The organism is Enterococcus sp. VV15, from assembly GCF_005236045.1.
Taxonomy (GTDB): domain Bacteria; phylum Bacillota; class Bacilli; order Lactobacillales; family Enterococcaceae; genus Enterococcus_B; species Enterococcus_B durans.
Genome location: NZ_QPTY01000007.1, coordinates 1 through 57,671, shown reverse-complemented (window position 1 = coordinate 57,671; position 57,671 = coordinate 1). Strand labels below are relative to the sequence as shown.

Here is a 57,671-nt window from a genome sequence, read left to right as displayed (position 1 = left end):
TTTTTGTTATATAGTAATCCCATGTGCTTGTTCGATGTTGCGCAGTTAGGTTCCATGAAATAGTCAAATTACCAGGATTGATCACACTTTTATGCCATCTTGTTGCCGTTTGCTCATCCAATGGTTCAAACCCAGTGACTCCAGCACTTGCTAATTTTCCATCAATAAATGTATTTTTAGGTGCTTCGATACTTTGTGGCTCCCACTGTGCACGCCCAACATTTTGATTCAAATTACCCGCTGCTGCCGTACCAAAATAAGCACGGCTTCCAGGGGAAGTGACATATCCATGTGCAAATCCAGAAGTACCGAATCCAAACAACCCTAACATGACTACACCGACAAACAATAAGACATTAAGCTTCTTCATAAATGAACCTCCTATTAGTTGATAGGTTCATTGTAATCGTTTTCTTCGCCAATAACAAACATTATGCTTTTATGATTTTTAACTGATTTTTTCCCATAAGGCAGGTACGATATCTGGTGTCCAGCCAGCAATTGATATATGTGCTTGCAAGCAACGATAACTAGATCCACCATAAGTTACGATACTTCCAATACTGTAGGCTTGATTAGTTGTCCAAGTATTCCCTTGACTATCTTCATCCAATGTTTTAACAGTGATTGCTTGACTGAAATCAGATGATCCGGATTGGTTGATTGCTTTGACTTGATAAATGTAAGTTGTATCAGCATCTAAATTATTATCTTCAAATTCATTCGTTTCACTGACACCTATACGAATGCCGTCACGATAAATAGCATAGTGCATCACTTGTTCATTCGGTGTATTTTTCACCCATGTTAACGTTAATTTATTTTGCAGAATATTTTTAGCTGTCAATTGAAGTGGCACAGAAGGTACTGGTAGCTGGCCTTCCGTTTCATCATTAGTTTTAAGCGACAAAATAGCAGAACGTTCTGACTTATTCCCCTCTGTGTCTACTGCTTCTACCGTATAAGAATAGGTCGTAGCTGGTTTTAGTCCTTTATGAAGGAAATTCGGTACTTTACTTGTTCCCACCAAACGATTTTCTTCGTAAATATTATAATGAGATACTTGAACATTGTCTGTGGATGCAGTCCATGACAATGAGATCGAATCAGAAGAAGCCACTCCATGTAAATCAGTTGGTGTAGACGGTTTTTCAAAATCTTCTGGTGACGGAGTATCTTTGCCAAATTGTTGAGCGACCGTTAAAAATTCATATTGATTTTTGACTTTACCTTGTCCACCATCCACCATTGCATCTCGGTTCATTGACCAGTAAGAAACCATACCGATTTTCTTTTCTTTTGCATGTTGGATAACTTTATTGAGCATTGCTGTTGTAAAATACGGATGTGCTTCGCTTTCAAATCCAATCGAAGGCGTTGTTCCTAGTCTTGCATATGCTTGTTCATCTGTTAACATCGTGTTGGTGAAACGCTTGTAATAATCCTTCAATTGAACCATCGTATTGTCTACTGCATCTAAAGAACCTTGTGCGTAGTCAGGAACGACACTGCCATAACACATCGTCATCAAATTAACTGTAGTTAGCTCTACTCCTGCCTCTAAATAGGCTTGTAGTACAGACAATCCTGTCGAAATCAGCCCAGTATCCATAACTGGTAAAGTCAATGTCACTTCTACACCCGTTTTTTCTTGGACTTTCCTGATCGCTTTTGCATTTGCTAAATTTTCTTGATAGCCCATTGCTGCCGCTTCCACATCGAAATCGACTCGAGTAAGGCCATAGCCTTGGATGATTTCAGTGTATGAATTAGCTAAAATAGAAATATCTTGTGTCGTTTCCCAAAAAGCACCAGAATTCAATCCACCAAAAGAAATCGCCACATCGCCACCGATTCCTCTCAATTCACGAATTGATTTTTTGATTCCTTCATATTGCCATTGATCATTGTCACTCTCGCTTAGTCCATTAAATCCACCCCAAGCCCAGTCAATTCTGTCATTTTTAACTCCTTTTGCTTGCATGAATCCTAAATTAAAGAATTTTTGCCCTGTCTTCTTTGCAACTGCTGCAAGATCTAGTGCACCATTGCTTGAAAGATCTTCTTTTGAGCTATAGGCAGTCATGTCCACAAAAGGAGCGACCACTTGATCTTCCCACTGAATACCTTGACCAACCCCAAAATCTGCTTGTTGTTTACTACTTTGTTCTGTTGCCAACGTTTCCTCTGCATTTAACAATAACGGTGCAATCAGCAAACTACAAAGCGCCGCTCCTACAAATAATCTTTTAAACTTTTTCTCCATTTCCCCACTCCTATCATATTTTTGTTATTAAAAATATTTATGTAATCGATTACATATAAATGATAACATTTATAAAATAACAAATTAAAAAACATTAACGTTATTTAATCTATTAAAGTCAAATTCTAACTTTAGCATGATTGTTGCTAAAAATCAGTTTAAAACTAAGAAAGAGTAGTACAAGAGGAAGAGATACTCTCACATTCTAAATAGAAATAAATAGCTGATTTTCAAAACGTCAAATACTTCTATCTAGCCTTCAACTAAAATAATAGCTAAACGAATGATTGCTTTTACCTTTTGGATCCCCAGAGTAAATTTGAGTATGTCTGAAATGTTCATGGTAAACTTAAATTATAGAAGGGAGATAATAAAATGGTTATATTAAAAGATTTTCGTTTTTGGTTATGTACAGTGGGAATCGTTATCCTAGGATTTATATCAGGGCTACTTAGTGGCAATCCTGGAAGTTACTATTATTCATTAGACTTGCCTCCGTTCGCGCCACCAAGTTGGATCTTCGGGCCGATGTGGACAGTACTCTATATCTTAATGGGTATGGCACTATACTTTTTAACGCAAATGGATGAGAGAAAATTGAAGCGTAAACTTCTTACACTATTCGTTATCCAATTTATCTGTAACTTTCTTTGGTCTGCTTTATTCTTTAATTTACAAAGTAATTTTATTGCCGCTGTCGATATTACTATCCTAGTCATTGTCTTAACGATCTTACTCTATCATTTATGGCTACATTTTCGTTTAGTGATGTGGTTACTTGTTCCATACTATTTATGGGTGCTATTTGCTACCTTGTTGAATTATTCTATCTACTTTTTGAATTGATAGCCTTCATTTTTTGCATAAAAAGAAACACTCGCGGGAGTTGAACAAACGCGAGTGCATCTTTTTTAATAGCCATTTTGGTCGTAATTTTGATCGTAGTTCTGGTCATAATTTTGATTATAGTTCTGATCATAGTTTTGATCGTAATTCTGACCATTATCTTGGTACCCATTTTGGGTCGTATCATTATTGTATTGATTGTCATACTGACTCGTGTCTTGAGAATAGTAGCTTGAACTGCTGTTGGTAGTTCCAGCATCCGTGTTTTCTCCATCCGAACCATCTGAGTCATCATAGAACATGTAAGACGCGTTATCATTCTTTAAGTTTGGCAATGTATCACTTGTCTTGATCTCTAATTGTTTTTTTAATTCATTTTGGATAGCTAACAAATCATTTTGACCTAGTATCTGATAATAAATATTATCGATCATTGCGTCTTTTCCTTTCAATTGATCTTGTTTGATCGTTTCAAAAGCAGAGGTATAATTTGTGGCTACATCCAACATGTCATCCCAGTCTAAATCGGTAGTGACATTTTTTTCAACAGCTTTTAATATTTTACGATAATTGCTTACGCCGTCTAAACTTAGCACTTTGTTCACGATCTTGGTAACTACTTCACGTTGTCGTGCTTGTCGGCCAACATCCCCTTTAGGATCTTCATGACGCATCCGAGAATACGCTAATCCTTTTTCTCCATCTAATGTTTGCTTACCAACTGGTACATGCACCCCATCTAGAGTGAAGTCGATTTTGTTGTTTACTTCGATCCCCCCAACCGCATTGATCAAATCTTCCATACCGTCTAGATTGATCGTTACATAATGATCGATGGGAATATCTAATAATTGCTCGATTGAATTCATTGCCATATCAACGCCACCAAACGCATAGGCGTGATTTAACTTATCCACAGTGCCGTAACCAACGATATTCGTATAAATATCGCGATCTAAACTGATGATTGTTGATTTTTTTTGTTGTGGATTGACGGTAACCACCATCATCGTATCCGAACGACCTTGTTCTGTCCGACCAAGTCCACCCGTATCTAGCCCTAAAAGTAGCACGGAAAAAGGTTCCTTATCATCAATATTGACTTTATTGTCACGCTTAGTCGATAATCGATTCGATTGTTTGGATATTTGACTTACTGTTTTACTTGCTTCTCCCATGAACTTGATTCCATAAGCTGAGATCCCGCCAATCAGAATAACAAGAACTCCTAAAAAAGCTAAAATAACTTTTTGCCACCGCTTCATAATACACCTCTGTCTCACATTTTCGTTAAAATATTTTCTCACATAACTAATAATTCAGCAATCCACTTAGTTAATCATAATAAAACTTTAAATAATAAATACAAGGATAACTGATTTATATGTATTTTTTCAAAATTCTTAAACTATCATACCATAGCATTTGTTTAGAGAAAAGTAGCAAATCTAGTCTTTCAAAGCGCTTTTACATATTTCGATTAAAATAGATAGATTATATTTATACTTTTTTTCAGTCAAAAAAAGAAACGTTGTCTTTAATCTGGACATTGTCTCTTCTTTTTTAACCTATTAAACACTCACACTTCAAATTCCGTTTATTTGCGATCTTTCGGATATATTTATCGATTTGTTGAAAATCACTTCCAGTAACAGATCCTTTTGCAAAGAGTAAACTATCTTCATTTAGTAGCGTTTCAATTCGCTGACTCATCTCAGATAAACTAGCAAACCATTGAAAATTTTCGTATTGTTGATGCTCAGCACTGAAAATCCCCTTGAACTGTTCACCATAGCCAAAAATATAATCTGCTGTAGATTGTTCCATCTGTCCTTTTAAGGATTCATGGACTTCTTTAGACGCCTCCCCTAAATCTGTAATTTGACCAAGGATCAATAATTTCGTTCCTTGGTAAAAAGGGCTGATTTCATTGAAATAAGCAATTGCATTTTTCATTGCCGGTAAAGATGCGTTATGGGTGTCATCAACAAATGTAAAATTAGGCCCACTATCAGATCTATAGTAAGTTTTCTCTAATATTTTCGTCAGCGGTTTAAATGTTTTAAAAGCCGCGAGGTAGGGATGGATATCTCCTTTGATTTTCCAAACAGTCAACAAGGCGGCTAATGTATTCGAGACCATTCCTAATGAAGCAACCGATAGATTTAAAGAAATTTTTTTGCCGAAAAATGAGATATTTACATTGCAATAGTCTCTTTTTTGCGTAGTACCGATCACAAAAACATCTCTAGTGGGGTCCGTTATCGAATAGGTAAAGATTTCACTTGTATGTTTACGTGCAGCATCTGTCAAAATAGCCAACTCTTCCGTTCCAATATCGGCATTGATGATAGCTGTTCCATTATCCTTCAATCCCTCGAAGATTTTTGCTTTATGACGTGCCACACCAATCGTGTCTTTCAATGAGCTAAGATGTGCCTCTCCAATTGAGGTCACAATCGCAATGTCTGGTTGAATAAGGTTTGACATTGATCCTGTGTCGTAAGAGTTCAACGCATTGACTGACACTTCTAAGTTCACTATATCTGGTTGTCCTACTAACTTACTCAAATAAAGAGGGATTGCAAAACGAACATTATGATTTCCTCGATTTGCAAGTACTTTTTCCTTTTGTAACAAGTGGGAAATCATTATTCTGGTCGATGTTTTCCCTGCTGAACCAGTGATTGCTATGACAGGATTATGGTACGCTTTTCGCAATTTCGAAGATATTTCTAACAAGAATTTCCAGCTGTCTTCTACAATAAATTGTGGTGTCTTAACCGAATGATCATCAATCGGTGTTTCTGTTATGAGTAAAGCAAACTCATTCTCCCGCCCTTTGATTTGGTCATTTCCATCTCTCCAGGCTATACTTTTACGATTAACATAATTTCTTCTTTCTGACGAAATAGAAACAAACGCGGTTGTTGAATAATCTTGATTGCGTTTTAAATGGCCAGAAAAATATTCAAAATCCGTGATTGGTTGATATAACCGATCATATCCTTTAAAAAAATTCCCCTCTATCCCATCCAAAGTATTCTGAATTGTCCACATGTATTTCCACCACCTTTTACCATCTACCACGTCGAGGTCTTGCTTGATTGACATATCTTGTAGCTGTCTTTTCAATTCTCGCGGGAGAGTTATCCTGATCAACTTCCCAAGGATAGAGTCCCTCTTCATTTTTTTCATATTGACTTAAATTGGCGTCCGTTGGATTCTTCAGGTGGTTTTTTTTCTTTTTTGATCGAAAACCGAAATACGAAAGGCCAATTAACGCTAATGCTGCAAAACGAATATACCCAACCATTTTTATTCACTCCTTCTGTTTATAATGAACCAAATAATTGATCAATCCAGATAAAAAATGTTCCGCATCATCGATTCTCATCCGAAAGCGATCATGACGGGCAAAAAAAGCCATAGTTGATTACTTCTGTTTTTTTAAAAAACTGGGCAAATTCAGGAAACATCACTCCTGTTGTGATTTCATGCAATACACGTTTCTCCATGACTGTGTTGATTCGCTCTTGTGTGGCTATAAACTCCTCTTCTGTTTTAAACAGTCTTTCTCTTGATTCACTTGTTTCCAATTTTTTCATCATTTTGGATGCCGCAACTAGTAATTCAAGCATCGTTGGATACGCAGTGTCCCGCTTGTCAATAAAATCGATATTTACCATCGCATTTTTGATACCAAATTCATAATATGTGTCTTTTTCTTGATATTTTATCATTTTCATTTGTTGCATAGCTCAGCCAATGGTCATGGTATTTTTGATAACCATCTGTGACAAAATGTTCCATTGATCAACCAAAGACCGAATAAAATAAAAATGATGGAATGGTGTTTTATCGTGGCAGTCACTAAAGTAAGAGTTAATCAAGAGAAACGAATACAAAAAGCTAAATTACCTGCATTTACTGATGAACTATGTTCAGCATTTGATGGGCTAACTTCTGAATTAACTATTTCCTTTCAAAGATTAAATCTTACTGCCACTGAAATCAAATTTTTATTTCTCTGGTTACAGACACGTACCTCCTTTTATCTTAGTAATCATTTTTTAGACAAAGCCGTCAAAGTCCATTTAAAATGGGATACACCTATCAAACAGTTTCAAAATACTTTTTATCATTATCTTTATTCTATTGGGTTTAAATCTTCACAGATCAACAGCAAAAAGATGCTCTTGAACAGCACCTTATTTGCCAATGGAATGACTGATTATCTATTTCCCGAGTTTTCGATTATCAAGCATGATATCTCAACCTTTATCGAAAAAAATTATCCCACATTCAATCGTGAAATCAATCGTCTCTCACAACACTTTAAAAATCAAAGTCAGACATTGGCATGGGTTCACCCATGGAATCTAGCAGAAGCGTTTATGATTGTAGCTTCTCCTACTTATTTTGATAAAGAAATAAAAATCAAATTTGAAAGTGATTTTCCATTAAGTATTGAATTGACTTATATGGAAATGCTGCAAGAACAATTACGTATCTATTTAAATGTTCTCTTTACAAATGATTTCTTATACAAGCCCGACTTGATCATCCGGACAACAGACATTTCGTTAAAAACAGTGACTTACGAAGAGTCTATCCCCACTTTGACGATTTCTACTGAAATGTCTAGCGAACAGATCTATCTACTAAGTCAAAAGATCTAAAAAATAGTAAATCGTTGATTCTTCCACTAAAGTACAGGAGAAACTATTTTTTCAAATTTTGTAAAAAACAAGTCACTATTGCCATAGGAGCACTTACAAAATCAAAAAAGAAGATGGATCAACCATCTTCTTTTTATTGCTTTGATCAGACCGCAACCGCGGGCTTTTCTTCAACAAATTATTATAATTTAGTCACTTCAGCAGCTTGTGGACCACGAGCGCCTTCAACAATCGTAAATTCAACTTCTTGACCTTCCTCTAAGCTCTTGAAGCCGTCACCTTGGATTGCTGAAAAATGTACAAATACATCGTCTCCGCCATCTACTGTAATAAACCCAAATCCTTTTTCATTGTTGAACCATTTTACTGTTCCATGTTCCATAAATGTATAGCCTCCAAAAAAGTTCTTGCAAGATACCTTGCAAGCCTATTATACCCAATTTAGAAAACGCTAGCAAGCTTTGCTAAATTTATTTTTCAATTCGATTTTGGAGTATACAAAACAGATATCGTTTATTTTGCAGCTGCAAATTGTTTGTTTACTTCATCCCAGTTAACAACATTCCAAAAAGCAGCAATATAGTCAGGGCGTACATTTTTATATTTCAAGTAATATGCATGCTCCCACACATCTAATCCTAAGATAGGTGTTTGGCCTGTCATCAATGGAGAATCCTGGTTTGCTGTAGAAGTGATTGCCAATTTACCATCTTCCAACACTAACCATGCCCAACCTGATCCAAAGCGTCCGGCAGCCGCTTTCTTGAACTCTTCTTTAAATGTTGCAAAATCACCAAAAGCTTCATCAATCGCTTCTTTGATTTCGCCTGTTGGTTCGCCACCTGCATTAGGTGCCATGATTTTCCAGAAAAATGAATGGTTTGCATGTCCACCGCCATTGTTTTGTACCGCTATCTTAATATCAGTAGGAATCGCGTCCATATTAGAAATCAATTCTTCCACTGATTTTTCGCCTAATTCTGGATACTTTTCAATAGCTGCGTTTAAGTTTGTAACATAAGTATTATGGTGTTTGTCATGATGCAAGTGCATCGTTTCTTCATCGATATATGGTTCCAGTGCATCAAATGCATAAGGTAGATCTGGTAATTTGTAAGTCATAAAAAAATTCCTCCTCAATGTGTTTGTTCATAGTCTTTACACTACAAAGAGTAACAAAGAGAAGGGATTTCTACAAAAATTATGCTTATAGCTATTTCTTGTTCTGATTTTCAGGAAGTTCTTCTTCAATAATTTCTGTCTCTTTAAAGATAAATAATTTACTGAAAATATAATTTGCTAATACTACGATGACCTGTGTAATGATTTTTGCCACATAATCATTGACATCCATCACTTGGATCATGAGTAGCATGGCACCCATATCCATTCCGTACGATACTACTCGATAAAAAATAAATTTTCCAAACTCGATAATTAAATGAAGAAAGCTTGGAGATTTTGAATGGAATACCCAAATTTTATTTGTGACAAATGCAAATAAAACGGAACAAATCCAAGAGATCGTATTAGAAACAGGCATACTTAACTCAAACAGTTGTAGTGCAATATAGAAACTGACAAAGTTAACAACTGTTGCCAAACCACCAAAAAAGAGGTAAATAAAAATCTCCCAATACCCTTTTCGTTCTAAAAAATGTTTTGCTTGATGATAAAGATTCATTGGTCAACCTACCTTACTATTCATTTCTGCTTTATCATACCTTATTTAGGGAGATATTTCATCTTCATTTCTTAAAATCAATCGTTTCTTATCCTTTGCATTTGTTTCCGCTTGAATCATTATATTCATTTTTTTTATTTTGGATCTTAGATAGTCAGATATTTTTTAGGGATTTCTTTGTTTTGAAGCTATTTTTTGAGCTATAGTAAGATAGCGTAATTGCTGATGTATCCCAAAGATCATGGAAAGCATCAGAAATCAATGATAATCTACCTGAAAAAAACCACACCAATAAATTCTACTAAAATAATCACACCATTTGATAAAACAGCCCAAAAAATTTTAGTTGATCGCTAGTGGTCTTTCATCTTTTCCTACATTAACCTTTACTCTATCAGCATATCATGTTTACTAAAAATGACTCATCAATTTTGTGTTTTCCTATATGCCCCCTTGTATTTCCTTTCTGACTTCGCTAGAATTGCTAATGACGACACTATTATTAAAGGAGTAGTTATGACAACTAAACAATTAATCATTAGCTCTTTCACACAATTCAAAGAGCTTAAAAATGCCAGAAACACACCATTCGGTAAATCGATCCTCTATTTATTGGTGCTCAGTATCATTATGGCGTTGCCTATCTCCTTTCAAATTTTTCAAGTCTTGAATAATATCAAAGCGGATGGGCAGAAAATCGCAACTAGAATTCCAGATTTTACGATCAAAGATGGCAAAATCGACACAAAAGATAAAGAGGGGTTCATTTACCAAACCAATTCAATCATATTCACATTTGACCCAGAAGGTAGACGCTCAGAAAAAGATGTCACTTCTGACTTGATGGGGAACTTTCTAAGTGTCGGCATGCTTGAAAATGAGCTTGTGGTCGCTTTCCCAAATACGGGAACAACAACTGCTTTACTAAGCAGTAATCAATTCGAACTTGAGTACACAAATGATGCCATAAAAAATCTAACAGGGAAACAATTACGCGATACCTTAAGTGAAGCATCGATTCCATTTTGGATAAAAGCCGTGACTTTCTTGATTTCAATCTATCCGAGCTTCTTGAACCTGATCATCACATTATTTTTTGCTAATTTCGCTGCATACATCTATGCACGACTTCGTTTAACAAGAGCAACGTTTCTTGATTGTTTGAAAACAATGATTTATGCGATTTCACTTCCTACCTTGTTGGCTACGATTCTAATGATCTTCTTGCCATCATTTGATACAAGTGCATTTATCGCGATTGCCGGATTATTCATTTTTGCCCAAGCCGTCAAAGGTTGGCCCAAGATTCAAATGATGTAAAAAAGAGGACGAAATAAAAGTCGTTTAGTTTTGAGAAATTGGAGTAAAAAGGGGCTGGGACAGAAGGAGTTGCTTCTGCTCCCACCGTTTATTCGTTTTTAAAGCGTGGGACAAAAGTGTTTCTTACTTTTGTCCCACGCTTTTTTTGAATTCCCAAAAAATCTGACTTTTAGACGTCGTTTATTCGAGAGTCTGTAGCAAAACTGATTTTTAGATTTATCCCACATTCTTTTTTCTAAACCTAGATTTTTCTCAATATCCTTTGTTTAGTTCAACCTGATTAACCTTCAACTCGTGATTTGTCATGTAGCTTTGTAGGTTATCTAAAAAGATCTTCATCAATTTATTTTGGAAATCAGGTGTCAATCCTGCAATATGTGAAGTCAATAAGACATTGTCCATTTCCCACAACGGACTATCGTAAGGTAAAGGTTCTTCCTCAAAGACATCCAGAGCAGCAAAAGCTAATCTCCCTTCATTTAGAGCAACAACCAACTCATCCGTTTTTAAGGACGCACCTCTTCCTACATTGATCAATACTGCCTGTTGATTGAATTTTTTAAATAACTCTCCATTAAACAATCCTTTTGTCTCTTCCGTCAAAGGTAGAATATTTACAATGATAGTCATTTCACAAACTATTTCAGACAACTCTTCCAATGGGTAGGTTTGTTTAAAGCCATCTACAGGATGTCCAGAAGTATTGATCCCGTAACACTCCATATCAAATCCAGTTGCCTTTTTTGCAACCATTTTCCCAATTTTCCCCGTACCAATAATCAGTACCTTTTGATTTTCTAAAGGCTGATAGTGCACGTTCGATCCTAACCATTTTTTTGCGACTTGTGCCCGTTGCGCCTGAAATAGCCCTCTTGAATAACCAAGGATGATTCCCATGATATGCTCTGCAATCGATTCGCTATGGATACCACTACCATTAGATACCAATATCTCTTTCTCAGCAAATTTATCTAATGGTAAAGTATCCACACCAGCAGAAATCGACTGAACCCATTTTAGATGATCAGAAGCAAGCAATTTCTCTTGGTAGTTTCGGTTCCATCCCAGACTGATTTCCACATCGGTAAGCTCTTCTTCTGTCAAATCAGTTTTGATCGTATAGTTTGGGGCAATCGATTTGATTTTATCCATAAATTCTTCTCTAAAGTCTCGATCTAAGTAAATAATTTTTTCTCCCATGTCGTTAACCACCCTTCTTTTCTTTAGTTTAGCTTAAGTACAATAAAGTACGAAACAATCTGTTTTCTTCAGAACTAGAGAAAAGGAGTCTTTCGACCGATTGCTCGCCGAAAATACTCCTTTTCTCTTTATTGTTCTTTGAAATGATACACTGGTTCATCTAAAGTTTCATCATAATCTACTTCTAGATCATATCCTTTAAAAAACCATTCATCGGCTTCGTCAATAAAAAATAGGATACCATCGATCACTTCTTTTTTTACAGGATGTTCTGGCAACTCTACAGACATACCAATGGAAAAGCCTTCATGCACTTCTGTTTTCCCATAAACCTTCCCAAAGAAACGTATACCATAATCTTTAGGTAACGCTACTTCTGATTCAAACCACTTACGTGCATTTTCTGTCACTGTCAATTCCATTTAAGCATCCCCTTATTGATTCATTTTGTCATCCAAAATATCTACATCTTCCGTCTCACCGATCACTAACAAATTATCATTTTCCAGCACATATTCATCAGCAGCAGGTGAGACTACGACTGTTCGATCTGAACGTCGGATTGCAACTACAGTTAAATCATAACGCTGTCTAAAATTTAATTCCGCTAACGTTTTATTGAAAAATTTAGGATTAGATACTCGAATTTCCGCAAGCGAAAACTGATCGGACAACTCTAAATAATCAAGGATATTCTTCGATACTAAGTTATGAGCAATTCGAATCCCCATATCACGTTCAGGATGGACAACGCGGTCAGCACCTATTTTTTCCAGAACACGAGCATGATACTCATTTTGTGCTTTTGCCAAAATATTAGGCACACCCATTTCTTTTACCATCAACGTAACCAAAATACTTGCTTGGATATCCTCACCGATCGCTATGATCACATGATCAAAGTTTCTGATTCCTAAAGAACGTAACGTCATTTCATCTTGCGCATTTGCTACTACAGCGTGCGTAGCAATATTCATATATTCATTTACTCGATCTTCACTGCTGTCGATGGCTAATACTTCTTGACCCGCTTCGACTAACGTACGGCAGATACTACCACCAAAACGACCGAGACCTACAATTGCAAAGTTTTGTTTCACTGGTTTCCTCCCTTATCTTTTTACCTAAGTATAGCAAAGGCTTTCTAAAAACGAAAGAAAGCTTTCTTTTTTAGAACTAACAATCTAATTGTATGAGAAAAATAATCAGCCCTAACAAACATTGCTAGTGACTGATTATTTATTACCCCTTTTTCAAGCTCCCTTTAGTCATCTGATCTTAAAAAGGAACAAGTGAGTTTAGTTTTATATGTTAAAAAATTATAATTTTTCATCTGTGATAGCTTCCACAATCCCTTTAGCTATCTGATCAATATTTTTTCTAATGTTTGCTACATCTCTTGAATTTGTGATGAACCCTAATTCAGCTAAGCGGTAAGGAATTCCTCGTGATTGAAGTACATTCATATTCAATAAGTCAGTTCGTAAATTGATCCCGCCAGTGTTTTGAACAGATCCCCATAATCCTACGTAATTTTTTATAACATTTGCAATAGCGTAGTTTTGAGGAGTCAACGAATTACCATTACGATGAGCAATCACATGGCCTCCCGTGCTGAGATCGATAGCACCACCATCTAAATGAAATTCACTAACGGAAGAAAATGAAGTACTAATTGTGTAAGCACCTTGCAGTCGCTGAGAATCTTGATACATATCAGCATTTGTATTGTAAAAAGTAATTTTATTTTTTGTTAAACGCCCCGCCCACTTTTGGAGATATGGCATCAGTTCTTTCCTCGTAAAATCTCGCTCATTTACTCCAGCATAGGAAGCACCTGGATCGTTTACTCCATGTCCCATAACAAATAAGTGATTGATTGATGTTTGATAAGGTGTATCTGTCTTACCAGGAGCAGATGCTCCTTTTTTCACCAAAACAACTTGGATAGCTTCCATTCTTAATCCTAGATCGCTTGTCCCAGCATATTGATCATTTTTCGCCCAATCAAGCCAACCTAGTTTAGCAGAATGAACACGGTAATAAACATCATAGTTTAGCTCAAGTTGTCCCGTTAATCTGATTCTAATTCCTTCAACACGTAACTTATTGCCTGTTGTTCCAGAAATTTCGTTGTTTGCTACATATGGCTGCCAACCGATTGATTGTACATGACTACTATATTCGATGTTTCCAGGTAGCGGCGTATCCGTTACATTCAAACGAAGGGCCTCCATCCTCAATCCTTTACTAACAGTACCTGCTATTGAGCCGTTAGCTTGCGGATTTTGCCAACCTATAGTCTGTATATGAGTTTGATAGTTTACTTTTGGCAAAGCTAATTTATCTTTTTCATAATATGAAGTTCCTAGTTTGGGACCAGACTGACCTTTAACTACTAATTGGATTTGAATAGCTTCAACTGAGTATGCAAAACCGGTACTTCCTGCCTCTAAGTCATTTTTAGCCCAACCTAACCAACCCAGATAAGCAGAATGGGTTCGATAATAAACATCATAATACTGACTTAATTCTCCAGTTAAACGAATACGTATTGCTTCTAATCTCAATTTTCTCCCTATCGTCCCCGATACCTCTTCATTATTTACATAAGTTTGCCAACCGATACTTTGGATATGACTACTATACTCAATCCCACCAGACAAAGTTGTTCCTGAAATGTTCATTCGAATGGCTTCCATTCTTAGTCCAGAACCTACTGAACCTGATATTGAGTTATTTGATTGCCAATTTTGCCAGCCAATCGACTGACTGTGTGTTTGATAGTTAATATTCGGTGTCCTCATATTTGCTTGTTCATGATAAGCGTTGCCCACTTCTGGACCCATCCCATTTTTTTCTATCATTTTTATTTGGATAGCTTCCATTGGATAACCAAATCCAGAAGTACCTGCTTCGCTATTATTTTTTGCCCATCCCATCCAGCCAAAGAATGCTGAATGCACCCGATAATAAATATCATATTTTTGACTCAATTCTCCAGTTAAGCGAATACGTATTGCTTCAACTCTTAAAGACTGCCCGGTCGTCCCAGAAACTTCACCATTTTTCACATAAGATTGCCAACCTTCACGCTGAACATGACTACTATATTCGATATTTCCTGAAATACTAGTATCATTTAAAAAAATTTTTATTCCTTCAACCCGTTTATTTTGACCAGTCGTCCCAGCTATTTCTCCATCTACAGCCGGTGGCTGCCAGCCAATTGTCTGGACATGCGTTTGATACGCAAGATTTGGCGACGTTGTCATACTAGAATTACTTTGTTTTGTTTCTATTGACTGATCACCGCTTGATTCTTTTTCTATAGGATCGGAAACAATCACTTTAAAAACACTTAATTGCTTTTTTTCATCACTCAAAATGACTTCTGTTTGTCCTGCCTTAAGTGCCGTGATTTTTCCATAGTTGTCAACTTTAACGATGGTGGTATCAGTAGATTGCCAGCTTGGATTTTGTAAAACTGAATCTTTTGGGATAACAGAATACTCTAGTTGTAAAGAATCTCCAACAGTTAAATTAGTGATTTCATTTTTCGATTCAACTTTTTCTACAGAGGTTACTTCTGGTTGTAGAAAGTTAACACTCACAGCCACTGGTATCGTTGTTTCTGAATTCTCTATCAAAGTAGTTTTCTTAGAAAATTTCACATGATAGATATAATTTAAAGGAACTTGGATCGATGTTGTAAATGAAGTACCATCATATTGCCACTCAGGTGTTTCAAGTGTAACTTGATCATTTTCAGGTCTGAGTGTTTCATCTGTTATAATCCATGTTTTATCAAACAATTTGGAAGAAACGTGTCGTTTTTGGTTTGATCCTTTAAAATAATGGATCGCATCATTAGTTGAAAGATCAATTTTGCTTAATTGATTATTTGAAACATCTAGGTAACTTAAAGCACTTAAAGCTGCTACATCCAATTCCTTCAAATTGTTATTTTGTGCTTCTAATTTTTTAAGCTTTTTAAAATATTGAATACCCTCTAATGTTTGAATATCTAAATCACTTAAATTTAATTCCGTTATTTGATTAAGTTCCTCCTCGAGTAGCTTGTCATTCTTATTATCAATCGTTTTCAACAAGAAATTCCGGAAATTTTCATCTGGGAAATTTTGTTCATTGATACTAATCCTCTCAACATTTTCTATTTCTGTATTTGATTTTTGAGTAGAACTTATTGCTTGAGTGCTACTAGCTGTTTCTTGTGATAGTTTACTATCAGTAAGACTTTCTGTGGTTTTTACTGTAGGTGTTTCACTATTTGACAATGGGTGATTATCAGTCGTTTGTTCCTGTTCCACTTGTTTGTTGGGATTACTCGTCACAGCGGACACGCTAGGTGTTATAGTTCCAACAATAAACAATAGTGTTAATATTATTCCTAATAGCTTTTTCTTCATAGTCTTCTCCTTCATTTTTATAGTCAAATAAAAATCACTCTACCTTCTATTAAACTATAAAAAAAAGAAAATGAAAAGTTGATGAATAAAAAAAGCTGAATTCAAATTCAGCTCTTCAATCATATCATTTAACTAATCCATGTTTGAACGCATAGATTGCAGCTTGCGTTCGGTCTTCGACTTCTAACTTTGCCAAGATATTCGAAACATGAGTTTTAACAGTTTTAAGTGTGATAAATAATTCATCTGCAATTTCCTGATTACTTTTCCCTTCAGAGATCAACATCAAGATTTCATTTTCCCGATTCGTTAAATCTTCATGAAGGACTGGTTCATTTCGTCTACTCATTTTCTCCATCATTTTGTTTGTTACTTCAGGTTCCAACACACGTTCTCCACGCTGTGTTGCTCGGATCGCATCTGCTATTTCATGAGCAGTTGATGTCTTCAATAAGTAGCCTGCCGCACCTGCCTCAATTGCTGGATAAACTTTTTCATCATCAATAAAACTAGTTACGATAATGATTTTTGCTTGTGGCCAATCCTTTAAAATAGCTTTAGTTGATTCGATGCCATCCATTTCTTCCATGACAAGATCCATCAAGATCACATCAGGTCGTAATTCCATTGCCTTTTCGTAGCCTTCACGCCCGTTTTCTGCTTCGCCAATCACTTCGATATCGTCTTGGATCGATAAATAAGAAGAAACGCCTAAACGAACCATTTCGTGATCATCTACAAGTAAAATTTTGATCATCTTTTCTTACCCCTCCTTCATTAAAGGAACTTTGATTTCAATGCTAGTACCTTGACCTTTGAAACTAATGATCTTCACTGTTCCACCGATACCTGCAACCCGTTCTCTGATATTATTTAATCCATAACTGCCAGTTTTAGATTCATTCATATTGAATCCTGCTCCATCATCGATCACTCGCAATAATAGATTGTTATTGATCTTATGCAAATAAACTTCCAATTCGTTCGCCTTCGCATGTCGTAGCGTGTTAGACAACAACTCTTGTACGATACGGAACAAATGATCCTCGATTGAACTTATCAATTTTACGTCTTCAATGTCCCATTTCAAGGAAATTTGAATTTTACTTTGTAATTCTTTCAACAGTTGTTCGATTCCTTGTTTCAAACTCTTTTCTTCAAGATTCACTGGACGAAGATGGAGCAACAATGCACGCATTTCTGATTGTGAGGCATTGATGATATCCGCTACCATTTGCAGTTGTTTACGAAATTTTTCAGATGTGTCTGTTTTTTCTGCTTGTTCAGTTAGTGCAGACATCATCATCATTGCCGCAAAAAGTTGTTGAGAAACAGAATCATGCAATTCTCGAGCTAATCGATGTCTCTCTAATTCTAAGATTTCTTCTCTCGTTTGTCCATCCACATATTGCGGTCTGCTTGTCATAATTTGGAGTTCACTTGACACTTCGATCATTTTCTCTTTGATTTTGGTGATCTCCTGATCAATGTCATGTAAATAGATATCATCGACTGGTCTTGGTATTGGTTGGTTCAAAATAGGCGATTCATAATTACCAGCCGATAGAGTCCGTAATTTTTCCTCGATTTTTCCATATCTCGCTTTTTGAATAACCGATACAGTCAAAAAAACGAGAATTCCTACACCTAAAGCAATGGCAAATAAGTGAAAGATCAAAGGAATATACAAGAGTCTAGCACTTAATAACTCTCGCCACCAATCTGTTTGGTTACTCGCATAAAAATAAGTAAATAAAGAGAATAAAATGATCAAGAAAGAAACTATTGCTGAATAAACAGCAAACATTGGCTTCGACAATTTGCTGATCATACTCGTATCACCTCAACATCTCCCAAAAGTGAATTCGTGATGATCTTTAAACGTCTTGGATTTTCATCATAATCGTTACTATAGATTTTGATGGATTCATTTTTCAATGAAAATTGTTCTTCTTCAAATAAAACATTTCCAGCTAAAGTAGCATGTTCTAAACTCACTGCGATACCTACAGGAACTAAGATACGTGTTCTACCGATACCCTTTCGGACGATCACAATATTGTCATCCTTGGGTAATAAAGTATTTCCCAAATCAATGATCGTATCTCCAGATATCAGTGTAATATTGATATCATCCCACTCATACACATCATTTCCAATTCTTTGATTACCAAATAATTGCTGCTTCTTTCGCTCATTGTTATGAGATTTTAACTGATCTGTTTGGACCATGACCATCTGTTTTTTACGCCAGAATGCATTTTTAGTAAGGTCGATACCTGATATCTCTACACCTTTTAGACCAATGAACAAAACAGCAAAAACAGCCATCATCCATAACGCAGGGCTATTCACTAAGCTAAAGAAGATGATCAATCCTCCCATAATTAATTGAAAATTTTGAAATCCTGATCGTGGATGCTTTTTTAATGCTAAATATATATTTAAGATACCAAAAAGTACCAAAAGAAGTAAGGCGACATTATTGACGATTTGCCAAATAGCAAAAAGCAATAGCAGCGTTTCGACAATGATAAAAAAACGCCAAGAACTATTCATCTTTTTTCCCCTTTCATAGTCATTCTCGTTCCATCATACCTAGTTTTTGTCAAAGATACCATAGGGCTTAAGATGTAAATCATTGTTGCAAAAAAAGGGTAAGACAAAAGTAAAATCACTTTTATCCCACCCTAGCAATTCGAATACACAGCGGAAACGAAAGCAACCGCTTCGAAAAATAAAACGAAATTCTCAAAAATCAATAAAATTGTTTTTGTGGATTTCCTCTTATTTCTTGAGGCACTTTTTCTGCCTCTTTTTTACTCAAACAACCAGTTGATTTATGCTTGTTCTACTTTAGTGATTTTAACCAACATATCGCCACCAGGAGTTGCGATGGTCACTTCGTCATTAACCAACTTACCGATCAATGCTTGAGCAATTGGAGAATCATTAGAAATTTTCCCAGAAAATGGATCTGCTTCTGCACTTCCTACAATCGTATACTCTTCTTCCTCACCATCAGGCAATTCAATAAAAGTAACTGTTTTACCAATCGATACTTCGTCCGCATCTACACCGTCATTATCAATGATTTGTGCAAAACGAATCATTGTTTCGATTGTTGTGATTCGTCCTTCGACAAATGCTTGTTCATCTTTCGCAGATTCGTATTCTGAGTTTTCAGATAGATCACCAAAGCTGCGGGCAATCTTGATACGCTCAATGATCTCACCGCGTTTAACTGTTTTTAATTCTTCTAATTCTTCTTCTAGTTTGGCTTTGCCTTCTAGAGTCATAGGGTAAACTTTCTCAACCATGTATAACGTCTCCTTCTTATCTTTTGGAATACCGCAAAAGGTAATCTTTTGAGGATATAATCCAAAAAAGATTACCACGCTTTTCCTAAAATGTAAATGTTTTTTTATTAAAATGAATCCCTAGTGATATCTCCTATTTTACGAATTATTGACATATTTATCAACTAATTCTAAATGTTCTTCATAAGTTTTTGCAAAGTAGACATCCCCAGTTTTGATATCCGCTACAAAATAATAGTAATCATTTTTTGTCGGTTCCAAAACAGCTTTAATCGAAGCTTCACTAGGGTTATCGAAAGGCCCAGGTCCATATCCTGTATTGGTATATAGATTATAAGGAGAATCCACCGTAGTATCCTCATATGTTACCAATTCTTTGTGTTCCCCTAATGCATACAACACAGAAATATCAGACTGTAAAGGCATGTTTGCTGCAATCCGATTATAAAATACTTGAGCAATATTTTTACGATCGCTTTCTTTGACCCCTTCTTTTTCAACCAATGATGCCAAAGTCAATACTTCTTGCACCGTATGATTTTGTTGTTTGATTGTTGAAAAATAAGGTTGTAACACCGTATTTGTTTTATTGACCATTTGGATCACTAAGTCTTTAAGTGACATCTTTTTGTAATAGTCATAGGTAGCTGGGAACAAATAGCCTTCTAAACGATATTTGACATTTTCAGCCGTACCAGCGCTTGCCAATAAATCAGGGAATTTTTGCTGTAACTCTTTGAAGAACGTATCATCTTTCATCAAATCTAAAAATTCTTGTTCGTTTTTCCCAGTTACTTTAGCGACTCGAGAAGCAATTTGATTGATATCATATCCTTCCGGAACAACTACCTTACCATCCGCTACTTCTGTCGGTTCAGAAGTACCACCTTCTTGTAATTCCTTACCGATTTCATCTAAAGTCATATTAGGTGCCATTTGGTAATATCCAGCTTGAAATCCAGTCATATTTTTGAATTTCGTATAATAGTTAAATACGATACCGCTCTTAATGATATTATCCTTCTCTAAGATTTCCCCGATTTGCTTATTTGAAGAGCCACTTGGGATCTCTACTTGCACCAATTGGTCATCTGATGCATCCAGCGGCTTTAACCCACTGTCGACATAACGGTACACTGTAAAGCCAAGAACGCCTCCAACGATCAATAATGTAAGCACAATCACCATAATGATCTTACTTACGATCTTATCCTCTTTTTTACGTAAATTCTTTCTCTGAGTGATCACTTCAGTAGTATCAGAAGAAAGATTCTTTTTTTTCTCCACTGGACGTTGTTTGTTTTCTGACAAAACAACTCCTCCTTACTATCAAGTTCGTAACTTTATTCATTATACATGATATTTGAATTGGCGTGAATGATTTTATTTAAATATTCTATCAAAAATGTAAGTAGTAAATTCATTACTATAAGATTAAAATAAATGTTATCAAGATACAAGCTATTTTAGCTTTATTCTTTCTGTAAAAAAGAAAGGAGACTAAACTATTATGAAAAAAGGAAAACATGCTAAAAAAAGAAAATATCCATTTTTACTGATCGTTATCGCTTTGTTAAGCCTTGGCGCATTCTCTACAGGAACTATTCTTGGATGGCAATTCTACAATAATGAACACTCTCAGATAGTTGCCCATGCTCAATCAGCTCAAAAAAAATTGATACTGACTACCAATGAACAACAGCTCGTTGAAAAAATCGATCAACTATTAAGAAAAAATGATTATATTGGTTCGATTTACGTAAAGAAAAATAATCACGTCATCATGGAGAAAGGCTATGGCTATGCGAATAAACTCACGCAACAACCAAATGATCCTTCTCTTTATTATCAGATTGGTTCGGTTCAAAAAGCATTGACTACTCTTTTGATTTTAAAACAAGTCGAGCGTGGGCACCTTTCTTTAGATACTAAGCTGGCTCAATTCTATCCACAAATTGCTGGCAGCCAGCAGATTACTATCCGTGACTTGCTCTATATGCGCTCAGGCTTGCACCGAACTGCTTATCCAACCATACCAATGACTGATGAAGAAGTCGTTCAATTTGCGATTCAGCACTTAAAATTTACAGATTATCAGACCTATCATTACGAACCATTAAACTTTACCATATTGACCGGAATTTTGATCAAATTAACGAATCAACCCTATGAAAAATTGTTGACCGACGATATCATTCAACCTTTAGGATTACAGCATACAAAATTTTATGACCAAGTCAAAAATTCATCGAATCATGCACTATCCTATCAAATGTCTAAAGAGGATGATTACTTTAAACCACTGACAGAATCTGAAACAGAGATCCATAACGAATTAGGAACTGGTAATATCAGTATGTCCGTCTATGATTTAGATACGCTGTTTACACAAGCTTTATCTGGAAAAATAGTTTCCAAAGACATACTCTTCTCACTATGGCGCGAAAATGCGAATGGACATCCATATAGTGGTGGGGTATATAGCGGAGATAACTATATCCTGTCGCAAGGAAATATCAACTCTTTCGATACAGCTACTGTATTTAGAAAAGATTCACAGGATGCTATTGTCATGGAGAGTAATGTAAAAGCGGATAAAACCATTAAACTCCCTACTGCTGATTTAAGAAGTCAAATTTATAATCTGATGGAAGGAACGACTAAGCTAGCAACTAGCTGATATGATAAAGAGAGAGCCGGCAAATGCTATTCAATGAAGTAGTATTTGCTCAAAAAAGGGAATGACAAAAATCTTGCCATTCCCCTTTTTTAGTTGATTTCAGTTTTCAAATAGTTAGTCATTCCACTTAAAATATCATATTTCGGTTGATAGCCAATCGACCGAATCTTAGTAATATCTGCTAGAGAATCATGGATATCACCCGAACGCTCTTCTTTGTATTCAAGTGTCAATTCTACACCGAGAATTTCATTGATTGCATGGATCAATTCCAAAAGTGTAGTTGCTTTACCCGTTCCAACATTGAATTGTTTCCCCAGTGCCGCTTCCTCATTTGCAACTAAAAGTAACGCTTGGATCACATCATCTATATAAACAAAATCTCTAGACTGACTTCCATCACCAAATAGCGTAAATGAAGTTGTTTCTCCTACGATTTGTTTCTTGTAGCGATCTACGAGAATAGAAATCACACCACTGTATGGAGAATTGGGATTTTGATTTGGGCCATAGACATTGAAGAAACGAACTGCGCTACCAGGTACATCATATAAATGACAATAATCTAGCACATATTGTTCTGCAGCAAATTTATCAACCGCATAAGGCGTCAATGGTCGAATCACAGACTCTTCTTTTTTTGGCAAAGTCGGTTCGTCACCATAAACAGCCGCTGAAGAACTAAACACGATCCGTTTTAAATCATGCTGATACTTGCGGATCAATTCTAACATCATTAATACACTTTCAAAATTCACACGATGTGTTTCCACCGGTCTAGCAACTGAATCCGCCACACTAGCAACTGCTGCTAAATGAAAGATATAATCAAATTTATTAGCTTTCATAATCTCTTCCATCAAGGATTTCTCTGCAACATCCCCCTCAATAAAAGTGATATTTTTTGTCATATCAAGATTTTCTACTTTTCCCATTGATAAGTCATCAACGACGATTACCACATGTTCTTCTCCTAAATGATTAGCTAAGGTAGAACCAATGAAGCCAGCCCCACCAGTGATCAATATTTTCTTCATGAAATTCACTCCAATTAATATGCTTAAATATATTTATAAAGTATTAAGAAAGACTAGATGCTACTTTCTTAATAGCTGCATTATATATTATTTTTTTAAACTCTCAACAAAATAAAGAAAATGTATTTCACTAATTTCCACCTATAAAAATCGAAAAATAATTGTTTGTAATAATTTTAGTGACAAAAGTTATAAAATCTGTATATTGACCGATCAGCAATATTTGATAAAGGAATCCTCCAAAAACCAATATTAAAATAGCCACTATAAGTATCTGCTTTTTAATGGTTTTAGTATTTACTACACACCAAGAGAATATTACTGAAATAAAAGAAAAACGCCAATATACAGGTAAAATTATAGGCATTGTTCCTAGAGTTAAAACCAAATTAAAAAAGTAAAAAAGTAAAAACTGATTTTCTTGTTTTTTTTCGAAGTACAACAATTTTTTCAAATAACCATTTTTATAAAATAAATACATAAATAGTAAATTAATACATAAATAAAAAGCTTTTTGTATTTTCATAAAGAGGCTTCCTTGGATATATAGCATGTAGCTATCACTACTCCCAAACCCCGTTGCATAAGTATAAGCTTTATTAATTAAAGAAGTAAATGGCAAGGTAATTGGCAATAGATGCACCAATTGATAAACAATAACTATAAAAACAGTACATGTAATAAAAACAGTACTAATCACTATAAATAATTTTTTATTTTTTAATTTTAATACAACGTAACTTAAAATTCGAAGTAATATAAGAATAACTACTGTTTTATGGATCATTGCTGCTAATATATATATGATTATGCTTTTCCGATAACTTTTATGATATGTTTCCAAATAAAATCCTAACATGAAAAAAACAAAAGCGGAAATATTCCTAATATTACTTGATATTCCAGGAAACGATAAGAAGGCTACTACAATTAATATTTGTAACGCAACTATCTTATTACTCAAGTGTTTATTCTCTTTATTATCTAAAATCATATATAATATAGAAGTATATACAAATGTCATTGCTATCAATGGTAGTAAATGAACATTTTCAAATTTAGATAGAAAAAATAGAAACCAATTAGATAAATCGAGTTTTGCACTCAAATCATAATAACTAATAAAATCTGCAAAAGAAAAATGAGAAAGCATTTCCATTTTTTGAAAGTATCTTGCTAAATCTATAGTTGGTGAAGGATTTATAAAATAACTCATATATCCAAAAAAAGCTCCAAATAAAAGCGAATATGCATATTTTTGCCGTCTATCTCTAAAAATTAATTTAGGAACAATTAACATGCCTAAAATAGGATTCACCAGAAAAAAGCAAACTGCTATGTTCATAAAATCCCCCTATTCAAAAACTATAAATTCTCTAAGCAAAGATATTCCTAAAGATAAACAGAACCCTGTTAAAAGTCCAACTATTAAAAATCTAATCAAAGTAATTGTTTTACCGCTATCAAGAGAGTCAACATCTAAAGAAAGAATTTTGACTTTCTCAATATTTACATATTCACTAATACTTTTTTCAAAATTTTTTGCTACTTCAGATCCTAATTTTTCAACTTCAGTTTCAGAGCTACCTTGAATTTTTACATTAAAAACGTATGAATTCTCTGCTTTTTCTACCTGAATATCATTCTTTAAATCTTTTATATTAATATCTTTAAATTTTGAAACTATAGGTTCTAAAAAATCATCACTTTTAATAATTTCCCTATACGTATCTATCATTCCTTGATTTGCCGAAATAGCATCAGCGTTTGTAGTTGCCTCATTTTGAGGTAAATTTACTAATATTTTAGACTCAGATAGATATTCATCATTCGTAAAATATTGAAGTCCTATAGAAATTAGACCACCTAACACTGTTAATAGAGTAATAAATAACCAATATTTTTTTAAAAAACTTTTATACTTAGAAGTGTTAACAGTAATTTTCATTTTTATTTCTCTACTTTCTTAAGATTTAAAATACCATCTTCTAAAATACTAGCCTTTATCTTAAAAAGTGTCAATCCCTTTATTATGCACATCCTCCCCAAAAAAATATATTATAGTAACATATAAAAATATATTTTTTCAGAAATACATACTTCCAAAATGCAATTATTCTATTTACAAAATTACTTATCTAATCTACTTATATACACTCCGTAATTAATTGCTTTCATATTAAATAAAAAAATGCTACACTACTACCGTATGACTTAATTTTTAAGAGGTGAAAAATGAAAAGAGTAATTACTTATGGTACCTTTGATTTATTACATTATGGACATATCAATCTATTAAAACGTGCTAAAGAATATGGCGATTATTTAATCGTCGCCCTATCTACGGACGAATTCAACTGGAATGAAAAACAAAAAAAATGTTACTTTAGTTATGAAAAAAGAAAGCAATTATTAGAAGCTATTCGTTACGTTGATTTAGTTATTCCAGAAGAAAACTGGGATCAAAAAGCTAAGGATATTCAAAAATATGAAGCTGACTATTTTGTAATGGGTGATGATTGGGCTGGACATTTTGATGAACTTGAGCAGTTAACAGATGCAAAAGTGGTTTATCTGCCAAGAACACCTGAAATTTCCACATCACAAATAAAACAAGATTTGAACTATGATAAAAAGTCTAATTAAATCCTTATTGTATGAACGTATACGATAAAGAATATGGAAGATATATGTTTAAGCTTAGAAAAATATATATCTTCCATAATCCCATCTATGTAAACAGGTGATAAATAATTACTTGTTTATTGTAGATGGGATTTTTATTTTATGTAGCCTATCATTCATTAAGGATAAAGACCATATAAAAGTACGACTTGAATGTTTTTTAATAAAAAATAGCATCCAAGCCGTGTACTTTATTTACTATGGGGTATAAATTTTCTGATTTCATGCTTAATACCAGGGAAAAGAAAATAAATACACGGTAAATAAGCGATAAAAATAACGATTGATTTTATTGCCATATTGATAAAAGATGACGTTACTAGTTGTGGGAATAAGAAATATCCCACACTGGTTAAAACTACGCTTATAAATAAAAATATAACAATATTTTTATCAATAAAATAAGATATCTTAATTTCCTTGCGGATAAAAAATACTCTGAAAAATAATACTAAAAATTCTACCACTACAAGTACAATAGATGCTCCTACGACACCATAACTAGGAACTAATAATATGTTGCCAATCACACTTACTATCGCACCTATAAGCATAGGATAAGCATAAGCTTTATCTTTCTCAATCGCAATAGTAAACTGATTAGCAAATACTCCTCCAATAGGACTAAATATGATTAAAAAACAAGAAAGAAGCATATTTATCGTCATTGGGGTGAAATTTTTACCAAAAAACCAAGGTATAAATTCTTTTGTATTAACGAAAACTATGCTAAATAGACATAAGGCGATAATAAATGTATAATCAAATGTTTTTTTTGTATACTCTATTATAAGATCCTTTTTTCCGTCTACTTGAGCTTTAGATACTTTTGGAAGCATAACAATAGTTACTGATGATAAAACTGCAAGAATGATACGTGCAATTTTTTGAGACTGATCATAATAAGACAGTTCAGTAGGGTCTACAAAATAGCCTACTACTGTTTTATCCAATGTCGTATATACTTGCATGAATAATTGAGGTATTAAAATAATAAACGCTGGTTTCCATAGTTGTTTAAGTATCGAACTATCAATAGAAGGTTTAAACACTTTTTGTCTAATATTTATCCAAAAGACTAAACTTCCTAATAAATTAGTTATCGAAGTGATGAACACGTACATCCATAAATCTTCTTTAGTTGTTACAAATACAATAATTAAAAATACCGAAATTATTTTTATAAGAGTGTTTCTGATTACAACTTTGGAAAACTCCTCAATCCCTTGGAAAAACCAAGATATGTCAAGTGTTAAACCTATAATAAATAGCAATTGAATCAAATATAAATTTTTATATTGTATATCAAACCATAATATATAAAATACATATATAATAGAAATAACCAATCCTAACAAAAATTGAATAAAATAGATATTCCAAAACTGAATAGACAAAGCTTTCTTAGACTCTCTAGATTTGGCAATATTTCTAATTCTAAATGGATTCATTCCAACAGCAATCACAGTCATCAAAAATTGTGCAATTGAAAAAACATAACCATAAATACCTAGGCCATCGGAACCGATTCTTCTACTAAGTATTGGGATAGTTATAAGAGGTAAGACAATTAAAAAGACTTGATATATTGCATTATAAAAAATATCTTTGATTGTCTTTCTCATTTTTCTTCCCTCTCGATTAGCTCAATTACTCTTTCAGTACTTTTACCAATTTCTGTATTACCTATATAATCTAGCAACTTTTGTGAACTATGCAATAGTTGATCTGAATGATTTGAAAAAATATCGATAAGCATATCCACATTTTGCGCTTTAAACAATGGTAAATCATCTAGACTAACGTAAAAACCACGTTCAATTGAGTATTCTTTTTCATCGTAATTAAAAAGAATTACTGGTTTTTTTAATAAAGCATAATCAAAAAATATAGATGAATAATCGGTAATTAAAATATCGATATCCGCAAAAAGTGTTTCAAGCACTTGTCCATCTGGAACTAAAGTAATTTTATTGTTTTCCATATAACTTTTACTTTCTTGATCTTTTAATAGCAAAGCATTCACATTAGGGTGAAACTTTACCATTAAATCCAAATTTTGGTTTCTTTCCTGGAAGAATTGTTGTAATTTATTTATTTCTAATTTTTTTAGTTGTGCAATCCCATTTTTTTCAAACTTATCCCTGAATGTTGGCGCAAATAAGATAGTAATATTTTCTTTGAATAAATTCGTCTCACTTATCAACTGCTTTTGTTCTTCTACTAATTTATCATTTCTTGGTGTTCCAATTTCTATAATTTTTGCTGAATCAACTTTAAATGCAGATTTATATTTTTCTGTACTATAACGATTACCTGATAATAGATATGTAATAGACTCACTATCTTTTTTTGCATAATTTAAATATCGATCAGGCAACTTATCAACTGCATCAAACTCAATTTTTTTTAATGGTGTACCGTGCCAAGTTTGAAAATAAATTTGTTTAATACGCTTAGTATAACGTATTGTTTTTCTACTATCATCTACCCAAAATTTAGCAGTGTATAAATAATATGAAGCAAGGAATGTATCTGTATCGACCCTTTTTACATACGTGGGTAAGTCCTCTATCACTGCTTCTTTCTTTATTAACCAGATAATTTTATAAGGTAGATTTTTCTCATAGATTTTCTCAGAAATAACCTTTGGATTTCCTGAATAATTACGGCCACCAAAACTAGAAAAAACAATTGTATTCTTTTTTATAGGCAATAATCTTGTAATTAAAGGAAATACATTTCTTGATAAAAACTTTTTGATATTATTCATTCTACTACCTCGCAGACTCTAGCTTATATAAAAAATTACCGGCAATTTTGCTATGGGATAAATAATAAGGTAGATTTCTATTATTTATCAAAAATTTAGCTAATTTTTTTATTTTTGGCGAAAAATCAGGATCATTTTGAGTTTCTTTTTCAAATCTTTCTAAAATTTCAATTGATCGCAAAAAATCACTTTTGTTAGAATAGTTATTCTTTATCATTGTCATCATCATTCTTATGGCCTCGTATGCATATCGAGACCTTACATTTGTAGACAGTTCTGGATAGTATTTATCTACAAAATTAAGTATATCTTCATGGACCTCAAAAGAATCAAATATGCGCGGATTAAAGCTACCTCTTAAAATACTTGTAGGGCTTTGATAGTAATGATACTTTGTGGAAGTGTTAGTAGCTACCCTGTCTGATTTATCAATAAGACGATAAGTAGTAGCTTTATCTTCCATTAATTGACCGGCTGGAAATCTAATCTCTTCAAACAAATTAACGTTAAATAATTTATTGTTTGCAGAATAGCCAATTTTATTATTAATGAATAAGTTTTTCATTGCTTCTTCTCTAGTAAATACTTCCCAATTTAAATCAGTATCAGTACACGCTTTAAGTTTTTTTAAGTCTGAAATTTTTTTAATTTTTACTACCGCAATATCAGCTTTATATTTCTCCACAGCAGAATATAAAAGTTCCAAATAATCAGGTTCAATCCAATCATCACTATCAATAAAACAAACAAACTCTCCCGTTGCGTTGTCCAATCCTGAGTTTCTTGCCACACTTAAACCACCATTTTCTTGGTGTATAACTTTTATTCGTCGATCTTTTTGTTTATAATTTTCAGCAATTTCCCCACTCTTATCTGGAGAGCCATCATCAATCACTATAACCTCAATATTAGGGTATGTCTGATTTAAAATAGAATCTAGACAATCTGCAAGATAACTTTCTACATTATATGCAGGTACGATTACACTAATTTTATTCACTTTTTTCACTTCCTAAATAGATAAATTAGAGTCCTTAAACTTTACACAATAATTATATTGCCAATTAAGCCTAAAAAAACTCTAGAAATAGTTTAAAAAATTTCTACCTTTATTTGCCTAGATAATTCTTATAGAGAATAAAATATGCTTTTGGGCTTATTGTATATAATTTTAGTGCTATTTTTTTCAAGAACGATACTTCTTTTTCATTTTTTATTTCTTTTGAAAAAGTCTTGATCTCTTTTACTGACTTGACATAATACTCTTTTGGAATTCCTTGATTTAAATTTCCCTTACTAATTTTAAAGCCAGTTGACAAATAGCCATCAATTAATCGAGATTTTGCTAGAGATGACAATTCAGGAAAATCTTTAGTTACTTTCTTCAATAATATTTTTCTTTGTGTTACGTTATCATATTGATTTTTATTAAATGTTTGATAAACAATACTTTCATTATTTTGGTAGTAAAAAATACCTTCAAAATCTAATATATCTATTTTTAATGCCATTTTAAATGCTTCATACGTCGGAACCATATCTTCATATAGTTTCCCTTCAGGAAAGGTTATTTGAGAAAATAACTCCCGTTTAAAAAATTTATTCCAAAGATAAAAATCCACTGCTTTATCTCTAAACAACTGCTCTACACCCTCACGATTGTTTAGAGCAATATTTTTCTGTGGAATTAACCTAAGAGAATTTTCTTCTGATGTTCCCTTTTTAAGACCAAATGCCACAATATCTGGATTATTTTGACAAAAATCAGCTAAAACTTTGTGGAAGCATCCTGATAAATAATAGTCATCGCTATCTAAAAAGCCAATAACATCTCCACTAGCTTTTTCTAAGCCAATATTTCTTGAAGCAGAAACACCACCTTTTTCTATAGCATAATAAAAAATATTTTTTCTGTCTTTTACGATTTTAGCACAAATTTCATCACTACCATCTGTAGAGCCATCATCAATAAGCAAAATTTCAATATTTTTATATTCTTGAGAAAACACACTATCTATGGCTCTTTCTAAAGTTTTTTTTGCATTGTAAAATGGAATGATAATTGACAATTTTATACTATTTTCTAAGTTTTTTTTCATACACTTTACCTCTTAAATTATTAGGCAATAAACAAACTAGACTATGCGCACATGAAACAAATAAAAAATCCTTTGCTGTACCTAGACCTGCTCTCCAGATATGATAACGTCCCTTTAATCCTGGCATAAGATATTTTATACCTCCACGTCTTGCATACATGTCTGCACCTGCTCTAGCATAAACTAAAGGTTCTTGCACGTTATACCCTTGGAATCCTGCTTTCAAAAGTCTTACCCATAAGTAATAGTCTTCAAATCCAATCAATGGCTGATAATTACCAACACTTAATATAGCATTTTTATCAAACATCACAGTCATATGATTAAATGGATTCCTTTTTTTCGAAAATTTGCATATTTCATGATTATATTCTGGAACAATTCTTTTTCCGATTATGTGTTCCTTATTATCAACAAATTCATCGATATTACTTCCCACAATAGAAATCTCTGGGTGTTGTTCAAATATAGCTAGTTGTTTTTCTAAACGATTTTCTACCATGATGTCATCCGTATCCATCCTAGCAACTAGTCGATTCGACGTATGTTCCAGACCTTTAGCTAGCGCCACTCCCAACCCTTGATTCTGTTCTAATTTAACTAATTTAAATTTGTCAGAGTATCTTTTTTCGAACGTCTCTACTACTATTTCTAAATTCTTATTGATTGGTCCATCATAAACTAGCACAATTTCATCAGGTAAAAGTGTCTGTGCAAAAATACTAGTGAGCGCTTCTTGTAAATATTCCGGCTTTTCTTTATCATACAAAGAAAGCAACATACTGATATTTTTATTTTTCAAATTTCTCCCTGCTTTCTTCTCAAATAATTTTTTTAGCGAAAGATTTTTTCATTCGGAAAAGCAATTTCTGCCAATGAGATCACATTTTCGTCTTCTTCAAGTCCTTGAGAGGACATTTTATCAAATAGGATCTTGATGGTTTGCAGCAAGATCTTTAAATCAAGCATCAATGAATATTTTTTGATATAAAGTAAATCAAAACGTAATTTACTGTTGTAATCAGAGACATATTTTCCATAGACTTGTGCATACCCAGTGATACCGGCACGAACATTATGCCGTAAGTAGTAATAAGGGTTTTCTGCATTGAACTGATCGACGAAGAAAGGACGTTCAGGACGTGGTCCTACGATCGACATATCGCCTTTCAGCACATTGAAAATTTGTGGCAATTCATCAAAGCGGACAGCTCGAATAAATTTACCTACAGGCGTTACTCGTGCATCATTGCTCTTAGCTAAAACTGGTCCAGATTTTGCTTCGGCTGTGGCGGTCATCGAGCGGAATTTATAGATTGAAAATTCCTTTTGATTTTTTGTGATCCGCACTTGTTTATAGATGATTGGTCCCGGTGATGTCACTTTGACTAAAATTGCTGTGAATAACATAAATGGTGAAGCAATAACTAGTAAAACAAGTGAAACGATGATATCAAACAAACGTTTGAATAGTTCATATTCAGGTTGGATTCTAAATCCAGATGCTTCAATGATACTTTCATCTTCGAAATTCATAATATTTGGATTGATCAATGTCAAGTTTTCAAATGTTGTATTCAAAAACAATTTTTTTTCATTTTTAGTAACTAATTGATAGATTTTGATTTTTTCAGCTTCTTCGATATGAGAAGCAAGATAGACAATATCGATGTCTTTAATCATATTTTTGATGTTTGCATAATAGTTATCAAGAATGACTGCTTCGACTTTATGTTTGTTGTTTTTCTTTGAACCAAAATTTTGGATTGCTGGTGCGACATCCTTTTCTAACCCAATGATGACGACCTTTTTATCTCGGCTTACTCGTAAATAAAGTTTATATACGAGAATACGATAGATACTTAAGAAAAGCGTACCGAGAACAAATGAAAGTAAGATAACGAGACGTGGAAAAGCAAACCAACGGCCCGCGAAAGTCACTACCATGATCCCTAGTGTCATCAATACCTGGCCGATGACTGTGACAAACACGATGTCACTGATCATTCGATTATAAAAAACATATACACCCAACAAAATGTTCAACGCAATAAAAATCACTGAAATAATAATTGCCGAGTGTTGGAAAGTTTCTAAATTTCGTAATGGGATCTCTCCACGAAACTTCAGTAAGAAACTACTATATACTGCTGCATTGTATACAATAACATCCATTAATATAATGAATATCCGTCGTGCAGCACTCCATTCTCCATTTTTATTCATATATACACTCCTAATCACAAAATAATACCTCTATTATCTTACCATAGCCGCCTTTAAAAACCTAGTTTATAAGCAAATTGTAATGGAATTTAAAAATGTCTAATAAAATGCTTTATGCACCTCTAATCAAGACAAGAACGCTAAAGTACAAATCTCCAGATGAATCGATTTTCATTAATGTTGGTAAATTAAAGAAGTCGAAGTATTTGTTGCTTTTTCTTTTATCCACTTGAGGTTGGGACAGAAGTGTTTAACTCCGAGAAATAAGAAGAAATTCACGAAAATTGCTTTTCAAATTTTTGTGAATTTCGCTTATTTCCGAAGGATTTGCTTCTGCTCCCACCGTTTATTCGGAGTTAGAGTCTGTGGCAAAACTGATTTTTAGTTTTGTCCCACGCTCCTTTATATTTTTCAGATACTCCACCTTCCCAAAGCACTGTCTAGCCCATAAGAATACCTGTATTTCATGGAGAATCGAAAAAATTGAAATCGATTTTTAATGGCATTATGCTTATAGAAGAAAGTGAGGTAGTATCTTATGAATACACAAGAGTTGCATAATTTTATTGGTTTTCGACAACCAAATATATGTCAAATTGTTGCATATAAGGATGGGGCAGAAGTTTATACAGATGAATGGAATGGTTATAAAAAAGACGATACTTGTCATATCATGTCAGCAACGAAAAGTATTGTATCTTTGCTGATTGGCATTGCTTTAGAACAAGGATTAATCAAAAGTATCGATGATAAAGTATTAGATTATTTTCCAGAATATAAAGTGAAACGTGGGGAGAAAACTATTTACGCTATTACAATCAAGCACTTGCTAACAATGAAAGCACCCTACAAATGTAAAGGCGATCCATGGACAAAAGTCTGTTCAAGTGAAGATTGGACAAAAACATCACTAGATTTATTGGGAGGAAGAAAAGGTATAACTGGCGAATTCAACTATCAAACTGTCTGTTTACACATATTAACTGGCTTGTTGTATCAGACAAGTAAGCTGACAACTGTTGATTTTGCTAATAAGTATCTATTTGATCCTATAGGGATACCAAACCATGTCAATTATTATGCTAAAACAGCTGAAGAACATAAGCAGTTTACAATGGATAAGTCTCCCAAAACCAATGTCTGGTTTTGTGATCCACTAAATATCGGGACGGCAGGATATGGTTTGTATTTATCGGCAAGTGATCTGGCAAAAATTGGTGTATTATGCCTAAATAAAGGGATGTATAAAGGAAAACAAATCGTACCACCCAAGTGGATAAACGAGATGTTCAAACCTAGAACCAGTGCTTTAGAGAACTTACAAAATATGAGATATGGCTATTTATGGTGGATATTAGATTCTGAGAACGAAATATATTCAGCAATTGGTAATAGCGGAAATGTACTTTATATTGACGCTAAGAATAATCTGGTTATTTCTATCACTTCTTATTTTAAACCCATGATAATTGATAGAGTGGCTTTTGTAGAGGAATATCTTAAACCATTTATTTTAAAATAGCCTCTATTAAAATAAAATATCGATTCTTTGACAGCTAGGGTTCGTGAAACTTTGGCTATGATTTTGTATCTATTGGTGCTCTGAGCATGAATAAGAAAAAGTAACTCCTTCGCCTTATTTTTTTTTGAGTCGGCACCTTCTGCCTTTTTTTGACAAAAAACTATAAAAAGCCATTATGTGCGAGCGAATCACAACATAACAGCTTTTTATTATAGTTTAGTCTGGTCTCAACGAAAAGTCGCCGATTCCTTCTTTTGTTAAATTATCATTGTAGAATGGATCATGCGCAATATATGCTGGCCATTTATCTTGCATTTTTTTGATTTCACCAGCAAATCGTTTTTGCTTTTCAGGGGTATCTTCATACCCTCTGGATTTTGATTCAAAATGATACAGTTCTACTTGGTGTGCATAAACATTGTATCTACCTAATTCATAGATTTTCAAACATAGATCGACATCATTGAATGCCACTTCTAGCGTTTCATCGAATCCATTGACAGCTTTAAAATCAGCTGCTTTAACCATCATACAAGCAGCCGTGACCGCTAGATAATTCACATCGATGACTAACCGACCAAAATAACCGCAGTGGGTACGATCGTAGTTATTCAACGCGTGCCCTGCAACCCCACCAATTCCTACAAGTACACCTGCATGTTGAGTCGTATCATCTGGATAATACAACTTCGCTCCAACGCAACCGATACGATCAAACTGAGCATAAGAAACCATTGTCGTCATCCAATTTGGTTCAATGACTTCGGTATCATTATTTAAAAACAAGAGATATTTTCCACTTGCTTTTTCTGCAGCTAAATTGTTTATTCGAGAATAATTGAAAGGAATATCGATCAACTCCACGATAAATCGTTCGTCCAATTGTTTTTTATATTCAGCGAACAGCTCTTGCATCTTAGGATCTGTACTCCCATTATCCGCAATAATGATCTCATAATTTGGATAACTTGTTTTTTCAATGATTGAGTCGACGCATAGTTTCAGATCATCATACCCATTTTTTGTTGGGATAATGACACTGACCAGCTCTTCTTGCAATACCTCATAAGTGACTTCATAGAAACCTGAGATCAAACCTGGACGGACGGTTCCTTTGATTCCTCTTCTATTTAGAGCATCAGTTAAGGCTTTCACGCCAGAATCATAGATATAACTTTTCGCTTCGCCGCTGCTGGCTGTTGAACCTGGAATGGTTCGCCAATGATAAAGTACTTTATCAATATGGTAAATATGGTCTTCAGGGATCTGTTCTGTCACTCGTAAGACTAAATCATAATCTTGCGATCCTTCGTACCCTTTTCTAAATCCACCAAGGGACTTGACGATACTTGAACGATAAACACCTAAATGTGAAATGTAATTATTTCCCATTAGAGTATCTGGTGACCAATCTGCTTTGAAATGTGGATCGAAACGATTCCCCTCAGCATCGATCTTATCTTCGTCACTATAGATCACATCAAGTTCAGGTCGCTCATTTAAAACTTTCACTACTTCAAAAAGTGCATGAGGTGGTAATTCATCATCATTGTCCAGCAAAGCAATGAATTCACCAGTTGCGATTTCTAATGCAGAATTTGTTGCTAAACTGATATGCCCATTTTCTTTTCGAAAGACAACTTTGATCCGTGGCTCTTTTTTCTCATAAGCTTCTAAACATTTCTTGATTTTGGGATCGGTAGATGCATCATCACTGATACACAGTTCCCAGTTATCATAAGTTTGATTTATCACAGAATCGATACACTTTTCTAACCATTTGATTTCTACATTGTAAACGGGCATCGCTATGGAAATCAGCGGGCGATAGTCAAATTTTTTAGACTGCTCTTGTTGACTTTTCAAATCGATATTTTCGTGGCGAGTGATCCACTCTGCATAATCGATTGAACCTGGTTTTAGTTCTAGTTTTACTCGGCGAATTGCTTTTTTTACACCATGTGTTCTGGCATAATTGATGCCTTTTTTCAATAACCGTTTTTTCTTTTCCCAACCAGTTTCTAGTCCATCATCATAAGGGTAACGACTATTTAGTTTCACAGCGATCCCATTTTGATGTTTTTTGGTCTGGAAGTCGAGGATTGCTCTGCCTTTTAATCGTCCAGATAAGCGGATCGAAAAACCGCTTGGTGTTTTTACATCTAAGTTATATAAATGATTGATATCGAGTCGAACGACATTTGTTACCTCTGCGATAACATTTTCTTTATCTACTTTGATATGAGGAATCTCTTTTGTAACCTCATCGACTGCCCAACCGACGATCAGCAAATCGCCCGTTGCTCGTTCACGGGTGATTTTATCAATAAATACGGCAATTTCTTTTTTTTGCACTATCTTCCGTTCTCCTTTATTTTTCTTGAATAAATGTGATCAGATTTCAACAAACCATGTTTGCCCATTCTCAGCTGTCAACTCGACCATAAATGAGTGTTGGTCTTGCTCACTTAGTATCTGTAACTCAAAACCAGCTTTCATTCCTGCTGGGAGTTGTTCTGCCTGATTGACTTCAGGACGTTCAACCTGTAACACATTAAAATATGGAGATTGGTTTTCTGACAAATGATATGCTAACGGTTTACGATCACTATTCGAAATCCCCCATCCTATGATCGTCAATAGTTTCGTTTCAGGATTCCATGATCGACTATCGACACATAAAGATAGTTCTTTTGCTTGGATTTTCTTTGGTGTTTCTTTTAGTCGTTTTCCACGTGATTTGATCGTGAACTCTTGTTCATCCAATAACGAATAATAACGAGTAGTAGTTGTTTGCAAGTAATGATCTAATGTCGTCTTGTCGATTCTTAATTGCTGATTTTCTTTTTCAAGCATATCGATTCTTGTTTCAAGTTGCTGTTGGTTTGCTGCTAAGGGTTTGATCGTAGCTAGCAATTCTTCCATCGTTTTAGTTAGTTCACCAATGAATCGATAATGGCAATGAACCGTTATTTCTTTCCCTGCAACATTCGAAAGAAGAAACATTGGTCGTTCTTTTCCATCAAATAAGTAGCAATCACTTGGTGTGCGTATCACCGCATTTGTTTGAAGATACTCGCTTTTCTCCCCAGAAATCTCCACTTGAAATTCAATGGTACTTGGTTGTTCCTCAAACAAGAAGGAAACAGTTTCTACATCTTCTGGGATAGAAAAAGAAAGTACTTGGTTTTCACCGGTATGATTGTTGAATGGAATCGTTTGACTCGTTTCTTGACTGTCAGTTTTTTGTTTCATGTCCATTAGTCGTACATAATTTGAATTTTGCGGTTCAGAAACTTTGTTCTTTTCCACCGGATGTTTCATCAACGAAAAGAAATACTGATAAACTTCTCCGAATGGGCGCATTTTGAAATCATAACGGACCGCTTCAGGTAATTCTTCATACGTTGATTTTAACTCTGTATCTCCTACTGCTAAATAAAGGTAATCCTCGATATTGACATATAGCCCAGCTTTTTCAAAAACTTTTTGGAAGCCATCATGCGTATAAAAAGAATTGTGTGTTTCATCTAACAAACCGTAAGAAGCCCAAGGTAGTTCATTATTGAAGAGGTGGATCATCACTGAATTATGAACGAGATTTGGAAATGTGATGAGGATCTCACCGTCTTCATTTAAGAATTCTCTAACCTTTTTCAAGGTTGCTCCTGGATTGACTAAATGTTCTAAAACATCTGCAAATAAGATATAGTCAAATGTTTGACCAGCATAGTAATTCGCCCATTCAAAACTTTCGATATCGCCATAGAAGCCATCTTGTGAAAACTCATTGACAAAATCAAACAATTCTTTGTCTAGTTCCACGATACTTACTTGACAATTTTTTGCGCCGATCAAATGTTTCGTCAATCGGCCATTACCTGGGCCAAATTCCAATACTTTACTTCCAGGTTTGATTTGAGCAGCAATTTTACCTACACTACTTTGCTCGTCTAAATCCATCTCAAAATCATATTTCATCGCTCTGATTACCTTCTTCCCATTTATGGTCCAAGATCACGATTCCTTCACCGATATACGAACCATTGACAAATAGATTCATATATTTTGTTTTGTAGACTAAAGGAACAGTGGCATTTTCTTCAAAGACCGCTACATCAAAATAATACTCGCCAGCCAATAGGCCAAGTTTGTTGTATTCTAAATAAAAAACATTCTTCCCTTTCTTCCAAGGGATCTTGATTCCATCAAGCAACGTGTTTAATCCACAAACATAAAAATTATCTACTGTTCGTAACGCAATCCCCAACACTGGATTTTTGATCGTTTCTTCTTTTACTTCGTAAGTTACTTTGACGTAAAGTGTTTCTCCTTGTTGAAGGACATCGATCGGCTTTTTGTCTTTATCTAATAGTTCAGCGCTCAGCACATCAACAATATCTGGAGCAGCAAAACGTTCTACTTGGTTTTTGTTTCGGTCAACTGTCTTGACTGATTTTTTCTTCAAGAAATTCTCATAATTCGTGGTAACATCCATTGTATCGCCGTATTCCACGACTTCTCCATTTTTCAACCAATAAGAACGATCACAGAATCGGCGGATTGAACTGATGTCATGAGAAACGAATAAAATTGTCTTACCTGAATTTTTGATTTCAGTAAATTTTTCCATACACTTCAATTGGAACTCCAAGTCACCAACAGCTAATGCTTCATCCACGATCAAAATATCTGGATTGACATTGATAGCAACCGCAAAAGCTAAACGTACGAACATCCCACTTGAGTATGTTTTTACTGGCTGATAAATATGGTCACCGATATCGGCAAATTCAATGATATCATCAACCATCCCGTCGATCTCATCACGAGAAAAGCCTAAGACCATTCCATTTAAATAGATATTTTCATAGCCAGAATACTCTGGATTGAATCCTGAACCTAATTCTAGCAAAGCAGAGATTTTTCCTTCAATCTCCATTGTGCCTGAAGTCGGAGTCAATACCCCGGTGATGATTTTAAGCATCGTTGATTTTCCTGATCCGTTTTCTCCAACAAATCCGATCATCTCACCTTTTTTTATTTCAACATTGATATTTTTCAATGCATAAAAAACATCATGATAAGATTTTTTAAAGGGATTCAACGCTTCACGAAAACGATCTGAAGGTTTTGCATACATATTATAAGATTTTGTAATATTGTTTAATTTAATCGCATACTCTGTCATGTTTATACTCCTTACAACACATCTGAAAAATGTGGTTTCAATCTACGGAACACTGCAGATCCGATTATAAAAATAGCTAACGTGAAGACCCAGAAATACAACGTGTACATCCCATGCTCCCAGAACCAAGCTTGACTTAAGAATGATTCGCGGTAGCCTTGGACAACGTAATATAGTGGGTTCAATTTAAGGATCTTGATGATCATTGGGTTAAATTGTGCTGGACTCCAAAGGATTGGCAATGTCCACATGATCAACTGTAGTAAAATAGTGATCAGCTGCATTAGATCGGGTAAAAAGGGTTGGATCGATGCAGTCAACCAAGTCAATCCTGTTAAAAAAGCGCACATACAGAACAAATAATAAATCAATTGCAATGTCATCGCAGTAGGAAAAATCCCATAAATTGCCGCAACTAATAACCCAATCAAAATAAAGAAAAGATGGGTATAAAGGTTCGCTAAAATTTTAGTCGTTGGCAAAATGCGGATATTGAACACTACTTTTTTCACTAAATACGTATACTCCCTAAAAACAAGAGTTGTCGAAGTAAATGCATCAGAGAAAAAGAACCATGGAACCATCCCAGTGATCAAATAAACGATAAAGGGATATTTTCCGTCAGTCATCGCTGCTTTTAGACCAAAGCCGAAAACTAACCAGTAGATCAAGACAGTAAATACTGGGTTGATGAACGCCCATAAAATTCCTAAAAAAGAGCCCGCATAGCGTGACTTGAAATCATTTACTGAAAATTGAAGCAATAACTTTCTGTTCTGATAGATATCTTTCATAAATAAAAACAGATCTTTAAACATTTGTGTTCCTCCAAGCAATTTCTGTTAATTACAGTCATGTGTCATTCTACCACATTTTTATTGACGGACTGCGATATTCTTTATTTCTTAATTTTCTATTAAGTAAACTTAACTCTAACGTTCTTATTTTACAAAAGATAGCCAGTAATTGCAATGCAGCCCTTGCCTAGACAACAGTCAAAATGCTCTTTCTCTAAGAAAAAGTCGCCAATTACTAAAATTTGATTTACAAATTTTAGTAATTGGCGACTTTTAACTGGTTCCTTGATTGAACTAACCATTAGAAATAGATACGCTATGAATCATTTTCTTAATGCGTCGCTTCATAGTGACGGGCAACTCTTGATGTCGTAGGTTCTTCCGTTTCTATTGGCATAGCATTCAATTCAGGCTGTTGTTTCGGTAGATCATAACGATGAGTGGTCATCGCTAATAGTAGGTAGACAATTGGTAACCAAGCAAATGAGGTAAGTGTATCTTCCATGAATGACTGCATCATCACTGCAAAAAAAGCCCACAGGAAGGTAACTTGTCCATTTGATAAGTCACCATTTAATGTTAGTCTTCCAACGTAGACGAGGAGCAGAATTGCTGCGATTACTACACCTATTAATCCATAGAGGTTCAGGAATGAATTATAGCTGTTATGGTTACCCAAATATTGCGTTCCTCGTTGAAAAATAAATGGTTTCATTCCAAGCCAAACCTGTTGGCTTTTTTCTGCGATCGTGTCGTAAAATTTCAACCAGATTTCTTCTCTACCCGTGAAAATATTGACTTTTTCTGAAACAGCAGCTAAAAAGGAAAGTGGTAAAGCCAACACAGCAACGGCAAAGTATCCTAGGAATGGAGCTTTGATCGTTTTAAAGAATTGCTTTGGCCAGATATCTAATAAAACAAATACGATCATGGCAATCAATGCCCCTCTCGATTGACAGACCCAAATACCTAAAATACCCGCAACTAACGCAGGTACCCCTAGCAAGCGTACATACCATCGTTCAAATGAACTAGCAAAGCTGCTGATCAATAAGGAAAGCATCATCAACGAACTGCCAATCGTATTAGTATTGATCCATATATCTGACAATTTGTTACTTGGCGTCCAGATACTTTGTCCTTCTGGAACCTTTATTTCAGTGAATACGCGATAAACAGTAATGCCTAAAAAGATATAAAAAACCAGCATATAAACTGCTCGATCCAATTTATCAAATTCGATCCATTTCACGATCAGTACTAATGCCACAATAAGAGGGATCAATAAGTCAATATACATTGAACTATCTCTAACATCGCGAAAATGAGCATAAAAGAAATAAACTATTATCGCGATTGCGAGATAGAAAAAGTCAAAACCTCTTATTTTGTAGAGGTTCAATGTAAATAAAGTAAAGATGCCGTATGTCACTAATAATGAACTATTGTTATACAAAAAGGTAGCTGAAGGAAAACTTAGACCTACTGTCCAAATGAAAAAAATAGCTGATACAAGTAATAATAACAGTAATGCACTCATTTTATTAATCAATTTTTCTACTATCGTTTGAATTTTCTTTCCCTCCTTCTATTCTCTTTGATTATACTGTTTTTAAAAAATAAACAAAAGTTTTATTTTAACAATCGATCAAATAGCAATAGATTTCCAAGAAAAAAAGACAGATCATTTAAAAATAGTTCATCCTATTTCTATAAATGATCCGTCTTATTACGGAAAATCAGCTTTTTACTCATCAGTTTAGGACGGGGGTAATAGCTGTATTTTCTCCGTTCTTACCAATTGACTACGTTATTAGTAGTGGCGTTATTGATATTACTCAAATCATTTTCAGGATAATTCACTTCAAATATCCTATATCCGTCGTTATCTGGACCATAAAGTTGAGTAAATTGTGCTTCACCAAGCAAATTATAATCTGTCAACGGACGCTTGCTTACTACGTAGTGTATTCCTAGCTTTTCTGCATCTTTGAAATTCAACGTTACAGAAAACATATCTGGGCGATCTAGTATATAAGAAGTGTCCTCTTTCGCAATAAACGCTCGCGTATGGGCATAACGATTGTAGTATTTCTCGTACTCTTTATCTGGATCGATTTTTTTCCAAGCATTCATATCTGGATAAAAACGGACTGTATTAAATGATTTTACACCTAACGTTGGCGTAAAATTATAGAGTTCATCTTCTGATAACCACACTTTTCCAGGATCTTGCTGATTGATTTGTTGGATTTCTTTTGCCAATGTTTTTTCAAAAATGGCCCCTGTGCCTTCTACGACTGGATTGACGAAACAGCCAGATGCCACGATCAATGCTGTAAACGAGAGATAAAACAAACGAGCATGATGGAATAAGACAAAAGCCAACATCAAGGTCCCCAACACAACAATTGCAGTGATTTCTAAGACAGAAAAATAATCAGCCATTCTTGAATTCATCAATGCATACGTATAAATCCCTGCATTCACAATTAATAGGATAAATTTATACCATGTTGGAATAACATCTTCTTGCCAAATATACGCAATAAACCAAATCGTCAGTAGACAAGCCGCAAAACTAAATGTTAAATAGGCTCTAGCCGTTGGTACATAAGACAATAGAGTGATTTCAGCGATTTCCTTGGGTAATCCCACAGTGATCCAAAAAATCGCAAACAAACAAAATAACATCAAAATTCGACCAAATAATTTTTGTTCACTATTTTTTTTGCCAAATAATACAAATGGACTAGCCAAAAAAACGGTCGGGAAAAAGTGATAAAAGAGTGCCACTTCTGAATTATTAGAAAAAGTGATGTCTTTAAAAGGAATCTTCCAGTTTGTCAGAAAATAGAAAAATTTACCAATTGTCCAATTCCCACCTGTACTAACACGCTTTCCAGGATACAATGTATTTAACGAAGCCATCAAGGCATCTTTAGAAGTGAGCCAAAAATGAACCATAATCCCGCCAATGAAAAGAACAGCTCCGATAATCAAAACAGCATCGAACCAATCCCAAGTAATCTTTCTCCCGTAGTAGATCAGCAATCCAACAAAATAAAAGACAAGCAAATATGCGAGCATCACTTGATGCGCTGGATAAATGACTAAGATAAACCCAATCCCGAAAATCACAACTAGCAACATCATCAATGCCCTGAGCCACTTCTTCTCATGCTGGTAAAAATAATGGTAAAAAGCGACCATCAGACCTAAAGTGAAGAATATCAGATCACCTACATGCTGCATGAACCACCATTGAACAGCTGGAGAAAAGGTCAGTGCAAAAGAACTAATCAGTGACAATGCTTTTTTCTTTCTTGTTAAGATCATTAAAACTTCAAAGCCTAATAACACCATAACAACCAGTTTCATCGCCCAATAAAAGGATAGCCCACGATCTCTTCCAAGGAAAAAGAAGCCCCAGTTGAAAGGTTTGCCGATCACAGTGATATCTTTTACTGGCGAATTATAAGCAATGATCATATTTTGACCATTTAGTGAATAATCATCATTTACTAAGGGATAATCATTTTCAGCTTGTGAAAGATAAAATGGCGTTTGGACTAACCATTCATCTGACCGCACCTCTCGATTTTGGCCAAAAATCACATCTGTCTTCTTACCATCTTCTCGTTGTGAGATATATTTATCCCATGTGCCGAGAGAACTGCCATTTAGATTGAACGTAACAATGACTACGATGACTAAAAGACCAATCAAATATCGAAGTTTTAGAAATACATCAAGAAAAGAAAAACCTGACTGTTCCTTTCTTTTTGATGTCTGTCGTGCACTTCTTGTTTGTTTTTCCATATCATTCTCCAATTTCTTGTTTCTTTTCTTTTAATAATGAGGAAAAACATTCATATCTATTGATTATTTTTGGCTGCCACTAGCATTTTTTCCAATGCTTCCTGCCAAGTAGGGATAACAAAACCTAATTCCTCTGCTTTTTTCAAACTCATGACAGAATATTGTGGGCGAACGGCTTTTTGTGGATATTCTTCTGAAGTGACAGGTGCCACTTCAACATTTGTTTCTTTTAAGATTTCTTTGGCGAATTCATACCATGAACAGCTATCTTCATTCGACAAATGATAAATACCGTAAGGCGCTTGTTGTTCTATCACGTAGACCATAAATTCTGCAAGTGTTCTTGTCCATGTTGGTCGACCAAACTGATCATCGACGACCGTCAAGCGATCATGGGTTTCTGCCAAACGTTGCATCGTGAAGACAAAGTTATGACCATAAATACCGAATACCCAAGAAGTACGGATAATGTAGTAATCATCTAAAATATCTTGGACAGCTTGTTCTCCCAATAATTTTGTGCGACCATATTCATTCAAAGGATTCGTTGCATCATCAACTTCATATTCTTTGTCTTTATTTTTGCCATCAAAGACATAGTCCGTGCTGATATACACTAATTTTGCCCCTGATGCTTTAGCTGCAAGCGCTACATTTTTTGTTCCATCCACATTGATTTTTTCATCTAATTCTTTGCCTTCTTCTTCGGCTTTATCTACCGCAGTATATGCTGCACAATGGAAAATGATTTCTGGTTTCAATTCAGTGATGTAAGCCATTGTTTTTTCAGCATCTGTAATATCTAATTCTTTCGCATCTGTCGATACATAAGATAGTCCTTTTTCATCTAATAAGTGGCGCAACTCTGTTCCAAGTTGTCCATTTCCTCCTGTTAATAAAATCATTGTTGTTCTCTCCTCTTTTTTCGTTTTAAAAAAGGGTCTGTAACAATTGTCACAGCTCCCCTTTTATAATTTGTGATACATAAGTAAATCAACATATTTTCACGTTATCAACCGCATCTTCTCAGATATCGACAAGCTACGTATAGTGGATCTACTGTCCGTTTTTAGCATAAGCTGCTTCAACAGCTTCTTTTTCTTTTTTCCACCAGTCTTGATGGTCTTCATACCATTTGATGGTGTCGGCTAAACCATCACGGAAATTAGTGAATTCTGGTTTCCAACCAAGTTCTTCACGTAATTTTGTTGAATCAATCGCATAGCGAAGATCATGACCCGCGCGATCATTGACATGATCATAAGCATCTTTAGGTTGCCCCATCAATTCTAAAATCAATTCCATCACTGTTTTATTGTCTTCTTCACCATCTGCACCGATCAGATAAGTTTCGCCGATCTTTCCTTTAGTCAAGATCAACCACACAGCAGAAGAGTGATCGTTTGTATGGATCCAGTCACGAACATTTTTACCTTCGCCGTATAATTTTGGACGAATGCCACTTAAAACGCTGGTGATTTGTCGTGGAATAAATTTCTCAATATGCTGATATGGGCCATAATTATTTGAGCAATTTGAGATCGTTGCTTGTAAACCGAAAGAACGCACCCACGCTTTGACTAACAAATCTGAACCAGCTTTAGTTGAAGAATACGGGCTTGATGGGTTATACGGTGTTTCAGAAGTGAATTTTTCGCCTACTCCTTCTCCATGACCAGGCAAGTCTTCACGTAGTGGAAGGTCTCCATAGACTTCGTCTGTTGAAACATGATGATAACGAACGTTGTATTTACGACAAGCTTCAAGTAATGTATACGTGCCTATGATATTCGTTTGAACAAATGGAAATGGATCTTTTAAAGAATTATCATTATGAGATTCTGCCGCATAATGCACGACAGCATCTGCATTTTTTACTAAAGAATCAACGATTGTCGCATCAGCAATATCTCCTACGATTAATTCTACACGATCACTAGGAAGTCCCGCCAGATTCTCTTTGTTTCCAGCATATGTCAACTTGTCTAAGACGGTTACATGGATTTCTGGATGATTATTTACCACATAGTGGACAAAGTTGGAACCGATAAAGCCGGCACCACCAGTAACAATGATATTTTTCATATGAATCTCACTCCTCGTCAAATGTTAGATTTCACCATAAACAAATGGATTTTCTGCTTCAAATTCTTTTAAGGTCGGATGGTTGTGGTCTTTTTCAGACATGATTGCCTTTGAAAGATCGATTGGCCATTCAATTGCTAGATCCGGATCATCAAACGCGATGCCGCCATCTGCTTCAGCATTATAGTAGTTGTCACATTTATAAAGAAAGTTTACATTTGGCGTAAGCGTGACAAAGCCATGGGCGTATCCTTTTGGTACTAACAACTGACGATGATTGTGTTCAGACAAGATGAATCCATCCCATTGACCATAGGTAGGACTTCCTTTTCTGATATCAACGACTACATCTAAAACAGCCCCTGACGTAACTCGGATCAGTTTTGTTTGCGCTGCTTCTCCTTTTTGGAAATGAAGGCCACGAAGAACGCCAGCTTCAGCTGACAGCGAATGATTGTCTTGAACGAAATCGAAGTCTAAGCCGTATTCAGCAAATTTTGCTTTTGAATAACTTTCTGTAAAAAAACCACGATGATCGCCAAAAACATCCATTTCGATGATTTTAACATCTGTTAATTTTGTATTAGTTACTTTCATTACTAAAGACTCCCTATTCAGAGGCCAATTTTAAAAGATATTGACCATATTGATTTTTTTTCAGTGGTTGAGCTAGCGTAGCTAGTTGTTCTTTAGTGATATAGCCCATGCGGTAAGCTATTTCTTCTAAGCAAGCGACCTTTAGATTTTGTCGTTTTTCGATTGTTTCGATAAAGGTAGATGCTTCTAGCAATGATTCATGGGTCCCAGTATCAAGCCATGCATAGCCGCGACCCATCAATTCTACAGAGAGATTGCCTTTTTCTAAATAAGCTTTGTTCACATCAGTGATTTCTAGTTCCCCACGTTCTGAAGGCTTGATATTTTTAGCAATCTCTATGACTTCATTATCGTAGAAATACAGACCTGTTACTGCATAATTTGATTTCGGTTTTTCCGGTTTTTCTTCGATTGACAAAGCATGCATATTTTCATCAAATTCAACGACACCAAAACGTTCTGGATCATTTACATGGTAACCGAAAACTGTTGCGCCACTTTCTTTCGCTGCAGCCCGTTGCAACATTTTGGATAATCCACCACCGTAGTAGATATTATCGCCTAAGACAAGACACACACTATCATCACCTATGAATTCTTCTCCAATGATGAACGCCTGTGCTAAACCATCTGGACTTTCTTGTACTGCATATTCGATCTGAAGGCCTAATTCACTACCATTACCAAACAGATCCTTGAATCGTGGTGTATCTTGAGGTGTCGAAATGATCAAAATTTCTTTGATGCCTGCCAACATCAAAGTTGACATTGGATAATAAATCATTGGTTTATCATAAATTGGCATCAACTGTTTTGAAGTTGCTTTAGTCAAAGGATACAAGCGAGTCCCGCTTCCTCCTGCAAGAATGATTCCCTTCATGAATATAAGTTCTCCTTTTATTTGGAATTTTACTTTGTTATTATCTCATCAAACTATCTATTTGTCATGAAATTCTTGACAATTTATACATCTTTTATCAAAGTCTCAACCATTTTCTTTTGACAAGGGCCTTCAGCAAATGGAGCCGCCAAGAAATTTTCTGACGAATCTTTGAATGAGTGTTGATTTCACTTACATTGAAATCATGCCTGCGATAAAGTGTCAACGGTTGTCGAATAAAGCCGACATGTTTTCCACCTAATAAACCGATCCACATATCATGCATCGGAACATCGATTGGAATAGGCAAAATGTCTTTTTTCAAAGAAGAGCGAAATGCCATGCCCGCCCCGATATAGTGACTGCGGATCAAATTATTTAGCCAACCTTCTTTTGACTGACGATACGCAAAATAAGAAGAGTGACGCTCATTCAATTCACTATCAACAATCACGAGATCAGAAACCACAACTAATTGTTCTGGATATGTTTCAAAATACGCTGCTATTTTGTCGACTTTTCCTTCTAACCACACATCATCCTGATCTGCTAAAAAGATGATATCGCCTTTCGTCTGTTCAATGGCATGACCAAAATTAGCAATAAGACCCTTTTTTGGTCCTTCAAAAATTTTGATCCGTGCATCTTTTTCAGCATATTCCGCTAGAATCGCTAATGTGCCATCTGTGGAACCGTCATCAGAAACAACCAACTCATCATTGGTTGACAGCTGTTTTAAAATACTGTCTAGTTGTTCTTTTAAATATTTTTCACCATTAAAAGTAGCCATACAAACTGAATGCACAAACTCACACCTTCCAATTTTCAGCAAAGGATCGCAAGGTCAATCGCCAGATTTTTCTGTTTTTGACTGTCAAAAACTGCTTTGCTGTACGCAGTAATAATTGTTTTCGATGTTTTTTTAGTAATCCTTGATCATAATTTTGGTAAAATAGAGTTTCCGCCTGTAAAATAGAGCGGTATCGATTCACGTTCACCTTGGTATAATCAAGTACGGAAAGATCATGTTCGATTTTCTGAGGTAAAACAGCTACTTTTTTCTTTCGCTGGTGTATTTTCCAAAATAACCAATGATCCAAAAAATCGAGAGGAAAATCAACATTGAATCCTCCGATTTCTTTTAAAAAATCAATGGAAAAAACGGCGCCAGAATTAATCGCCATCAATCGGTCGCTAACAAGTTGTGGTTTATCCACCATTTGGACTTGGCGATTCACATACTGATCTGCATAGACCGGTGAAATTTGACGTCCATGATCATAAACCATGGGGACAGCAGCGACTTGATCCTCTACCCAAATAATCTGCAATAAATCATCAAAGTACGACTCGCTTAATCGACTATCTTGATCCAATAAAACAAAAGAAGAATGCTCTTTTTTAGCATGCGCTAACGCATAATTATAAGCTTTTGCGAGTCCTGGATTTTCTCCATCATGATAATACAAAACATTGTCTGTCTCAAAAAGCGGCTCTGTTTGTGATTCACCGCTATTGTCATACACTACGAGTTGAATCTTTTTTTCAAAGACAGCTTTGGAAAAAAGATCATATGAAGGCAGGTGGGACAAACTTTGTTGATAAAGAACGACCACAACTAATAATTGATTTTTCATCAAAAAAAAGTCCACCCCCACTTATTGAAAAATTTCCCCATCGAAGTCAAGAATACGCGGAAAAGTTTAAAATTCCGATGGGCGCCTTTCCCATATAAATGGATGATCGAATACTTTGGTGTATAAAGGAGTTTATATCCCGCCTTTTCGGCTTTTAAACAGAGATCATTATCTTCAAAGTACATAAAGTAACGCTCATCAAAACCATTGATTTCTTTGAATTTTTTGACATCTATCACCATAAAACTCCCAGAGATCATGCGAACATAGCTATTCGAGTCCTCAGGCAATTCCCGACATTCAAACGTTGCAAGTCGTTTGTCAAACATCTGTTTGACAAAGTGGAAAGGAATAAAACGTAAGATATAATCGAACACAGCCAATCGCTGACGAATCAAATACTGTGTCGTACCATCTTCGTTCAATATTTTAGGTGCGAGCATCGCACATTCTGGATGCTCTTTTAAAAGTTGAACTAATTCCACGATTGTTTGTTCTTCGACTAAAACGTCTGGATTAAAAATGACTGCATAAGGAGATTGGCTTGATAACAAGTTATGATTGTGACCATACCCAAATCCTTTATTTTCTGCATTGAAATAAATTTTGATATACGGATATTGCAGATACTCTTTTAATTTTTCTTGGTAGTCTGACATAGAGCAATTATCAAATATCAAAATTTCGATGTTTGGCTGATCCTCAAGACTTGCAATAAGCGTATCTAGGGTCTGAAAGATTTTTTGGCTATTTGCCGTCACAATACTGATTAAAATTGGCTGTTCGATTCTTTTTTCCATTTAACGTCTATTCCATTTCTTCTTGTATTTCTGTATCACTTGTGTCCGATATTCTTTATTACCCAAAAAGCGCAAGGTCTTAAGAATATACTGATGCTTCTCATTGATCAGACCAATCAATTCGAATAATAGAATCGCTGCAAAAAGCATAGAAATGATCAAAACGATTGTTCCTAGTTCTCCAGTGTAATTCATGATCATCGCTGTGAAGGAAAACATCAGTGCTATCGCATAAATCGTTAAAACCGCTCCTTTATGAGTAAAGCCTAAGCTCATCAAGCGATGATGTAAATGTTTTTTGTCCGCAGTAGAAAATGACACACGGTTGGCTTTTCTTCTCACGATAGCAAAAAATGTATCTGTGACTGGTACTCCCATGACGATCAATAACGAAATAGAAGAAACAAACGTCACATTCTTTAATCCTTGTAAAGAAAGAACTGCCATCATAAAGCCTAAAAAAAGTGCCCCTGTATCTCCAAGATAAATCTTTGCAGGATAAAAATTATACGGCAGAAAACCAATGATACTTGCTACCAAACAAAAGATGACAATAGGTATATAAACCGTAGAAGCATGTAAAAAAAAGTACCCAATAATACCGATCGTGATCAATCCGATCAATGAGATCCCAGCTGCTAATCCATCTAGCCCATCAATCAGATTCACTGCATTTGTAATACCAAATATCCAGAATATGGTCACTGGAAAACTCAGCCAACCTAATTCGATATAACCGAAAAACGGTAGCGTAAACGAATCTATATGGATGTCTGCAACAAAATAGATAATCAAGGATGCCAATAATATCCCGACGCTTTTTTGTTTCGGTGTCAACTCAAATTTATCATCCAACACACCTGTTATGATAATGACTGAAGCAGCGAATAAAATAGGAAGGATATAAAATTTGGGAATAATATCACGAAAAAAGAATAGCGTCGATGCCACAAATGAAAGAAAAATAGGTAAGCCTCCAGCAGAAGGCATTGGAACTTTATTGATGCGTCGTTCATTTGGTTTATCGACCATTCCTGTTTGTACTGAAATGATTTTAAATATAGGAGTTAATATTAAAGATAATAATATCGTTGAGAAAAATCTTATGACCATACTAAATGAAACAAGCATATCGGCACCTACTTTAATCTAAGAGTTCAAAATTATTATAAAAACACTTCTATACATTTGACAAGAAGAACTCTCATATCTAATTTTTTTTATGAGAAAATTTATTTTTCAAACGAATGATCCATTTGTTAGTAGGATCTCGTCGTTTTTTTACTTCTTTACCTGTTATGTATTCCTGCACAACAGCATTGATGATCCCCCCAAGTATGATGATGGTTGCTGCAAAATTCAACCACAACATCAGCACGATAAAACTTCCGATGATTTGATAACCGCTGACTCGTGTTGCGAAATACTTTGCATAAATACCAAATACTTGTGAGAGTAACATCCAACCGACTGTTGCAAAAATCGTTCCTGGAATCACTGCCTTTAGCTTTAGTTGCGCATTGGGAACGATCAAATAAATCAAAAACATAATAACGAATAAAGCAACCAACGTAATTGGCCATTTCAATGTTTGGAATTGATCAATGAAGTTCACAGAAAATTTAAAAATAGGTTGGATTGCTTCTAAAATCAACTGTCCAAGACCTAAAACGATCGTCACTCCGCTGATTGCAAACATAAACAAAAGGATCACTACAAGTGAAAAAAAACGGACGATCAAAAAGTTTTTTCTGTTTTCCACACCATACGCTTTGTTCATGGCAATTTGCAGTGCATTGATACTTTGACTCGCAGACCACAAAGCTGCCAGAGCAGAAACTGACAAAAGTCCGCCCGAGCTTTGAGTTAGCAGGTTTTTAACTGCCGGACCGATAAACTGATAGATCGTCTCTGGAATCACTTCTCGTACATATGTCAAGACTGTTTCTTGGTCGATATGGAGAAATGGCAAGATATTCCCGAATGCAATAATCAGGGGAAACAATGATAGGAGTAAGTAATACGCTACAACAACAGACGTAGTTCCCATCTCTGAATCAGTGATACGTTTTTGTGTTGTTTCAATAAACCGCATCAAGTTTTCATTCTGTTTGATTCTTGCCAAAATTTTCATAAAATTCTCCCATATCTATTCATTTAATTGATCAATAGGTACCTTCTTCACCTTGAGATGTCAAAATTCTTGGACCATCTTTTGTGATTGCTAAGGTATGTTCATATTGGCAAGACAGACCACCATCTCTTGTATACGCTGTCCAACCATTAGGATCCATTTTCATTCTCCATGTCCCAGTATTTACCATTGGTTCGATCGTGATGACCATTCCTTCTTTCAAGCGTAACCCTTTGCCGGCTTCACCGTAATGAGGGACTGGTGGCTCTTCGTGGATCGTAGGACCGACACCATGACCAATAAAATCTCGGACCACAGCTAAGTTTTCCCCTTCTACATATGTCTGGATAGCATGCCCGATATCGCCGATACGGTTGCCTACTTGTGCTTGTTCTATCCCTAAATAAAGTGCTTTTTTCGTTACTTCCATCAAACGATCGATTTCAGATGTAGATTCGCCAACAACATAAGACCAACATGAATCGGAAATTCCACCCTTTAAGTCGATACACATATCGACTTTTACTAGATCTCCGCTTTTTAGCGGTTTTTTACGTGGAAAACCATGACAAATCTCATCATTGATACTGATACATGTTGCATATTCGTATCCTTCAAAACCGATTTGTGCAGCAATTCCTCCATGGCTTTCGATATAATTACGAACAAATACTTCGATATCCCAACTTGTTATACCTGGTTTGATAAAATCTCGCAGATTTTTATGTACATCCGCTAGTAAGGCACCAGACTCTGCCATCGTTTCAATTTCTCGTGCTGATTTTAATGTAATCATACTTTCGTCTCCTTTTTACAAATCCTTTTCATTTTACCATAGTAGCTTGGATTTCGCCAAATCAGATTCTCTCAAATCGCTAAGTTCTGTTTTCTTTTACTCGATGTTTTGGTATACTTTATAAAAATGAACACTTCATTTCATTTATTAATCAGGAGGCACAACCCATGGCTTTAGCAAAAATTGTATATGCAAGTATGACTGGAAATACAGAAGAAATTGCGGATATCGTAGCAGAAGCTTTTGAAAATTTAGATATCGAAGTTGAAATCAACGAGTGTACCCAAGTGGATGCAGATGAGTTTGAAAATGCAGATATTTGTGTCGTCGCCACTTATACATACGATGACGGAGATTTACCAGATGAGATCGTTGATCTATATGAAGACTTACAAGAATTAGACTTATCCGGAAAAATCTATGGTGTGTGCGGCTCAGGTGATACCTTTTATGATGAATTTTGTAAATCGGTGGACGACTTTGATGCAGCATTCGCCAAAACTGGTGCTGTCAAAGGTGCAGAGAATGTCAAAGTCGATCTGAACGCTGAAGAAGAAGACATCGAGAATCTTGAGGCTTTCGCAAAAGCACTTGCAGCAAAAATATAAAAAGAACGCATCCTGTCGGAGAGAAGTGACAGGATGCGCTCTTTTTATCATTAGAAGCATTTAATTTCGGAAATCAACGGGTACGCTTGGCAAAGATTTTCAACGGCATAATAAATGGTTATCAATCCACTTCGATTGGTTCTTTCAAATTCAAAATAGCATCAATATTGTCTTGGATGATTTTTTCAATCTGGTGATCTGTGGGGTGGATGATGTTCGAGGACATCAAGGCAGCAATACCTGTAGCAATAATCCAAGTACCATTATGCAAGGATTCGATTTGTTCATCTGACAAGTACGCATATTGGGGGTCGGCCTTGACCATTTGTACAAAATAATTATAAGAGAAAGCCTGCATCTCCTTTCCCCCACCATATTCTTCTAAGTACAATGAACTATATAGTTTTTTCTCACGATTAGCGAAATGAATATAGTTATAAGCTAAATCAATAATCATATTCCCAGTATGTACTACAGGAAACACTTCATATTTTAAGTAATCATAGATTTGTACAAACAGTGCCCGTTTTAAGTCATCCATGTTTTTAAATTCAAGATAAATCGGTTGGGTGGAACAATTCATCTTATTTGCAATATTTCTAGCAGTAAATCTTGAAAAACCTTCTGTGGTAGCCACTTCATATGCAGCTGACAAAATCTGCTCCTTTGTAATCGTCTTTTTTCTTGCCATAATTTTTTAATCTCCTTGAAATTATTTATAACGCTTCCACCATTGATTGATTTTATTGTAACATGTTTTTTTTACTATACACAACTTGTTTTTGAATATTTACAAAAATACTCAAATCAAAGCAATCATCAAAAAAAAAGCACTATTTTTTTATACAAGAAATTAACATTTACATGTTTATACAAATTGTATATACTTTTATTAAATGTTATCATACAAATAGTTATCCGATAAATAATGAGGAGGAAAAAAACTATGTTAGCAAATTTTAATGAAAATCTTGAAAAATACGCACGCTTGATCGTTGAAACTGGAGTCAGCGTAAAAAAGGACCATACCGTTGTCCTACAAATCAACGTTGATCAGGCTCCTCTAGCACGTTTGATCACAAAAGAAGCCTATCAATCAGGTGCAGCTGAAGTCATCGTTCAATGGACAGACGATGTCATCCAAAAAGAATTTCTTTCTCATGCAGCAAATGATCGTCTTGAGCAAATCCCTCAATATAAAATTGATCAAACAAACGATTGGGTAGCTAAAGGTGCAAGTCGAATCAGTGTCGTTTCATCCGATCCTGAAGCATTTGCTGGAATCGATAGCGATCGTGTAGCCACATTTCAAGCCGCCTCTGGCAAAGCCTTGACGAATCTTCGAAAAGCGACACAAGCAAATAAAGTAAGTTGGACAGTTGTTGCAGCAGCAGGCAAACAATGGGCTGCAAAAGTCTTCCCTGATCTACCTGAAGAAGAACAGGTCGATGCTTTATGGAATCAGATCTTTAAAACTACTCGTGTTTATGAAGAAGATCCAATATTAGCTTGGGAAAAACATGATGAAACATTGGCGCAAAAAGCTGCAGAGCTAAATAAAGAACAGTTTTCTGCTTTACACTATACTGCCCCAGGTACAGACATCATTATAGGGTTGCCAAAAAATCATCTTTGGGAAGGCGCTGGAAGCTATAACGCCCGTGGCGAAAAATTCATGGCAAATATGCCAACGGAGGAAGTCTTTACTGCCCCAGATTACCGACGGATCAATGGGTATATTTCTAGTACTAAACCACTAAGTTATGCTGGGACTACTATTTCTGGAATGACATTCACATTTAAAGATGGAAAAGTCATCGATTTTTCTGCAGAACAAGGTCAAGATGTATTAGCTAAATTATTGGATACAGATGAAGGCGCTCGTTCGTTAGGAGAAGTAGCGCTTGTACCTGATCCCTCTCCTATTTCTCAATCAGGTATCATCTTCTATAACACATTATTTGATGAAAATGCATCCAATCATTTAGCACTCGGCGCCGCTTATGCATTCAGTGTAGAGGGCGGAACAGAAATGACCGATGAGGAACTAGCAGAAGCTGGCTTGAATCGAAGTCAAACTCATGTGGATTTCATGGTGGGATCCGATAAAATGAATATTGACGGAATTCGTGAGGATGGCTCAACTGTTCCCGTTTTCCGAAATGGTAATTGGGCATGATCAGTTAGCTCCCCTACTTCATTAAAGAATAAAATCAGATTTTTTCCTAAAAACTAGCAACTATCACTGACTAGGAGAAATTTTCTTGGTTAGTGGTGATTGCTAGTTTATTTTTTCTGACTATCTGCACATCTTATCCATATCCATGAGAAAATTTCTTTTGAATGACATTGATGCTAGCAATATTTGAAAGACAGCCTAAGACCTACTGAGTTACGAATACATTCTTTGATGTATTGATTTTTCTACAATTGAAAGTGCTCGAAAAATCATGAAAACAACTTTATCAAAAATGAGAAAAAAGCGATTTTTCACCTTCTCTAAAGAAAGATAAAATAACTTATTACTATCCCTAAGCTTACCAAGTTTTTTCATGGAACCAAAAAAAGCCGTACTCGAACTGGCAGACTGTTCTTGTTATACAGATTCTTTACGAAAAAATCCAACCTAGAAAAGAGGAATTAGAAATGAAAAACTCGTATTTTGATGGCGGATTGGTGACGTATATCGGCACATCGATTCTAGCTACTTTGATTACCGTGTGTACTTTCGGCATCTGTGCACCGTGGGGAATTTGCTTGCTGTATAATTGGAAGATCAAACACACAGTGATCAATGGAAAAAGACTGTATTTCGATGGTACAGCAATGCAATTATTTGGAAATTGGATTAAGTGGTTATTACTGACATTTATCACGCTGGGAATTTACGGTTTTTGGTTAAACATCAAATTGGAACAATGGCGAGTGAAGCATACGCATGTAGCAGGTTGATATTTTATGGTTGGTTTTTATCTACCAAGTACAGTTTATGTATCGAGGTGTTTCGTTTACTTCCTCTATGAGAAGTGGTGACTCAAGATAAAACATCGATACTGTTCACTACTTTATATGAAATGACAACTAGTTTTGTATAAGTACAAAGCAACCCCCTGTACCACAATGGATACAGGGGTTATTTATACGTTCCTGACTAACTATTACACGTCTTCTGTTGTGTTTGTTATTATAAGAAATGTTATCATAATAGGATTCCTTTTTGTTTGTGTTTTATTAAATTCGATTTTTTTTGGCACATAATTTGGCACAAGTACTTGTTCACCTATTTATTTAGTATAATAAATTCCACCTTTACAAAAAAACGTTTGTTCGTATACTCTTTTCGAGGTGATCTTTTATGCTGATGGAAGGAAAAACACAATTATGGTTTAAATTTGATCCTTTGAATAGATTTATCAAAATTTTTTATATGATTTATATAGAAAAGAAATCAAGCAGGGACTAACATATAATGGTATTAAAATCACTATGAGGTCCCATCCTCGTTATTTAGAAAAAGAAGAATCTTTTTATCATTTTACTTGCAAAGAATGGAA

Annotated in this window: 52 protein-coding genes and 2 pseudogenes (1 of these 54 running past the window's edge); 10 read left to right on the top strand and 44 right to left on the bottom strand. The window is 35.0% G+C overall.

Features of this window, described 5'->3' with window-relative positions; all coding sequences use genetic code 11:
* Positions 1–370: the 5' portion of a lytic polysaccharide monooxygenase gene (locus tag DVW83_RS04420; RefSeq protein ID WP_104660602.1), read on the bottom strand. Its footprint begins 209 nt before the window's first position; the window shows 370 of its 579 coding nt (coding positions 1–370); the start codon lies at positions 368–370; its stop codon lies beyond the left edge, outside the window.
* A 78-nt stretch (positions 371–448) separates the two neighbouring features.
* The gene (locus tag DVW83_RS04415) at positions 449–2,266 is read right to left on the bottom strand and encodes a fibronectin type III domain-containing protein (protein WP_104660603.1); all 1,818 of its coding nucleotides are present in this window, start codon (positions 2,264–2,266) and stop codon (positions 449–451) included.
* Between the two features lie 375 nt (positions 2,267–2,641).
* Between DVW83_RS04415 and DVW83_RS04410 the strand changes: the two genes are divergently transcribed.
* Entirely contained in the window at positions 2,642–3,112 is a 471-nt protein-coding gene (locus DVW83_RS04410) for a TspO/MBR family protein (protein ID WP_005876335.1), read from the top strand.
* A gap of 65 nt (positions 3,113–3,177) precedes the next feature.
* Here DVW83_RS04410 and DVW83_RS04405 read toward each other — a convergent pair whose 3' ends face one another.
* From DVW83_RS04405 to DVW83_RS04390, 4 genes and pseudogenes are all read right to left on the bottom strand, one after another.
* A complete protein-coding gene (locus DVW83_RS04405) occupies positions 3,178–4,377 on the bottom strand; it encodes an LCP family glycopolymer transferase (protein WP_104660604.1) in 1,200 nt (399 codons plus the stop codon).
* 298 nt (positions 4,378–4,675) lie between these two features.
* The gene (locus DVW83_RS04400; protein WP_137239075.1) at positions 4,676–6,172 is read right to left on the bottom strand and encodes a Mur ligase family protein; all 1,497 of its coding nucleotides are present in this window, start codon (positions 6,170–6,172) and stop codon (positions 4,676–4,678) included.
* Between the two features lie 16 nt (positions 6,173–6,188).
* The gene (locus DVW83_RS04395) at positions 6,189–6,428 is read right to left on the bottom strand and encodes a hypothetical protein (protein ID WP_104660605.1); all 240 of its coding nucleotides are present in this window, start codon (positions 6,426–6,428) and stop codon (positions 6,189–6,191) included.
* A 6-nt stretch (positions 6,429–6,434) separates the two neighbouring features.
* Positions 6,435–6,925, bottom strand: a pseudogene (locus DVW83_RS04390) (hypothetical protein); the annotation flags it as partial.
* Between the two features lie 50 nt (positions 6,926–6,975).
* Here DVW83_RS04390 and DVW83_RS04385 point away from each other — a divergent pair.
* The gene (locus DVW83_RS04385; RefSeq protein ID WP_224784446.1) at positions 6,976–7,794 is read left to right on the top strand and encodes a hypothetical protein; all 819 of its coding nucleotides are present in this window, start codon (positions 6,976–6,978) and stop codon (positions 7,792–7,794) included.
* 181 nt (positions 7,795–7,975) lie between these two features.
* Here DVW83_RS04385 and DVW83_RS04380 read toward each other — a convergent pair whose 3' ends face one another.
* The 3 genes from DVW83_RS04380 to DVW83_RS04370 all read right to left on the bottom strand — a co-directional run bounded on the left by DVW83_RS04380 (position 7,976) and on the right by DVW83_RS04370 (position 9,478).
* Complete coding sequence (locus DVW83_RS04380; protein ID WP_002292860.1) at positions 7,976–8,176, bottom strand: cold-shock protein; 201 nt, start codon at positions 8,174–8,176, stop codon at positions 7,976–7,978.
* Between the two features lie 131 nt (positions 8,177–8,307).
* Positions 8,308–8,916 (bottom strand): superoxide dismutase, encoded by a 609-nt coding sequence (locus DVW83_RS04375; protein WP_104660606.1) that lies wholly within the window; start codon positions 8,914–8,916, stop codon positions 8,308–8,310.
* Positions 8,917–9,007: 91 nt separating this feature from the next.
* On the bottom strand, positions 9,008–9,478 hold the full coding sequence (locus DVW83_RS04370) for a GtrA family protein (protein ID WP_104660607.1): 471 nt from the start codon (positions 9,476–9,478) through the stop codon (positions 9,008–9,010).
* A 516-nt stretch (positions 9,479–9,994) separates the two neighbouring features.
* On the opposite strand from DVW83_RS04370, the gene DVW83_RS04365 reads away from it, so the two are divergent.
* Positions 9,995–10,798: a DUF1189 domain-containing protein gene (locus DVW83_RS04365; protein WP_016177104.1), complete on the top strand. Its 804-nt coding sequence runs from the start codon at positions 9,995–9,997 to the stop codon at positions 10,796–10,798.
* Positions 10,799–11,050: 252 nt separating this feature from the next.
* Here the strand turns inward: DVW83_RS04365 and DVW83_RS04360 are convergent, their stop codons facing one another.
* The 9 genes from DVW83_RS04360 to mltG form a co-directional block, all read right to left on the bottom strand.
* Positions 11,051–11,998 (bottom strand): phosphoglycerate dehydrogenase, encoded by a 948-nt coding sequence (locus DVW83_RS04360; protein ID WP_104660349.1) that lies wholly within the window; start codon positions 11,996–11,998, stop codon positions 11,051–11,053.
* A gap of 128 nt (positions 11,999–12,126) precedes the next feature.
* Complete coding sequence (locus DVW83_RS04355; RefSeq protein WP_005876357.1) at positions 12,127–12,420, bottom strand: HesB/YadR/YfhF family protein; 294 nt, start codon at positions 12,418–12,420, stop codon at positions 12,127–12,129.
* Between the two features lie 12 nt (positions 12,421–12,432).
* On the bottom strand, positions 12,433–13,098 hold the full coding sequence (locus tag DVW83_RS04350; RefSeq protein WP_005876360.1) for a potassium channel family protein: 666 nt from the start codon (positions 13,096–13,098) through the stop codon (positions 12,433–12,435).
* 219 nt (positions 13,099–13,317) lie between these two features.
* The gene (locus DVW83_RS04345; RefSeq protein WP_137239073.1) at positions 13,318–16,428 is read right to left on the bottom strand and encodes an N-acetylmuramoyl-L-alanine amidase; all 3,111 of its coding nucleotides are present in this window, start codon (positions 16,426–16,428) and stop codon (positions 13,318–13,320) included.
* Positions 16,429–16,552: 124 nt separating this feature from the next.
* A complete protein-coding gene (locus DVW83_RS04340; protein ID WP_104660347.1) occupies positions 16,553–17,185 on the bottom strand; it encodes a response regulator transcription factor in 633 nt (210 codons plus the stop codon).
* Between the two features lie 6 nt (positions 17,186–17,191).
* The gene (gene liaS / locus DVW83_RS04335) at positions 17,192–18,259 is read right to left on the bottom strand and encodes a two-component system sensor histidine kinase LiaS (protein ID WP_104660346.1); all 1,068 of its coding nucleotides are present in this window, start codon (positions 18,257–18,259) and stop codon (positions 17,192–17,194) included.
* A complete protein-coding gene (gene liaF, locus DVW83_RS04330; protein WP_104660345.1) occupies positions 18,256–18,987 on the bottom strand; it encodes a cell wall-active antibiotics response protein LiaF in 732 nt (243 codons plus the stop codon). The genes liaS and liaF overlap by 4 nt, the downstream gene beginning before the upstream one ends.
* A 281-nt stretch (positions 18,988–19,268) precedes the next feature.
* On the bottom strand, positions 19,269–19,748 hold the full coding sequence (gene greA, locus DVW83_RS04325; protein WP_104660344.1) for a transcription elongation factor GreA: 480 nt from the start codon (positions 19,746–19,748) through the stop codon (positions 19,269–19,271).
* Positions 19,749–19,886: 138 nt separating this feature from the next.
* Positions 19,887–21,059: an endolytic transglycosylase MltG gene (mltG, locus tag DVW83_RS04320; RefSeq protein ID WP_104660343.1), complete on the bottom strand. Its 1,173-nt coding sequence runs from the start codon at positions 21,057–21,059 to the stop codon at positions 19,887–19,889.
* 199 nt (positions 21,060–21,258) lie between these two features.
* Here mltG and DVW83_RS04315 point away from each other — a divergent pair, with 199 nt between their 5' ends.
* Complete coding sequence (locus DVW83_RS04315; protein WP_104660342.1) at positions 21,259–22,428, top strand: serine hydrolase domain-containing protein; 1,170 nt, start codon at positions 21,259–21,261, stop codon at positions 22,426–22,428.
* Positions 22,429–22,517: 89 nt separating this feature from the next.
* On the opposite strand, the gene DVW83_RS04310 is transcribed toward DVW83_RS04315, so the two are convergent.
* The 3 genes from DVW83_RS04310 to DVW83_RS04300 form a co-directional block, all read right to left on the bottom strand.
* Positions 22,518–23,465, bottom strand: a complete 948-nt coding sequence (locus tag DVW83_RS04310; RefSeq protein ID WP_104660341.1) for an NAD-dependent epimerase/dehydratase family protein — start codon at positions 23,463–23,465, stop codon at positions 22,518–22,520.
* Between the two features lie 130 nt (positions 23,466–23,595).
* On the bottom strand, positions 23,596–24,810 hold the full coding sequence (locus DVW83_RS04305) for an EpsG family protein (RefSeq protein WP_104660340.1): 1,215 nt from the start codon (positions 24,808–24,810) through the stop codon (positions 23,596–23,598).
* Between the two features lie 9 nt (positions 24,811–24,819).
* Positions 24,820–25,413: a YveK family protein gene (locus tag DVW83_RS04300; RefSeq protein WP_104660339.1), complete on the bottom strand. Its 594-nt coding sequence runs from the start codon at positions 25,411–25,413 to the stop codon at positions 24,820–24,822.
* 287 nt (positions 25,414–25,700) lie between these two features.
* Here DVW83_RS04300 and tagD point away from each other — a divergent pair, with 287 nt between their 5' ends.
* On the top strand, positions 25,701–26,111 hold the full coding sequence (tagD, locus tag DVW83_RS04295) for a glycerol-3-phosphate cytidylyltransferase (RefSeq protein ID WP_104660338.1): 411 nt from the start codon (positions 25,701–25,703) through the stop codon (positions 26,109–26,111).
* Between the two features lie 230 nt (positions 26,112–26,341).
* Here the strand turns inward: tagD and DVW83_RS04290 are convergent, their stop codons facing one another.
* The 6 genes from DVW83_RS04290 to DVW83_RS04265 form a co-directional block, all read right to left on the bottom strand.
* Positions 26,342–27,775, bottom strand: coding sequence for an oligosaccharide flippase family protein (locus tag DVW83_RS04290; protein ID WP_113845399.1), 1,434 nt, complete (start codon positions 27,773–27,775; stop codon positions 26,342–26,344).
* The gene (locus DVW83_RS04285) at positions 27,772–28,923 is read right to left on the bottom strand and encodes a CDP-glycerol glycerophosphotransferase family protein (protein ID WP_113845398.1); all 1,152 of its coding nucleotides are present in this window, start codon (positions 28,921–28,923) and stop codon (positions 27,772–27,774) included. The genes DVW83_RS04290 and DVW83_RS04285 overlap by 4 nt, the downstream gene beginning before the upstream one ends.
* Before the next feature lie 4 nt (positions 28,924–28,927).
* Positions 28,928–29,923 carry a glycosyltransferase family 2 protein gene (locus DVW83_RS04280; protein WP_104660335.1) on the bottom strand — a complete coding sequence of 332 codons (996 nt, stop codon included), beginning with the start codon at positions 29,921–29,923 and terminating at the stop codon, positions 28,928–28,930.
* Positions 29,924–30,032: 109 nt separating this feature from the next.
* Positions 30,033–31,022, bottom strand: a complete 990-nt coding sequence (locus DVW83_RS04275) for a glycosyltransferase family 2 protein (RefSeq protein ID WP_104660334.1) — start codon at positions 31,020–31,022, stop codon at positions 30,033–30,035.
* Positions 31,000–31,803, bottom strand: coding sequence for a glycosyltransferase (locus DVW83_RS04270; protein ID WP_104660350.1), 804 nt, complete (start codon positions 31,801–31,803; stop codon positions 31,000–31,002). Before DVW83_RS04270 ends, DVW83_RS04275 begins: the two co-directional genes overlap by 23 nt.
* Positions 31,804–31,856: 53 nt before the next feature.
* A complete protein-coding gene (locus tag DVW83_RS04265; RefSeq protein WP_104660333.1) occupies positions 31,857–33,248 on the bottom strand; it encodes a sugar transferase in 1,392 nt (463 codons plus the stop codon).
* Between the two features lie 538 nt (positions 33,249–33,786).
* Between DVW83_RS04265 and DVW83_RS04260 the strand changes: the two genes are divergently transcribed.
* Positions 33,787–34,770 carry a serine hydrolase domain-containing protein gene (locus DVW83_RS04260; RefSeq protein WP_104660433.1) on the top strand — a complete coding sequence of 328 codons (984 nt, stop codon included), beginning with the start codon at positions 33,787–33,789 and terminating at the stop codon, positions 34,768–34,770.
* Positions 34,771–34,986: 216 nt separating this feature from the next.
* Here the strand turns inward: DVW83_RS04260 and DVW83_RS04255 are convergent, their stop codons facing one another.
* The 16 genes from DVW83_RS04255 to map form a co-directional block, all read right to left on the bottom strand.
* Positions 34,987–37,125 (bottom strand): glycosyltransferase family 2 protein, encoded by a 2,139-nt coding sequence (locus DVW83_RS04255; RefSeq protein ID WP_104660434.1) that lies wholly within the window; start codon positions 37,123–37,125, stop codon positions 34,987–34,989.
* 39 nt (positions 37,126–37,164) lie between these two features.
* Positions 37,165–38,751 (bottom strand): class I SAM-dependent methyltransferase, encoded by a 1,587-nt coding sequence (locus DVW83_RS04250; RefSeq protein WP_104660435.1) that lies wholly within the window; start codon positions 38,749–38,751, stop codon positions 37,165–37,167.
* Positions 38,741–39,961, bottom strand: coding sequence for an ABC transporter ATP-binding protein (locus DVW83_RS04245; protein WP_053111845.1), 1,221 nt, complete (start codon positions 39,959–39,961; stop codon positions 38,741–38,743). Before DVW83_RS04245 ends, DVW83_RS04250 begins: the two co-directional genes overlap by 11 nt.
* Positions 39,962–39,972: 11 nt before the next feature.
* Positions 39,973–40,779, bottom strand: a complete 807-nt coding sequence (locus tag DVW83_RS04240; RefSeq protein WP_005880971.1) for an ABC transporter permease — start codon at positions 40,777–40,779, stop codon at positions 39,973–39,975.
* 310 nt (positions 40,780–41,089) lie between these two features.
* Positions 41,090–42,331, bottom strand: coding sequence for an EpaQ family protein (locus DVW83_RS04235; RefSeq protein ID WP_258078931.1), 1,242 nt, complete (start codon positions 42,329–42,331; stop codon positions 41,090–41,092).
* A 221-nt stretch (positions 42,332–42,552) separates the two neighbouring features.
* Positions 42,553–44,580 carry a DUF7657 domain-containing protein gene (locus DVW83_RS04230; RefSeq protein ID WP_104660351.1) on the bottom strand — a complete coding sequence of 676 codons (2,028 nt, stop codon included), beginning with the start codon at positions 44,578–44,580 and terminating at the stop codon, positions 42,553–42,555.
* A gap of 56 nt (positions 44,581–44,636) precedes the next feature.
* Positions 44,637–45,485 (bottom strand): dTDP-4-dehydrorhamnose reductase, encoded by an 849-nt coding sequence (gene rfbD, locus DVW83_RS04225; protein ID WP_104660352.1) that lies wholly within the window; start codon positions 45,483–45,485, stop codon positions 44,637–44,639.
* Positions 45,486–45,636: 151 nt separating this feature from the next.
* On the bottom strand, positions 45,637–46,665 hold the full coding sequence (rfbB, locus tag DVW83_RS04220) for a dTDP-glucose 4,6-dehydratase (RefSeq protein WP_104660353.1): 1,029 nt from the start codon (positions 46,663–46,665) through the stop codon (positions 45,637–45,639).
* A 24-nt stretch (positions 46,666–46,689) separates the two neighbouring features.
* The gene (gene rfbC, locus DVW83_RS04215) at positions 46,690–47,262 is read right to left on the bottom strand and encodes a dTDP-4-dehydrorhamnose 3,5-epimerase (RefSeq protein ID WP_005880979.1); all 573 of its coding nucleotides are present in this window, start codon (positions 47,260–47,262) and stop codon (positions 46,690–46,692) included.
* A gap of 13 nt (positions 47,263–47,275) precedes the next feature.
* A complete protein-coding gene (gene rfbA / locus DVW83_RS04210) occupies positions 47,276–48,142 on the bottom strand; it encodes a glucose-1-phosphate thymidylyltransferase RfbA (RefSeq protein ID WP_137239070.1) in 867 nt (288 codons plus the stop codon).
* A gap of 97 nt (positions 48,143–48,239) precedes the next feature.
* A complete protein-coding gene (locus tag DVW83_RS04205; protein WP_104660355.1) occupies positions 48,240–48,947 on the bottom strand; it encodes a glycosyltransferase family 2 protein in 708 nt (235 codons plus the stop codon).
* A gap of 4 nt (positions 48,948–48,951) precedes the next feature.
* Positions 48,952–49,779 (bottom strand): glycosyltransferase, encoded by an 828-nt coding sequence (locus DVW83_RS04200; protein WP_104660356.1) that lies wholly within the window; start codon positions 49,777–49,779, stop codon positions 48,952–48,954.
* Positions 49,779–50,579 (bottom strand): glycosyltransferase family 2 protein, encoded by an 801-nt coding sequence (locus tag DVW83_RS04195; protein ID WP_104660357.1) that lies wholly within the window; start codon positions 50,577–50,579, stop codon positions 49,779–49,781. Before DVW83_RS04195 ends, DVW83_RS04200 begins: the two co-directional genes overlap by 1 nt.
* Positions 50,580–51,710 (bottom strand): glycosyltransferase family 4 protein, encoded by a 1,131-nt coding sequence (locus DVW83_RS04190; protein WP_005880987.1) that lies wholly within the window; start codon positions 51,708–51,710, stop codon positions 50,580–50,582. It lies immediately after the preceding gene.
* 79 nt (positions 51,711–51,789) lie between these two features.
* The gene (locus DVW83_RS04185) at positions 51,790–52,713 is read right to left on the bottom strand and encodes a YihY/virulence factor BrkB family protein (RefSeq protein WP_104660358.1); all 924 of its coding nucleotides are present in this window, start codon (positions 52,711–52,713) and stop codon (positions 51,790–51,792) included.
* A 31-nt stretch (positions 52,714–52,744) separates the two neighbouring features.
* Positions 52,745–53,509, bottom strand: coding sequence for a type I methionyl aminopeptidase (gene map / locus DVW83_RS04180; RefSeq protein ID WP_104660359.1), 765 nt, complete (start codon positions 53,507–53,509; stop codon positions 52,745–52,747).
* 167 nt (positions 53,510–53,676) lie between these two features.
* Between map and DVW83_RS04175 the strand changes: the two genes are divergently transcribed.
* On the top strand, positions 53,677–54,117 hold the full coding sequence (locus DVW83_RS04175; RefSeq protein ID WP_104660360.1) for a flavodoxin: 441 nt from the start codon (positions 53,677–53,679) through the stop codon (positions 54,115–54,117).
* 121 nt (positions 54,118–54,238) lie between these two features.
* Here DVW83_RS04175 and DVW83_RS04170 read toward each other — a convergent pair whose 3' ends face one another.
* Complete coding sequence (locus DVW83_RS04170) at positions 54,239–54,808, bottom strand: TetR/AcrR family transcriptional regulator (protein WP_104660361.1); 570 nt, start codon at positions 54,806–54,808, stop codon at positions 54,239–54,241.
* 255 nt (positions 54,809–55,063) lie between these two features.
* On the opposite strand from DVW83_RS04170, the gene DVW83_RS04165 reads away from it, so the two are divergent.
* The 3 genes and pseudogenes from DVW83_RS04165 to DVW83_RS16090 form a co-directional block, all read left to right on the top strand.
* Positions 55,064–56,296, top strand: coding sequence for an aminopeptidase (locus DVW83_RS04165; protein ID WP_104660362.1), 1,233 nt, complete (start codon positions 55,064–55,066; stop codon positions 56,294–56,296).
* 467 nt (positions 56,297–56,763) lie between these two features.
* Complete coding sequence (locus tag DVW83_RS04160; protein WP_104660363.1) at positions 56,764–57,069, top strand: DUF898 family protein; 306 nt, start codon at positions 56,764–56,766, stop codon at positions 57,067–57,069.
* Positions 57,070–57,472: 403 nt separating this feature from the next.
* Positions 57,473–57,553: pseudogene (locus DVW83_RS16090) on the top strand (DUF5960 family protein); the annotation flags it as partial.
* Positions 57,554–57,671: the final 118 nt, after the last annotated feature.

What these genes read in the sequence shown, in the direction of transcription:
- DVW83_RS04195 (WP_104660357.1), bottom strand. Translation starts at nt 50,579, where the DNA reads ATGGAAAAAAGAATCGAACAGCCAATTTTAATCAGTATTGTGACGGCA.
- DVW83_RS04200 (WP_104660356.1), bottom strand. Translation starts at nt 49,779, where the DNA reads ATGAAAAATCAATTATTAGTTGTGGTCGTTCTTTATCAACAAAGTTTG.
- DVW83_RS04290 (WP_113845399.1), bottom strand. Translation starts at nt 27,775, where the DNA reads ATGAGAAAGACAATCAAAGATATTTTTTATAATGCAATATATCAAGTC.
- DVW83_RS04380 (WP_002292860.1), bottom strand. Translation starts at nt 8,176, where the DNA reads ATGGAACATGGAACAGTAAAATGGTTCAACAATGAAAAAGGATTTGGG.
- liaF (WP_104660345.1), bottom strand. Translation starts at nt 18,987, where the DNA reads ATGAATAGTTCTTGGCGTTTTTTTATCATTGTCGAAACGCTGCTATTG.
- DVW83_RS04300 (WP_104660339.1), bottom strand. Translation starts at nt 25,413, where the DNA reads ATGAAAATTACTGTTAACACTTCTAAGTATAAAAGTTTTTTAAAAAAA.
- DVW83_RS04405 (WP_104660604.1), bottom strand. Translation starts at nt 4,377, where the DNA reads ATGAAGCGGTGGCAAAAAGTTATTTTAGCTTTTTTAGGAGTTCTTGTT.
- DVW83_RS04160 (WP_104660363.1), top strand. Translation starts at nt 56,764, where the DNA reads ATGAAAAACTCGTATTTTGATGGCGGATTGGTGACGTATATCGGCACA.
- DVW83_RS04175 (WP_104660360.1), top strand. Translation starts at nt 53,677, where the DNA reads ATGGCTTTAGCAAAAATTGTATATGCAAGTATGACTGGAAATACAGAA.
- DVW83_RS04395 (WP_104660605.1), bottom strand. Translation starts at nt 6,428, where the DNA reads ATGGTTGGGTATATTCGTTTTGCAGCATTAGCGTTAATTGGCCTTTCG.
- tagD (WP_104660338.1), top strand. Translation starts at nt 25,701, where the DNA reads ATGAAAAGAGTAATTACTTATGGTACCTTTGATTTATTACATTATGGA.
- DVW83_RS04260 (WP_104660433.1), top strand. Translation starts at nt 33,787, where the DNA reads ATGAATACACAAGAGTTGCATAATTTTATTGGTTTTCGACAACCAAAT.
- DVW83_RS04410 (WP_005876335.1), top strand. Translation starts at nt 2,642, where the DNA reads ATGGTTATATTAAAAGATTTTCGTTTTTGGTTATGTACAGTGGGAATC.
- DVW83_RS04355 (WP_005876357.1), bottom strand. Translation starts at nt 12,420, where the DNA reads ATGGAATTGACAGTGACAGAAAATGCACGTAAGTGGTTTGAATCAGAA.
- rfbC (WP_005880979.1), bottom strand. Translation starts at nt 47,262, where the DNA reads ATGAAAGTAACTAATACAAAATTAACAGATGTTAAAATCATCGAAATG.
- DVW83_RS04375 (WP_104660606.1), bottom strand. Translation starts at nt 8,916, where the DNA reads ATGACTTACAAATTACCAGATCTACCTTATGCATTTGATGCACTGGAA.
- DVW83_RS04165 (WP_104660362.1), top strand. Translation starts at nt 55,064, where the DNA reads ATGTTAGCAAATTTTAATGAAAATCTTGAAAAATACGCACGCTTGATC.
- DVW83_RS04230 (WP_104660351.1), bottom strand. Translation starts at nt 44,580, where the DNA reads ATGGAAAAACAAACAAGAAGTGCACGACAGACATCAAAAAGAAAGGAA.
- DVW83_RS04305 (WP_104660340.1), bottom strand. Translation starts at nt 24,810, where the DNA reads ATGAACATAGCAGTTTGCTTTTTTCTGGTGAATCCTATTTTAGGCATG.
- liaS (WP_104660346.1), bottom strand. Translation starts at nt 18,259, where the DNA reads ATGATCAGCAAATTGTCGAAGCCAATGTTTGCTGTTTATTCAGCAATA.
- DVW83_RS04170 (WP_104660361.1), bottom strand. Translation starts at nt 54,808, where the DNA reads ATGGCAAGAAAAAAGACGATTACAAAGGAGCAGATTTTGTCAGCTGCA.
- DVW83_RS04250 (WP_104660435.1), bottom strand. Translation starts at nt 38,751, where the DNA reads ATGAAATATGATTTTGAGATGGATTTAGACGAGCAAAGTAGTGTAGGT.
- rfbA (WP_137239070.1), bottom strand. Translation starts at nt 48,142, where the DNA reads ATGAAGGGAATCATTCTTGCAGGAGGAAGCGGGACTCGCTTGTATCCT.
- DVW83_RS04315 (WP_104660342.1), top strand. Translation starts at nt 21,259, where the DNA reads ATGAAAAAAGGAAAACATGCTAAAAAAAGAAAATATCCATTTTTACTG.
- DVW83_RS04270 (WP_104660350.1), bottom strand. Translation starts at nt 31,803, where the DNA reads ATGTTGCTTTCTTTGTATGATAAAGAAAAGCCGGAATATTTACAAGAA.
- map (WP_104660359.1), bottom strand. Translation starts at nt 53,509, where the DNA reads ATGATTACATTAAAATCAGCACGAGAAATTGAAACGATGGCAGAGTCT.
- DVW83_RS04360 (WP_104660349.1), bottom strand. Translation starts at nt 11,998, where the DNA reads ATGGGAGAAAAAATTATTTACTTAGATCGAGACTTTAGAGAAGAATTT.
- DVW83_RS04340 (WP_104660347.1), bottom strand. Translation starts at nt 17,185, where the DNA reads ATGATCAAAATTTTACTTGTAGATGATCACGAAATGGTTCGTTTAGGC.
- DVW83_RS04370 (WP_104660607.1), bottom strand. Translation starts at nt 9,478, where the DNA reads ATGAATCTTTATCATCAAGCAAAACATTTTTTAGAACGAAAAGGGTAT.
- DVW83_RS04400 (WP_137239075.1), bottom strand. Translation starts at nt 6,172, where the DNA reads ATGTGGACAATTCAGAATACTTTGGATGGGATAGAGGGGAATTTTTTT.
- rfbB (WP_104660353.1), bottom strand. Translation starts at nt 46,665, where the DNA reads ATGAAAAATATCATTGTTACTGGTGGTGCCGGCTTTATCGGTTCCAAC.
- DVW83_RS04345 (WP_137239073.1), bottom strand. Translation starts at nt 16,428, where the DNA reads ATGAAGAAAAAGCTATTAGGAATAATATTAACACTATTGTTTATTGTT.
- DVW83_RS04365 (WP_016177104.1), top strand. Translation starts at nt 9,995, where the DNA reads ATGACAACTAAACAATTAATCATTAGCTCTTTCACACAATTCAAAGAG.
- DVW83_RS04265 (WP_104660333.1), bottom strand. Translation starts at nt 33,248, where the DNA reads ATGAATAAAAATGGAGAATGGAGTGCTGCACGACGGATATTCATTATA.
- DVW83_RS04240 (WP_005880971.1), bottom strand. Translation starts at nt 40,779, where the DNA reads ATGTTTAAAGATCTGTTTTTATTTATGAAAGATATCTATCAGAACAGA.
- DVW83_RS04415 (WP_104660603.1), bottom strand. Translation starts at nt 2,266, where the DNA reads ATGGAGAAAAAGTTTAAAAGATTATTTGTAGGAGCGGCGCTTTGTAGT.
- DVW83_RS04310 (WP_104660341.1), bottom strand. Translation starts at nt 23,465, where the DNA reads ATGAAGAAAATATTGATCACTGGTGGGGCTGGCTTCATTGGTTCTACC.
- DVW83_RS04185 (WP_104660358.1), bottom strand. Translation starts at nt 52,713, where the DNA reads ATGAAAATTTTGGCAAGAATCAAACAGAATGAAAACTTGATGCGGTTT.
- DVW83_RS04245 (WP_053111845.1), bottom strand. Translation starts at nt 39,961, where the DNA reads ATGACAGAGTATGCGATTAAATTAAACAATATTACAAAATCTTATAAT.
- DVW83_RS04190 (WP_005880987.1), bottom strand. Translation starts at nt 51,710, where the DNA reads ATGCTTGTTTCATTTAGTATGGTCATAAGATTTTTCTCAACGATATTA.
- DVW83_RS04275 (WP_104660334.1), bottom strand. Translation starts at nt 31,022, where the DNA reads ATGAAAAAAAACTTAGAAAATAGTATAAAATTGTCAATTATCATTCCA.
- DVW83_RS04285 (WP_113845398.1), bottom strand. Translation starts at nt 28,923, where the DNA reads ATGAATAATATCAAAAAGTTTTTATCAAGAAATGTATTTCCTTTAATT.
- greA (WP_104660344.1), bottom strand. Translation starts at nt 19,748, where the DNA reads ATGGTTGAGAAAGTTTACCCTATGACTCTAGAAGGCAAAGCCAAACTA.
- rfbD (WP_104660352.1), bottom strand. Translation starts at nt 45,485, where the DNA reads ATGATTTTATTAACAGGAGGAAATGGACAACTTGGAACAGAGTTGCGC.